This is a genomic window from Allobosea sp. 01N443 (assembly GCF_056399325.1).
On record NZ_JBFTRC010000003.1, the window covers coordinates 57,672 to 115,342 of the forward strand.

Consider the following 57,671-nt stretch of genomic DNA (forward strand, 5'->3'; position numbering starts at 1 on the left):
AATCCTGTTCGCCACGCTGTCGGCGGCTGCCCTGATGGCGGCGGGACCGCTGTCAGCCAAGACGTTGATCTATTGTTCGGAAGGTAGTCCCGAGAACTTCGCTCCGAGCATCAACACGACAGGCACGTCGTTCGATGCCAATACCCAGATTTACGACACCATCGTCCAGTTCGAACGCGGCGGGACCAAGGTCCTCCCCGCTCTGGCCGAGAAATGGACGGTTTCGGACGATGGGCTGGTTTACACATTCAACCTGCGCAAGGGCGTGAAGTGGCATAATACCCGCGCCTTCAAGCCGACGCGCGACTTCAATGCCGACGACTTCATCTTCATGATCGACCGGCAGTGGAAAGAAGATAATCCCTATTACAAGGTCACCAGCTCGAATCATTCCTATTTCAACGACATGGGCATGCCCAAGTTGCTGAAGTCGGTCGAGAAGGTCGATGACTACACCGTCAAGATCACGCTGAACAACCCTGAGGCGCCTTTCCTGTCAGACCTCGCGATGCAATATGCCAGCATCCAGTCGAAGGAATATGCCGATGCGATGCTGAAGGCCGGCACGCCCGAGAAGATCGATCAGGACCCGATCGGAACCGGGCCGTTCTCGCTGGTGCAGTATCAGAAGGATGCGATCATCCGGTACAAGGCGTTCCCGGAATACTGGGCCGGCAAGGCCAAGATCGACGACCTGATCTTCGCCATCACGCCGGATGCCTCGGTCCGCTGGGCCAAGCTTCAGAAGGGCGAATGCCATGTCATGCCCTATCCGAACCCGGCCGATCTGGACGCGATGAAGAAGGACGCCAATGTCCAGATCCTGGAGCAGCCGGGCCTGAACATCGGCTATCTCGCCTACAACACCACCAAGAAGCCGTTCGACGACGTCAAGGTGCGCCATGCCGTCAACATGGCGATCAACAAGAAGGCGATCATCGACGCCGTCTATCTGAGCAGCGGCATCGCGGCGATCAATCCGATTCCGCCCTCGATGTGGTCCTACAACGAGACCGTCAAGGACGATCCCTTCGATCCCGAGGCCGCCAAGAAGGCGCTTGCCGAGGCGGGTTATCCGAACGGCTTCGAGATGGACCTCTGGGCCATGCCGGTGCAGCGGCCGTACAACCCCAACGCCAAGCGCATCGCGGAGCTGATGCAGGCGGATCTCGCCAAGGTCGGCATCAAGGCCGAGATCAAGACCTTCGAGTGGGGCGAGTACCGCAAGCGCCTGCAGGCGGGCGAGCATCAGGCCGGCATGTTCGGCTGGACCGGCGACAATGGCGATCCGGACAACTTCCTGCACACGCTGCTGGGTTGCGATGCGTCGAAGAACAATGGCGGCAACGTCGCGAAGTTCTGCTACCAGCCCTTCGAGGACATCGTGCAGAAGGCCAAGAAGATTACCGATACGGCGCAGCGCACCGAGCTCTATCGCCAGGCCCAGGTGATCTTCAAGGAGCAGGCGCCCTGGTTCACCATCGCGCATGCGGTGCAACTGAAGCCTGTCCGCAAGGAAGTGAAGGACTTCAAGCTGTCCCCGTTCAGCAGGCATACCTTCTATGGCGTTGACATCAATTGAGGCCCTGCCCCGATTGATGCATTGATTGGGGCGCGGCCGAGAGGCCGCGCCCTTTTTACTTCGGGAGAGCGTCATGAAGATTAGACATTTCGCAGCGGCGGCTGCCGTTGCGTTAGCTTTACAGGCTGGCGCGGTCGCGGCTCAAACGCTCGTCGTCTGCTCAGAGGCGAGTCCCGACTTCCTCAATCCGCAGTTCTCCTCGCAGAACACGGCTTACGACGTGGCGGCCCAGATCTATGATCGCCTGGTCGCCACCGAGCGCGGCGGTTCCCAGATCATTCCGAGCCTGGCCGAATCCTGGACCATTTCCGAGGATGGGCTGACCTATACGTTCAAGCTGCGCAGCGGGGTGAAATGGCACGCGAACAAGGCGTTCACGCCGACACGCGGCCTTACGGCCGATGACGTGGTCTTTTCGTTCCAGCGCATGTTCGACGAGAACCATCCCTACCATAAGGTCGGAAGCACCAATTATCAGTTCTTCAACGAGATCGTCCGGCCCAGCCTGAAGGCGGTCGAGAAGGTCGATGACCAGACCGTCCGGCTTGTCCTGTCACGACCCTACGCACCCTTGCTCAGCGCGCTTTCGGTCGAGCCCATGTCGATCCTGTCGGCGGAATATGGCGATGCGATGCTGAAGGCGAGCACGCCTGAGCAGGTCAACCAGGCGCCGATCGGCACTGGCCCATTCTCGTTGCTGGCGTACCAGAAGGATGCCACGATCCGCTTTCGCGCGGTGCCCGACCATTGGACCAAGGCGGCCGGAAACCGGGATCGCATGGCGCTGGTCAACGACCTGATCTTCGTGATCACGCCGGACGCTTCGGTGCGGTTCGCCAAGGTGAAATCGGGCGAATGCCAGATCGCGCGCTATCCGAATCCCGGCGACCTGCCGGCGATGCGGGCGGACCCCAATCTGACGATGCTCTCCGGCAGCATTGCCGATCAGAGCTTCCTCGCCTTCAACCAGCAGAAGAAGCCCTTTGACGACAAGCGGGTGCGCGAGGCACTGGTCTATGCGACCAACATCCCTGCGATCATCGATGCCGTCTATCAAGGGACCGGCAAGCAGACGGCTGCGATCGTCCCACCCTCGCTCTGGTCGCATCACGAAGGCCTGAAGCCGCGCCCCTATGATCCGGAGAAGGCCAAGGCCCTGCTCGCGGAGGCGGGCCTGCCGAACGGCTTCAAGACCACGCTCTGGGCCATTCCCGTCGTCCGCGCCTATATGCCGAACGGACGCCGTGCGGCAGAGCTAATTCAGGCGGACTGGGCGAAGATCGGCGTCCAGGCCGAGATCCAGAGTTTCGAATGGGGCGAGTATCTCAAGCGGGGCCGCGCCGGCGACCATGAGGTCGGCATGTTCGGCTACACCTGGGACTATCCGGATCCGAGCCAGATCCTGCTGTCGGGCTGGCATTGCGACGGCGTGAAAACCGGTGCCAACCGGGCACGCTGGTGCAACCAGGAATTCTCCGACCTCCTGACCAAGGCCAATACGATCACGGATCAGGGCGAGCGCACCAAGATGTTCCTGCGCATGCAGGAGATCTTCCAGGAAGATGTCGGAGGTCTGCTCTTTGCCAATGCGCAGGCCTTCACGCCGGTGCGCAAGGATGTGAAAGACTACAAGATCCATTTCTTCGGCGGCCAGCCCTTTACCGGTGTATCGCTGGCGAAATGACGTTGACATTCGGGCGCGGAGAGGCGAACCGCGCCCGAATACAATTGGTGGCGGGGGGCAGTATCATGCGGATTTATATTTCGGCGGATATCGAGGGCATCGCCGGTGTCGTGACGCGCGAGCACACGCGCCCCGAAGGGTTTGAGTATCAGTCGGCGCGCATCTGGATGACCGACAGCGTCGCCGCCGCCGCCAACGCCGCCTTCGCGGCTGGGGCGAGCGAGGTCGTGATCAGCGACAGCCATGGCAACGCGCAGAACCTGCTGCTGGACCGCCTGCCCAAGGCAGTCCAGGTCGTCCGATCGTGGCCGCGCCCGCTCTCGATGATGCAGGGCATGGAGTCGGGCGACTATGCCGGCGCGCTTTTCATCGGGTACCACGCTGGCGCCACCAATCCGGACGGCATCCTGGCGCACACCTTTCGCAGCGCTTCGCTGCGCGAGGTTCGCGTCAATGGCGTCTCGGCCCCGGAAGCGATGATCAATGCCGCGATCGCCGGGCATTTCGGCACGCCCGTGCTGCTGGTCAGCGGCGATGATGTCTGCATCGAGGAGACCAGGGCGCTCCTGCCCGATATCGAGGCCGTCACGGTCAAATGGGCGCATAGCCGCCTCTCGGCGCGCACCTTGATGCCGGAGGCCTCGTACGAGCTGATTGCCGAGGGCGTGCAGCGCGCCATCGCACGCCGGGCGGGAATCGTCCCCTATCGGCTGCCGGGCCCGATCACGCTGGAACTCAGCTTCCTCTATCGGCAGCCGGTCGAGTACCTCGTCATGCTCAAGGGCATCGAGCGCCTCGACGCGTTCACGGTGCGCTACATCGCCGATGATATCCTCGATTTGCAGCGTTTCCTGGTCTTCGCATTAGGATATAGTTCTAATTTGCAATAGCAGGACGAAACATCCCGTTCGCGGTCCATGCTTCAGGCCGCCGGTACCCCGACAAGACTGGCTCATCCATGCTGCGTTTCATCCTGACCCGCGTCAGCCTGGTGATTCCGACCTTCATCGGCATCACGCTGCTCGCCTTTTTCCTGATCCGGCTGGTCCCGGGCGATCCGATCGAGACCATGGCCGGCGAGCGTGGCATCGATCCGGCTCGCCACGAGCTTTTGCGCAAGGAGTTCGGCTTCGACAAGCCGGTTCTGACGCAATACGGCATCTATATCAGTCGCGTTCTGCAGGGTGATCTCGGCAAGTCGATCGTGACACGCGAAAGCGTCATCTCGGAATTCTCGGCGCTGTTCCCGGCGACGATCGAGCTTGCGCTATGCGCGATCTTCCTGGCGCTTGCGATCGGCCTGCCGGCTGGCATCCTGGCTGCGGTCAAACGCAACTCGATCTTCGATCACGGCGTCATGGGGCTTTCCCTGACCGGTTATTCCATGCCGATCTTCTGGTGGGGCCTGCTGCTGATCCTGCTATTCTCTGTGCAGCTCGGCATCACGCCGGTCTCCGGCCGCATCGCGGTGCAGTATTATATCGAGCCGGTAACCGGCTTCCTGACGATCGACAGCCTGCTGGCGGGCGATTTCGGCGCCTTCAAGTCGGCGCTGTCGCATCTCGTCTTGCCGGCGATCGTCCTGGGTACGGTCCCGCTTGCGGTCATTGCCCGGATGACGCGCTCCGCCATGCTTGAAGTGCTCGGCGAGGACTATATCCGCACGGCGCGCGCCAAAGGCATGGCGCCTCTCAGGGTCATTGCGCTGCATGCGCTGCGCAATGCGCTCATTCCGGTGGTGACGGTCATTGGTCTGCAGGTCGGCGTACTGTTTACCGGCGCGATCCTGACCGAGACGATCTTCTCCTGGCCGGGAGTCGGCAAATGGCTGATCGAGGCGATCAGCCGGCGCGACTATCCGGTCCTGCAGGGGGGCACCCTGTTGATCGGCGTCGTCGTCATGAGCGTCAACCTCCTGGTCGATCTGCTTTACGGCCTGATCAATCCACGCATCAGACATGCGCGCTGAAGGACCTGTGATCGTGACATGGCTGATTTCTTCGCGGGACGCTGACAGATGACCGCCGAAACGCTTGAAGCACCCTCCGCTGCCGTACCGGCTGGCACGCCGCCGCATCCGCTGCGCGAATTCTGGAGCTATTTCAGCGCCAATCGCGGCGCGGTTGCCGGGCTCGTCGTCATCGTCGCGGTGTTGCTGATGGCGGTGTTCGCCGACGTCCTCTCGCCGCACTCGCCCTATCTCACCAACAATGCCGTCTTCCTCAAGCCACCCTTCTGGCAGGAGGGTGGCTCGCTGGCCTATCCGCTCGGCACCGACGCGATCGGCCGCGATATCCTGTCCCGACTGCTTCACGGTGCCCGTCTCTCGCTGGTGATCGGCATCGTGGTCGTTGCCATCGCCATGGCGGCAGGCATCGCGCTCGGCCTTGTCGCCGGCTTCTTCAAGGGCATCACCGAAATCGTCATCATGCGTCTGATGGACATCGTCCTGACGATGCCGAGCCTGCTGCTCGCCATCGTCATCGTCGCGATCCTCGGGCCGGGCCTGATGAACGCGATGCTGGCGGTCGCCATCGTGGTGCTGCCGCACTATGTCCGCATCACGCGTGCGGCGGTGATCGGCGAAACCTCCAAGGACTATGTCATCGCAGCCCGCGTCAGCGGTGCCGGCACGCTACGCCTGATGTTCAAGGAAGTGCTGCCGAATTGCGCCGCCCCTCTGATCGTCCAGGCGACGCTCGGCGTCTCCACCGCGATCCTCGACGCGGCGGCGCTCGGCTTCCTCGGCCTTGGCGCCCAGCCGCCGACGCCCGAATGGGGCACGATGCTGGCCGATGCGCGTGAATTCGTGCTGCGCGCCTGGTGGGTCGTCACCCTGCCGGGCCTGATGATCCTGATCACCGTGCTGGCGTTCAACCTGCTCGGTGATGGCCTTCGCGATGCCCTCGATCCCAAACTGAAGCGCTGACCATGCCGCTGCTCGAAGTTGAGAATCTGAGTGTCGAGTTCCCGACCTCTACGGGGGTGATGCGGGCGGTCGACGGTGTCAGCCTGTCGCTCGAGGAAGGAGAGATCCTCGGGGTGGTCGGCGAGTCCGGTTCAGGCAAGAGCGTCACCATGCTCGCGCTGATGGGACTTGTCGCATATCCCGGCCGAATCAAGGCCGACCGACTCGCCTTTGCCGGGCGCGACCTGCTCAAGATCTCCGATCGGGAGCGCCGGAAGCTCACCGGCAAGGATGTCGCGATGATCTTCCAGGAGCCGAGCACCAGCCTCAATCCCTGCTTCACCATCGGCTTCCAGCTGGCCGAGACGCTGAAGGCGCATGAGGGGATGGATAGCAAGGCGGCGCGCAGGCGCAGCATCGAGCTGCTCGAACAGGTTGGAATCCCTGCGCCGGAAAGCCGCCTCAAGGCCTTCCCGCATCAATTGTCCGGCGGCATGAACCAGCGCGTCATGATTGCCATGGCGATCGCGTGCAACCCCCGGCTGCTGATCGCCGACGAGCCGACGACGGCGCTCGACGTCACCATCCAGGCGCAGATCCTCGATCTCCTGATGTCGCTGCAGAAGGAGCGCGGCATGGCGCTCGTCCTGATCACTCATAATATGGGCGTGGTCGCGGAGACTGCGCAGCGCATCATGGTGATGTATGCCGGGCAGGTGATGGAGGAGCGCAATGTGGCGTCCCTCTTCGCGGCCCCCCAGCATCCCTATTCCGCAGCACTTCTTGCCGCCCTGCCGGAGCGCAGCGAAGGCGAGCACCGGCTCGCGACGATTCCCGGCATGGTTCCCGGCCCGCATGACCGCCCGCAGGGGTGCCTGTTCAGCCCGCGCTGCGCCTATGCCACGGATCATTCGCGCCTTGTGCGCCCGGATCTCCGGCCCTGGCAGGGAGGGCAGATCCGCTGCCACTACCCGCTTGGCGATCCGGAGCGGGAGAAGGCCAGAGCGGCGGGTGGCATTCACCCCGTGACGGTGGAGAGCACATCGTGAGCACTCCCATCGTCACAGCGCGCGAGCTGACACAGGTCTATTCGGTCAATCGCGGCTTCCTCCGCGCGCCGGCCCAGTTGCAGGCGGTCACCGGCGTGTCCTTCTCCGTGGAAGCCGGCAAGACGCTCGCCGTCGTCGGCGAATCCGGTTGCGGGAAGTCGACGCTCGCCCGCATGGCGACGCTGATCGAGAAGCCGACTTCGGGCGCGTTGATGCTCGACGGTCTTGACGCCGTCACGCCTCCTCCGGGCGAAGCCAAGCGCCTGCGGCGAACCGTGCAACTCGTCTTCCAGAACCCCTATGGCTCTTTGAACCCGCGCAAGAAGATCGGCGCGATCCTGGAAGAACCACTTCTGATCAATACCGCGCTGACGAAGGCGGAGCGGACAGAGCGGGCGCGGGCGATGATGGCCAAGGTCGGCCTGCGTCCGGAACACTACAACCGTTATCCGCATCAGTTCTCGGGGGGGCAGCGCCAGCGCATCGCGATCGCGCGCGCGCTCATCCTCTCGCCGAAGCTGCTGGTGGCCGACGAGCCGGTCTCGGCGCTCGACGTCTCGATCCAGGCCCAGGTGCTCAATCTGCTGGCCGATCTTCAGGACGAGCTCAAGCTCGCCTATCTCTTCATTTCGCATGATCTCGGCGTCGTGCGTCACATCGCACATGACGTGATGGTCATGTATCTCGGCCACGCCATCGAGCATGGCCCGAAGCATGCGATCTTCGCTCGGCCCTTGCACCCCTATACACAGGCGCTGCTGGCCTCGACGCCAAGCGTGGCGGCAGGAAAGCGAGAACGCATCGTGCTGCGCGGCGAGCTGCCGTCGCCGCTCGATCCGCCGAAGGGCTGCGTGTTCTCGACCCGCTGCCCCTATGTGACCGATCTCTGCCGGGCCGAGCGCCCGGTGGCGCGCCAGCTGGATGAGCGGCTCGTCGCTTGCCATTACGCGGAACGCTTCCTGGCCGAGGCGGCCTGAGCTGCAAGCGCGAGCAGTCGCGGTCGACTTCGATCGACCGCGACAGTGTTGGGACGTGGTTTTTGTTGAAGATCGGGGGGCGGCCGCGTCAGGGCTGATTGCCTGCGTTCGCCGCGGTTGCCCCGCCTTACGCCACCATTGATCTGGTCCAGTGGCCGGTCGCGAATGTCCTTCGCCCAGCCGTTCCGTGTTAATATCGGCCTGTGCGACAAGGTCGTTGCGACAGGAGGCTTGTGATGATTCTCCAGCTCGGCAGTACAGCACCTGATTTCGAGGCCGAAACGACGGAAGGGCGAATGCGCTTCCACGACTGGATCGGCGATTCCTGGTGTGTGCTCTTCTCCCACCCCAAGGATTTCACGCCGGTCTGCACGACCGAGCTCGGCTACATGGCCAAGATCAAGCCCGAGTTCGATCGGCGCAACGTCAAGATCATCAGCTTCAGCGTCGACCCGGTCGGGAACCATGCACGCTGGGCGGAGGACATCGGGGAAACGCAAGGCCACAAGCCGAACTACCCGATGATCGGCGATCCGGATCTGGAGATCTCCAAGCTCTACGGCATGCTGCCGGCCAGCACATCCGGCACCTCGGATGGCAGGACGCCGGCCGACAACCAGACCGTGCGCAATGTCTTCGTCATCGGGCCCGACAAGAAGATCAAAGTGATCCTGGTCTATCCGATGACGACAGGGAGGAATTTCGACGAGGTTCTGCGTGTCATCGATTCACTCCAGCTGACGGCGAAGCACCGGGTCGCGACCCCCGCCAACTGGAAGGAGGGTGAAGACGTGATCATCGCCGGCTCGGTGTCGAACGATGAAGCGAAGCAGCTCTATCCGGATGGCTGGAGGGAACCCAAGCCCTATATCCGCATCGTGGCGCAGCCTGGGGGCTGAGAGAGACTTTGCCTCAAGCGATGCTCGCTACAGTCGCAGTAAGGCGACGAGCTGTGGGAGCAGGATTGCAGCCCGCCCGTGGCCGGTTCTGCGCCAGAGGGACGGCTGGTTGCATCAGCGCCCGTCAATTCCTCGCTTTGGCGTTGCGACTCACCAGCTGACCTTGATGCCGAGCCTGCCGTCATAGGCATGCGAGCGGCCGTTGAGGCCGATCGAGTAGCCGGCGCTGGCGTAGAGGGCGGTGTTCCTGGTCATCTGCGCGTCGGCGCCGACCTTGAACTCGGCCCAGCTGCCGCCGAGATCGGCGCGAAACGGGATGAAGCCGGTGGCCGAGGAGAACGCGGTCTTGGGATTGCCCATGAACTCGTTCCAGAGGCTGGCCTTCAGCCAGGCGGTCAGCATCCGCGGTTTGACGCCGCCAGTGGCGTCCTCCAGCGTCCAGCTTCGCGCAAGGCGGGCGCCGATCCGGCCGGCGAGTGAGTCGGCATCGGAGAAGCGCACCAGCGCTGCCGAGTCGGAGGCGCTCCCGTTCGAAATCGTCTGATAGACCAGTTGCGCCTGCGGCTCGAGGATGACGCCGTAGCCGAGCTGGAGCGGATAGCCGCCTTCGAGCGAGGCGGCAAAGCCGAACGCGTCGCGGTTGAGGATGAAGCCGCGCTTGGAATCGGCCTTGGCATCGTACCAGGTGCCCTGGACGACGCCGTCGAGATACCAGCCCGACGGCCCGAAATGGGTCCAGTAGCCGCCGAGCGAGTAGGCATCGATGGTGTTCCGCCCGGCCCTGATGCCGTTGAAATGGGTGACGTCGCTCTCGATCCGGCCAATCGCGGCATAGATGCCGGCATGGTCTCGCGAGCCGTCGGCGCTCACGCTGCGATAGAGGTCGAGACCGGCCTGGAAGGCATAGAGGTCGTAGTCGTAATTCGGGCCGTTGCGGAAGATGCCCCAGGGCCCGCCATCCTGGTTGCCATGGGTGCCGATGATCCGGGCCCAGCCGGCCGAGGCATAAGAGCGACCGGGTGCGGCTGCGCTCGCCGGCAGCCGCACGGTGGTCGTGCAGCGAAAGTTCTTGTCGGGGTTCTTGCACCAGATCGTGCGCTCCTCGCTGACCGCCGGCGCTTCCAGCGGCGCGAGTTCGCCGACGCGCTCATGCAGGCTGTCGATCAGGGTACGGCCATAGATCAGCTGCATCGCCGGCAGCGCCGCATAGAGCGAGGTTTCGCGGCGAAAATCCGGGATGCCCGTTCCTGGTGGAGATGGCGTCGGTCCGGGACCGGGCGGCGCAGGGGTTATCTCGGAGCGCAGGTACCAGTTTTCCGGACCCGAGGCGTCGACGCTGCTGCGGTACAGTGAATACTCATAAGGGCCCGCGACCACCGGCTGGCCGAGCGCGAAGGCTCCAGGCACGGTCGTGCCACCATTGATCGCGTCGACCACCAGGATGCCGTTGCCGATGGTGAGATTGCCCGGGCCCGTGGTGTTCGTCACGCGCATGAACGAATTGCCACTGGCAACGCCGCCGTTGATCACCAGCCGGTCCGAGGGAGAGCCATCACTGCCGAGGAAGGTGTTGAGTCCGAGCGTTCCGCCCGCGCCCAAATAATTCCGTGTCGTCAGCGTCTTGTAGCTGCCCAATATCGTTGGATCGCCACCCGGCGGCGTGAACTGGATCAGCCCGGCATTCGCAACCTGCTGCGTGACGGTCGAGTTCGCGGTGACCGTCCAGGTGCTGGTCGGGTCGACCGTGACATTGGTCACGTCGAAGGCCGCCCCCGTCCATTGCGAGCCGGTTGCGAGGCTGATGTTGGCGGTGGTCTGCGCGGCGACGAGCGCATCGCCGGTCAGGACGCTCCCGTTCGAGGCGTCAAACTGCACGGCGGTTGGCTGCGCCGGGCCGAAGGTGCTGGCGAAGGTCTGGAGCAAGAGCCCGCCACCACCTGTCACGACCGTTCCAGCGGTTGTCAGATTGAGCGGGCCTTGTGCCTCCACCGCGGTCGAGGTCGCACTGGTCAGGCTGCCGCCCGACAGCCTGACGAGGTTCACGCTGGTTGGGGTGATGTTCAACGAGGAAAGGCCAACGGTGCCCGAACCCGTCGCCTGGACAGTCGTGCCGGTCAGGTCGATCAAGCCCGGCCCGCCGTTGATGAAGAGGGCGGCGCCGCCTGCTCCGGAGGTCGTCACGCGCGAAGCGCGCCCGATGACGGTGCCGTTGGAATCGACGCGGATGCCAAAAGCGTTCGTCCCCGTCGTGGTGATCGTGTTGTCGGTCATGTCGACGGTGCCGCCGAGGCCGGCATCGGCGCCGGCCGCAGCATTGCTCGAGGTCACAGTGATGGTCGTGCCGGTGCTGGTGATCAGGGCTCCGGCTCCCTGTGCCAGCAGGCCGCTGACCGGAATCGCGCCGACCAAGCTGAAGACCGAGCCGACGGGCCCTGCAGCGGTCGCGAGATTGGCCGTTTGGAGCACATAGGCGTTCGGGCCCTGCTCCGAGTTGATGGTGATGACGCTGCGCCCCGAGAGCGTGATGCTGCTGTTCGCTCGCGCCCAGGCGCCGGCGGCTGCATTCGGACCCTGAACTGTCACGTCCGCGATGTTGAGCGAGCCACCGTTGACGGCGAAAAGGCCGGTGCTGCCTGGCCCACCGGAGGCATTGTTGAGATTGACGGTCAATCCGTTGCCGATGGTGCCGAGCGCCACCGCCGTATTGTCGACGCCTATGCCGACATTGCCGGTGCCGTTCATTTGAAACGTCGACCGGGGAAGGATGCTGACCTGGCCGCCGTCATGGAGATAGATCCCCATCGAGCCGCCGCCATTCATCGTGACCGGAATGAGAACGTCCGCAATGACGCGGCTGCCGGTGCCCGAAGCCCCGAGACCGACGGAGTTGAACGCAGCCGTCGTGATGCTCGTGCCGCTGTGCAGATTGACGGTGCCGCCGCCCTCCGCGATCGCGCCATGGCCTGCCGAGATGGTCGGGGTTGCGGTCGCGGTGTTGTTGACGATGACGTTCGTGGCGTCGATTCTGCCGCCGATCGCGACAAGTCCTGCTCCAACGCCAGTCGTCGTGATCGAGACGCCGTTGAGAGTTGCGCTACTGGCGGCACCATTGGCGAGAACTGCGTGRCCGCCTTGGGTCAGGATGCTGAGATTGCCGTTCGGCACGGTGATCGCGCCGCCATTGGCCTGGAGCGCATTGCCGTTCAATGCCTGAAAGGTAATCGGGCCGGGAAGGGGCACCGCCAGACTGTCGATGACGAGCGTGCCACCGGTGACGTTGCTTGCGTTCGTGGCACCGGGCGTCGCGACATTCGTGCTGCCGACGACGGTCGTGGTGCCCGCCGTGACATTGATCGTCGCCGTGATCGTCGGTGGGCTCGGCCCGACCGTCTGGGCGCCGAGCGGGAGGGAGGACAAGAGCAGCCCGACGCTTGCTGCTCCGCAGGCTGGCAGGCCACTCGTAGGCACGACCCAACGGTACATCATTCTCATGATGCCCTCCGGTTGCGGTGGCCCTTGGTCCTACGCTTCTGTTCTCGCCTTGCGCCGAATCACCCGTGTTTCTGCCGGCAGCACGGACAACCGTCGATAGGGAAAACCCTGAGATACGGCGTTCGCGGTTTCGTTGGTTTCCATGAGATTAACGACGGCTCCCACGCAACATGGCCTCCGTGGCCGGTCGGCCATGGCGGTCATGTTGCGTGGGGTAGCCGGAGGGGCAGCGGTTGAGGACTTCGCCGCGTTCAGCGGATTCAGCGCAGCGGGGGAGCGTACAGGATTCCGCCCATGCTCCAGAGCTGGTTCAAGCCACGCGGGATGCCGAGGCGGGATTTCACACCAAGATTGCGCTCGTAGAGTTCAGAGTAGTTGCCGACGGCCTTCACGGCCCGAATGGCCCAGGCATTGTCGAGCCCGAGCATCTTGCCGAAACCACCCTCGGCGCCGATGAAGCGACGGACGTCAGGCTTGGCGGAGGCCAGGGCCTCGGCCGTGTTGGTTGAGGTGATGCCAAGCTCCTCGGCGTTCACGAGAGCAAAATTCACCCATTTGACGAAGGTGAACCAGGCGAAATCGTCACCGCGCGTCACCGGGCCAAGCGGCTCCTTCGAGATCACGTCAGGCAGGATGACGGCATCGGCGGGGCGAGGAAGCTTCAGGCGTTCGGCATAGAGCGCCGACTGGTCGCGCGTCAGCACATTGCATTCGCCAGCCTGGAAGGCCGCGAGAGCAGCGGCAGCCGTCGGGAAGGCACGCTCTTCATAGGTTATCGAGTTCGAGCGCAGGAAGTCGGAGAGGTTGAGTTGCGTCGTCGTGCCCGCTTCGACGCAAATCTTGGTGCGGTCGAGTTCGAGCGCCGAGGTTGCCGTCACCGACTTCATGATCATGAATCCCTGGCCGTCGTGATAGGTCACGCCGGCGAAAGACAGGCCGAGCTCGGCCTCGCGCGCCAGAGTCCAGCTGGAGTTGCGCGAGAGCAGGTCGACCTGGCCGGCGCGCAGCGCGTCGAAACGCTGGCTCGCCGAAAGCGGTACGAAGCTGACCTTGGCCGGATCATCGAAAATCGCGGCCGCGACGGCCCGGCAGAAATCGACATCGAAACCCGACCACGCGCCTTGCGCATCCTTCTCGGAGAAGCCGATCAGGCCTTCGCTGACGCCRCATTGCAGGGTGCCGCGCTGCCTGACGGTGTCGAGCGTTCCGGCTGCGGCCGGCTGCGCCGCTCCCCAGAGCGTGACGGCCGCGAAACAGGCAAGCGCGCTGCGAAGGTAGGTCTTGGCCGCGTTCAGCATGACCATCGGTCTCCGGTTGGGACAGATTGCGGAATTGGCAGGGGGCTCGCGCAAGTCAGAGACTTGCACCGTGTCAGAGACTTGCACCGTGCCGGACGACGACCTTGGTGTTGAGCGGGACGCGCTCATACAGATCGATGATGTCGCCATTGGCGAGGCGGAAACAGCCGGACGAAATCGATTGGCCGATGGTCTCAGGCTGGTTGGTGCCGTGGACCCGGAAAACCGTCGAGCCGAGATAGAGCGCTCGCGCTCCCATCGGGTTCCCCGGACCGCCGGCCATGAAGCGCGGCAGATAGGGCTGGCGTGCGATCATCTCCGGCGGCGGGCGCCAGTCCGGCCATTCCGCCTTGCGGCTGATCTTGACCAGGCCCGACCACTGGAAGCCTTCACGGCCGACGCCGATGCCGTAGCGCAGAGCGCGGTTATTGCCCTGGACGACATAGAGGAAGCGTTCCGAGGTATGAATCACCACGGTTCCCGGCGGCTCGTTGGAGCGGAACAGCACGGCCTGACGCGCGTAGGGGCCGTCGGCGACAACGGTTTCCTCACCCGAAATGCGCCCCGGCTCGTCACCGATGTCGAGGGTCTCCGCCTCGCCGGCCTTGGGGGCCGCGAATGCGCTGCCGGGCAGTGTCGCGACAGCACCCAAGGCCAGAGCCGCAAGGCCGAGGCAGGTTCCAGCGATTGTCTGCTTCCGTCCGCTTACCCGCATACTGCTCACTCCCGGATTGTAAGATGCGCTCAGGCTCCGCAGCGCACGAAGATGAAGGTTCCATAGCGGCGATGCGCGTCGGGATCGACGAAGCGCATGACCAGCTCCCTGTCGGTCGCGGACAGGATTTCGCGATCCTGCGGGTCCCCGGCGGGAGCCTCGAAGCCGAGGAAGTTTCTGCCGCCCGGTCCGCCCTTGAGCTTGAGCTCATAGAGCTTGGGATCGTCGGCGACATGCATCATGACGCCGTCGGTCGGGCCCTTGGTGATCGAGTAGGGCATGTTGCACTGGGCCTTGGCCTGGGCCTCGGTCCGCTTGCGGTCCTTGTCGGCGTGGAAGGAGGCGATGCCCCATTTCCCGATCAGGCGCTCGCGCGGGATGCTGCTCGGTCCAGCTGCGGCACCGGCGGACGAGCTGCCTGCATTTTCACTGGTTCCGGCGCAGCCTGCTGCGGCCAGCGTGAACGCCGCCGCGGCGAGGCGGGTCAGCATGCCAGATCGAAGAGAAGTTGTTCTGGGAGGGTTTGCACCGCCTGAATGGTGCAGAATTGCCGGAAAAGTGGCTTGGCCTCTGTCGTGTTGCGGTACCACATTACACTCCAGCATCTTCGGACACAGGTCATCATGGACGAAGCCGCCGGCAGAATTCAAGCCATCACTTGCACAAGCATCGATGTATCTTCCGCTGCGAGATCTATGACCTTCCCCACGCGGTGTTGAACGCGCCTGAACAGCGCAGGCGCCTCCCTGGTTATTGGCCTGGAACGGAGTTGGGGCGCGCTTGCAAGCCCAGGAAATGCCGGATGACCGGTTTGTCCTGGCCTGTATGGAATTTCGTGACTTCCGCCTGGATATCGGCATCGGCCTGCGAGACACGCCTGTGCTGACGCAGATGCTCGGCCCAGGACTCGACCATGAACCATTCAAGGATGCAGTCGGGGTCGGCGGCATCCTCGCTGACGCCCCAGGCGAAGGCGCCGTCCCGGCGCCGCTCCGGAGCGAGCCGCGCCACCGCCTCGAGGAAGGCGGCCCGGCTTTCGCGAGCGACACGGTACTCGATCGTGATGGTGACGGGGCCGCGATCGTGTTCGACCGGATCGGCGATCGCCGGCTCCGGCCAATGGGTCGAGGGGGTGAGATCGGCCTCGCCCGCCGGTAGCCGCAGGCGCAGGACCGCAACGGCGACCAGCGCGAGCGCGAGTGCTGCGACGAGCAAGGTGGCATGCAGCCCGATTGCTTCGGCAACAAGCCCCCAGAGCAGGCTTCCGGCGGCCGACGCGCCGTTGAAGATCGTGAGGTAGATCGCCAGGCCGCGCCCGCGCACCCAGTTTGGCAGAATGGCCTGTACCRTGCCGTTCAGCGTCGTCAGCGCAGCGATCCAGGCCCCGCCCAGGACGAGCAGCATGAGAATGGCGAGCCATTGCGGTGGCACCGCCGCCAACGCCGCCGTCACGGCGGCCGTGACGAGTGCGGCGCCGAGCATGATGCCGTCGGCATCGAGATGGGCCCGGATCCGCGGCAGCACGATGGCGCCTGCGATCGCGCCGGCTCCTACAGCTCCGAGAAGGAGGCCATAGAAACCGGCGCCCCCGCCGAGCAGCTGTCGGGCAACGAGGGGCAACAGCGCCCAGATGGCGCTGGCGCCGGCGAAGAACAGGACGGCCCGCAGAAGAACCAGGTGAAGCTCTCGACTGGCGCGGGCGTAGCGCAGCCCCGCCCTGAAAGCGCCGCCGAAATGTTCGCGGAGCTCGTCGTCGGCGCCGGCGGGGCGCTGCCACCAGAGCAGTGCCGCGATGACGAAGACATAGCTCAGGACGTCGGCGCCATAGGTCGAGGCGGCACCAAAGGCCGCCAGGAGCGCGCCGCCGGCGGCAGGGCCGATCGCGCGGGCAATGTTGATGCCGAGCGAGTTCAGGGCGACGGCATTGCGCAGCTCGGTCATCGGCACGAGCTCGGGGACGATCGATTGCCAGGTCGGCCCCATCAAGGCCGCGCCGACACCGCCGATGAAGGTCAGYCCGACCAGAAGTTCGATCGTCAGCCGGTTGGTCAGGGCCAGCGTCATCAGGACAGCGCTGGTGCAGCCCAGCAGCAGCTGGACGCCGATCAACAATTTCCTACGGTCGACGATGTCGKAGAGCACGCCGGCCGGGATCGCGAGGAGGAAGATCGGCAAGGTACCGGCGACCTGGATCATGGCGACAGCCGCAGGCGAGCCGGAGAGATCGGTGACCAGCCAGCCGCTTGCGACGTCGCGCATGAAGGAGCCGACATTGCCAAGGACCGTGGCCGCCCAGAGTACGGCGAAGACGGAGTGCCGTAGTGGCGCGAAGGCCGAAGACGCCGGTCTGGCTGCGGTATCGTGCGGCACTTGGGTCATCAGACTCGTGCTCCCCGGCTCGAACGGGCGGAAAGCACTGCCAGCAGCGCCAGCCCGCCGACAATCGAGACATGCTCGAAGAAGATGTTCTGATGCAGGAAGCGCTCGCCCGCGGGCTTCAGCCAGAAGGCATGGGCATAGAGTGTCGCGAGGATCGTGAAGCCGGCCAGCGCCGCCGCGCCGATCCAGGCATAGCGGCCGCCGGCAATCAGCAATGCGGAACCGCCGAGCTGCGTCAGGATGACGAGCGTGGCGAAGAATGCGGCAGGCTCGAGCCCGGTCAGACCGCGGACCTCGGCGGTCGCTCCCGCGAAATCGAACAGCTTGGCGATGCCGCTGAGCATGAAGGGCAGCGCCACAGCGACGCGGGCGAGAACAACCAGCCAGGGCTGGCCAAGGAGCCGTTCGACGGCGTGCTGAGCGGAAGAGAGTGGCGAACCGGGCATGATCGATCCCTTCGTGCGCTCAGAAGGCCCAGCAGGAGCAGCCCAGTGCTCCCCAGAACGAACCCTCGTCGCGCACCGGCACGGTTGCGGCCAGGGCCGAAGCATGTGCGTGTCCGTGGACGCCGCACGCGCTGGCACAGCCACAGGCGGCCGCGAAGGCATATTTGCGGACATCCATGCCCGCACGCTTCTGATATCCGCCGAAGGTCCTGACCGGCGACCAGTCCGGCATGGCCGGCGGCAGTGGCGGGGCAAGCCCGGCATAGTCGCCGGTGCCATGAACCGGCTTGCCGCCGAGCAGCGTCAGGACGCTCTCGATGTCCTGGATCTCGTCCTCCGGCACGGTCATGTAGTCGCGGTCGAGCACGACGAGATCGGCAAGCTGGCCGGTCTTGATCTGGCCCTTCTTGCCTTCCTCGGTCGAGAACCAGGTATTGGCCTGCGTCCAGAGCCGCAGCGCGCTTTCGCGGTCGAGCAGGTTGCGCTGCGGGTAGAGCCTGAGGCCGCCCAGCGTCTTGCCGGTCACGAGCCAGGCGAGCGAGACCCAGGGGTTATAGCTCGCGACGCGGGTCGCGTCGGTGCCGGCGCCGACAGGGACACCGGCCTCGAGCATGCGCGCGATCGGTGGTGTGCGCTCGGTCGCCTTGGCGCCATAACGTTCGACGAAATCCTCGCCCTGGAACATCATCCGGTGCTGCACGGCGATGCCGCCGCCGAGCGCTGCGATGCGGTCGATGTTGCGATCGCTGATCGTCTCGCAATGGTCGAAGAACCAGTGCAGCCCCTGCAAGGGCGTGTCGCGGTTGACCTTCTCGAAGACGTCGAGCGCGCGGGTGATGGTCTCATCGTAGGTGGCATGCAGGCGCCAGGGCCAGCGGTTCTCGGCGAGCAGCCGCACGACGGGCTCGAGATCGCCCTCCATCGTGGACGCCATGTCCGGTCGCTCGATCCTGAAATCCTCGAAATCCGCAGCCGAATAGACCAGCATCTCGCCAGCGCCATTATGGCGATAGAGATCATCGCCCTGGCCGGGTTTCACCTGGTTGGCCCAGCCCGCGAAATCGGCGAGCTCCTCCTTCTGCTTCTGCGTGAAGAGATTATAGGCGAGCCRCAAGGTCAGCTCGCCTGCGGCATGCAGTTTCTCGATGATTGCGTAGTCATCCGGATAGTTCTGGAAGCCGCCGCCTGCATCGATGATGCTGGTCACGCCGAGCCGGTTCATCTCGCGCATGAAATGGCGCGTCGAGTTGAGCTGGTATTCGGGCGGGAGCTTGGGGCCTTTCGCCAAGGTGGCATAGAGGATGTTGGCGTTAGGCTTGGCAATCAGCAGTCCGGTCGGGTTGCCGTGTGCATCGCGCTGGATCTCGCCGCCCGGTGGATCGGGCGTCTCCTTGCCGTAACCGACAGCGCGGAGGGCCGCGGCGTTRAGCAGGGCGCGGTCATAGAGATGCAGGATGAAGACCGGCGTCTCGGGGGCGATCACGTTGATCTCGTCGAGCGTCGGCAAGCGCTTCTCGGCGAATTGATGTTCGGTGAAGCCGCCGATCACCCGCACCCATTGTGGCGGCGGGGTCACTGCGACCTGGCGCTTCAGCATCTCCATCGCCTGGGCAAGCGAGCGCACGCCGTCCCAGCGCAGCTCCATATTGTAGTTCAGCCCGCCGCGGATGATGTGCATATGGCTGTCGATCAGCCCCGGAATGACACGCCGGCCGCCGAGGTCGACGATCGCAGTCGTCGGGCCGGCCAGAGCGCGCATCTCCTGTTCCGCTCCGGCGCCGATGAAACGGCCATCGGAGATGGCAACCGCCTGCGGATCTGGGTTGCCGCGGTCCAGAGTGCTGAAGCGTCCGTTCACGAGAAGGAGGTCGGCGGTCATGGCGGCTTGTCCTGTCGTGTATGTCTGAGCGGCAGCCCGGCCGCCGAGCAGCGTGGAAAGCGCGCCGGCCGCGCCGCCGAGCGTGGTCTGTCTGCGGGTCGGGTTCATGAAGGCTTGCTGCCGGCATCGTTGCGTTCGGCCTGCTTTTCGGCGGAGCGCGCGGGCAGGGCGCCGAAAAGGTGCTCGCCGCATTCGCTCCTGAGCCAGCTGATGCTGAGCCGCTCGCCCGCCAGGACGCGCTTGGCGATCGGTACGATCTGCTCCCCGGCCAGGATGCCGAGGAGACCGATCAGCGCCACCACCGGTGGCGCGGGCGAGCGGACATTGAGCAGGCTGTAGATGATGCCGACCAGCAGACCGGCCCCCAGGGCCAGCAGATAGGGCTTCATAGCGACCTCCCTTGGGCTCTGGCCGCCCGACAATCAGCCTTTCACGAAAGCGAGCAGATCGGCGTTGACCAGCTCCGGATGGGTCGTGCAGAGCCCGTGCGGGAGCTTCTCGTAGACCTTGAGCGTGCCGGGCTTCAGCAGCTTGATCGAGAGCAGGGCCGCGTCGGCGATCGGCACGATCTGGTCGTCATCGCCATGCATCACCAGTGTCGGCACCTCGACCGCCTTCAAATCCTCGGTGAAATCGGTCTCCGAGAAGGCCTTGATGCCGTCGTAATGCGCCTTGGCGCCCCCCATCATGCCCTGGCGCCACCAATTCCGGATGACGCCCTGCGACGGTTTCGCGCCCGGGCGATTATAACCGTAGAAGGGCCCACTCGGCACATCGAGGAAGAATTGCGCACGATTGGCGGCGAGCGCCTGCCGGAAGCCGTCGAAGACCTCGATCGGCAGGCCGCCCGGATTGGCCGCGGTCTTCAGCATCAGCGGCGGCACCGCGCCGATCAGCACCAGCTTGGCGACGCGGCCCTTGCCATGGCGGACCGTGTAGTGCAGCGCCTCGCCGCCCCCGGTCGAATGGCCGACGTGAACGGTGTTTCGCAGGTCGAGATGCTCGACCACCGCCGCAGCATCGGCCGCGTAATGGTCCATGTCATGACCGTCTCCGGTCTGGGTCGAACGGCCATGGCCGCGCCGGTCATGGGCGACGACGCGGTAGCCCTTCGCGAGGAAGAACAGCATCTGCGCGTCCCAGTCGTCCGAACTGAGCGGCCAACCATGGTGGAAGACGATGGGCTGGGCGTCTTTCGGACCCCAGTCCTTGAAGAAGATTTCGAGACCGTCCTTCGTGCTGACCTTGGGCATGATCAATGTCCCTCTTGTGCGCCGAACATCGTCTTGGCGTAGATGATGCCGAGACCGTAGGCCCCGCCGAACTTCTTGGCGATGCCGGTGGTGAGATCGTAGGTGTCCGTCCTCGCCCAGTCGCGCTGCAGCTCGAGCAGATATTGCAATGCGGTCATCGGGCGGGCGCCGGCCTGTACCATCCGTTCGACGGCCCGCTCATGCGCTTCGTCGGAGACGTCTCCGCAGGCGTCGGTGATGATGTAGACTTCAAAACCCTGGTCGATGGCCGAGAGCGCGGGACCGACGATGCAAACCGAGGTCCAGAGGCCGGCAAGCACGATGCGGCTCTTGCCGATCTCGTTGACGCGCGCGATTACCGCGGCATCCTCCCAGGTGTTCATGGAGGTGCGATCGAGCAGCTTCTGGCCGTTGAAGGCAGTCGTGATCTCCTCGAACATCGGCCCGGAGAAGCTCTTCTCGGCGACGGTGGTCAGGATGGCCGAAACGCCGAAGCCGGCGGCGGCATGGGAAATCAGGGCGGCGTTGTTGCGCAGTGCCACGGCATCGATCGACTTCGTTGCGAAGGACATTTGCGATTGAAAGTCGATCAGGATCAGGGTGTGATCCTGGGGAGAGAGCAGCAGTTTACCTGGAACCGGAGTTGCGCGAGCCATGAACCAACCTCCATCGCGGCAGTGAACACGGCTGCACGCTAGCGCTGCAATACGGCCTCGACCAGTAGTAACCTTATGGATACCGCAAGCTTGCCATGAACAAGATTGAGAGAATTGAAGCCGACGATAGCAAATGCCGGGTGGAACCTTTGCTTAAGTTCCTTGCCCAGGAATGGATGAGCCATATCATCTGGGCTCTCGGCCAGAATAACGCGCTGCGGTTTGCGGAGCTTCGCCGCGCGCTGCCCGGATCGATCTCGGCGCGTGTCCTTTCCGCCCGGCTCAAGTCACTTGAAGGCAAGGGCTTCGTCATCCGCTGCGACTTGAGCGAGAATGTCCGCCATGTCGAATATAGCCTGACTGAGGAGGGGCAGGCTCTCGACGCCGAACTGAGGCGGAGCGAGGCCTTTTCCCACGCGCGGTATGGCCTGGCCCTGGCACGTTCGGCGGGCGAGTAGGCATCCGCCGAGAGAACCACCCCAACGTTGCTGTCTTGAATGCCTGGCGTTCAGATCGGCACCATCGTGGGGGATGCAGCCCTTTACGGCTGGGTGTGGAGAACGCGTCCACCGAGGCTGGCGCCCTGCAACAGCCCGACCAGATCGGCCTGGCGTTCGAGGCCCGTTTTCGCAAAGACCCGCTTCAGAGTGGTTCGAACGGTTTCTTCTCCGATGCCGAGGGCGAGCGCGGCATCGCGGGGGCGGCTTCCGGCGGCGATCAAGGCAGCGAGCTTCGCCTCCGCCGGTGTCAGGTCGAACAGTCCCTGGATGACCGAAGCGGTCGGGACCTCTCCGGGGACGACCGGCGTTACGACCAGAATCGCATGAGCTTGCGACAGCACATCGTGCCCCGCCCCGGTCACCGGCACGAGATGCGCGATGAAGGGCGGATTATCGCCCTCGGCGGCAATCGGGATCGAGCGGACAGCGGCATCGTGGGGCGCTTTGCCCAGGGCTGCGAACGCCTGGAGAAGCAAGCGGTCCGCAGACGGATTGGTGAGCCCGAGCCGGGACGGGCGGTCCTGCGCGACATCCGGCATCAACCTGACGAGGAGCGGATTCGCAGCGAGGGCCTGTCCGCGCCACCCGAGTACGGCCGCAGGAAGGCCGATCATCTCGAGCGCGTGGGCAACGGTGCGGGCACGCTCCATGTCGAACCGCGCTGCCAGGATGCCGGCGCGGGCAAAATGGGACCGTGTGCGATCGACCTGTGCGACGAGATCGCGCCCGACCGGCCCCGATGCATAGTCGCGTTCGGCATGGACGATGATGGTGTCGCCGCTCGGAACCTCGATTGCGGTCGCGACGCCGAAGCCATAGCCACGCGGGATGAAGAAGTCCCGATAGATCGGGTCCTGAGCCATTTCCTGCATGGTGAAGACGTCGGCATCGGTTGCAAAACCGGGATGCTGCAGCGCCATCAGACGTTTGGTCCGCTCGTTCGACGCCCCGGGATAGAGGCTGAGAAAATCGAGCCAGAGCTGTTCAAACGCGGGTGAGGAGTTGATGAATCGCATCTCCTCACCCCGGACGGTGCAAAGCACCGCGTCCTTCGCGCTGCAGATATCGGCGAATTTGGCGAGCACGGATGGCCAGAGGCTTGGCACAAGGGCTGCCTCGTAGACGGCATCGATGAGTTGATGCTCGCGTGGATCGCTCATGCCACCCTCCGGTCCTGACCGATCATCGGCCGATACCGCGCTGATTCAGCAATACAACAATAGTAGGGCGCTTCGGCCATCAGCCGGCTCACTATCAGACAAAGTCCGGTGCCAGTCCACGATCGCCAGGGGGGCGCCGGCGTGCTTCCGGTATGCAGCTGGCCATAGGTTCGGTCCGTTTGAGAGTTTGGCCCCGCCGTTCGACGGGGCTGGCGGCCGCTTCTCAGAGGAACATCCCGTCGGTCCTTCCGATACGGGCTTTACAATATACATACGACTGTATATCAAACGTGAACTGTGAGGTGCCGTGATGACGAGCGATAAGAGGAAGGAGCGCGGCGACCGCGCTCGGGCCAACATTCTTCACCATGCAACCCGAATCGCCTCCGTCGAGGGGTTGGACGGTCTGACGTTCGGGCGCGTGGCTGCTGATGCGGGGGTTGCACGAGGCAACATCCAAATCCTCTTTGGCGACAGGGAGGCGCTGCAGCTCGCGACGATCGAGAACGGCGTGTCGCTGTACGCGGACGCTGTCATTGGCCCCGCCAGGGCAAAGCCAATCGCGGTCGAGCGTCTCATCGCTCTTATCGAGGGCTGGTACACGTTCGTGGAGCAAAGAACGCTCCCGGGCGGTTGCCTGGTTCACGCGCTGAGCAGTGAATACCGCACGCGTCCGGGACGGATCCGCGATCGCGTGGAGCACCATCGACTGGAGGCGAGGCAGTGCATCGTCAATCTGTCGACCGAAGCAATGCGGGCGGGAGATCTGCCGGCCGACACCGATATTGAGCAACTTGCCTTTGAGCTTACTTCGTATCAGGCATCGGCCAATGTGGCAGCCCTGATGGAAGAAGCCGACCAGTTCGAACTCGCGAGGCTCGCATCCAGGCAGCGGCTCCGGGCGGCGCGGGGTCTAAGATGAGCTGCGACCCATTCCGCTCCGGAGAGCCGGAACGCCAGCAGCGACCTGCCGCTCGTGGCCGATCTGCAGATTTGTTGGCGAGGCGAGACGGGTTGCCGCCAGCTTTCCGAACCTTCCTTGAAGACTTGAATTCCATCCTGCCGGGCCCCTAGAGAGCCTCTCAGCGAACGGTTTCGTACGCCTGAAGGCCGAACGTCTTGATGAGYCGCGCCGCCGCGCCGGCAGGCCGCTCATATCCCAATTGTCCAACCAAACGACTTGGCATCGGTGCTGACATCGCCGGGCCGGAAAGGTCCACTCATGGTCGCTGCGCCGCTGCAAACTCCACGTGAAGTCGATCGGCCGCAGGCCAAGAGCCCATGGCTCCCGGTTTCGATGCTCGCATTCGGTGTCTTTGTCGTCGGAACCGGCGAGTTCGTCCTGGCGGGCTTGCTGCCCCTTCTCAGCAGTTCGCTCAAGATCGCGCCGTCCGTCGCGGGGCAGGTCATCACGATCTTCGCGTTGACCTGCGCGCTCGCGGGCCCGGTCCTGACGACGTCCACCGGGGGATGGGACCGAAGAACCGTACTGGTCGCCGCAGTGGTGACTTATCTTGCCGGGAGTGTCTGGACTGCGCTCGCGCCGTCCTATGCTCATGTACTGGCCGGTCAGGTCGTGGCTGCTCTCGGCGTTGGATTATTTGTGCCGACCGCCACCGTAACTGCTGCCGCGATGGTTTCGCCAGCACACCGGGGCCGAGCCATTGCTTTGGTCGTGAGCGGCTTCACTGCGGCGACTGCGCTTGGGGCACCCTTGGGTACAGCGTTCGGCGGGATGTTCGGCTGGCGGTCGACCATGTGGCTTGCAACCGGACTGGCCGTGGTTGGCGTCATCGGGATCGTCATCTCCGTCCCGAAGACAACGACGATCGCGACAGCACCGGGGTTACGCCAGCAAATGCGGTTCCTGCTCGAGCCTCAAATCGCTGCGGTCCTCGGAGTGACCCTGCTGGCCTTCACCGCTGTGTATATGCCCTACACCTATATGGGGATCATCTTTGAAACGGCGACGCAGGGAAACAGTCTCTACCTTGCGGGGCTCATGACAACGCTTGGCGTGGTTGGCACTGTCGGGAACCTGGGCGCCGGTATGCTCGCCGACCGCTTTGGCGGCCGCAGGGTGGTGGCGATCGCCTTGGTCTGGCTCATTCTCAGCCTGGTCGTCCTGCGATCGACCACCGATAACCTGGCATGGGCCTTTGCATTGATCGCGGTCTACGGCATCGCCGCCTTCGCCATTACGACGCCGCAACAGCACCGACTGATCTCCCTGAAGCCTGAAGCCGCCGGTGTTCTCGTTTCGCTCAACCAGGCAATCCTGTACCTCGCCATCGCACTATCGGGTTCCATCGGCGGTCTAGGAATTGAGTGGCTGGGCTCGAACAATCTCGGCTTCGTCGCTGCGGTGCTGGCAGGCATGGCATTGGTGCTGTCATTGTCGATGAAATCGGAGAGCCATGCTCACCGATGAGGATGCAATCCGCCTGGTGCAACGGGTATCTGCCATGGAGGGCAGGAACACTTGCACCCGGTCGTAAGACGGTCGCTGTTGCCAAGGACTGTTTGATTTCGCTCATCGCTCGTCGCCTGGTTTGCTATTCATTGCTGTGCAACCAGGACGTCGAGCGCTCACCGCGTTACATTTGGCCACGAGGCAAGAGGGGGGCAAATGCGGTCGCCTTCATCTCCACCAGCCCATCTGCCGCGTTGAGTTCAGCGACGGCCAGTTCGACGCAGGCGGGATAGGGGGCGGGAAAGAACTCGTCCCGGACGGCCGCAATCGCGGCCAGTTGTCCTGCTTTGTCCAATGCCAGTCGGTCGCTGCCGAGCACATGAAACATCTGAAGTTCCACGACATCATCCACACGCGCCCCGCATGCGTTCAGAAGCTGTTCCATCAATGTGAAGACACGACGCAATTCGCTACGAAAGCGCTCGGCGTCCATCGCTGTCGGTTGCCTGTTACTGGCGACAAGCCCGGACAGAAATACAAAATCTCCAGCGCGCCGCGCCGGGGCATAATGGAACTGTTCGACATCGTCCTTGAGCACGGCGGGCACCACCACCTTGCCAGTGGACGTAGCATGATCGCCGATCGAACGATTGACCTGTTCTTCCATCGTGTTTCGAGCTCTCGGGGGCATGGTTTGGGCGCGTCGGCCTGCGATCTACACGTGCAGCGGGGCCATTGACGGAGCGATGAGCGCCTCGAGCTCGTCTCGCGTGGCGCCATCGCGGGCTTGCATTGAAAGGCCTTGCATCACTGCGCTGTAGTAGTTGGCCAGCACCGGGATATTGCTCGAACCCGGCAGGTCACCCTCCGCTACGCCCCGAGCCAGCCGGGCGCGAATACGCATCTCGGTTTCCTCGCGAATGCTCCTGAGCAGTTCGCGCAGTGGTTCGGTTTCAATCTGGCAGTTCACCACGCCGAGGATCAGCAGGCAGCCGCCAGAGTGTGGTGCGCTGAGCGCCGTGTCGATGCTGCCCTGAAGCATGGCGCGGATCGACTCCCGTACGGTGGTGCCTTCGTCGAGCGCGCGCAGGGCGCCAGATCCCGCGGTCGCCACATAGAGCTCTACCGCCTCCCGAAACGCTGATTCCTTCGAGACAAAGGCTGCATAAAAACTCGGCGGCGTAATCCCGATCGCTGCCGTCAGGTCGTTGAGCTGAGTGCCCTCATACCCCTTGGCCCAGAACACTTCCACGATGCGCTGAAGTGCGTGGTCACGGTCAAAGCTGCGCGGGCGGCCTCGGACTGCCATGGTGTCCCTTTCTGTAGCGCAATTTATATAAAGCCTTGACCATGGCACGCAAGCCGGGTAGCGAATTTTATAGTGAGAATTATAGAATGGATTGAGTGACAATGGACACTGTCGATCGCAGCAGCCCGGCGAGTTCGGCTTCCGGAACGCCGACAGCGCAGGCCGTGCGGGAAGGACTCCCGGTAGTGGTCTATGTCCTGGGATTGACGATCTTTTCGCTGACCACATCGGAATTCATGGTCGCCGGCATGATGCCCTCGCTGTCGGCCGCGCTTGGCGTAACGATTGCCGAGGTCGGGTATCTGATCTCGATCTATGCGGCGGGGATGGTCGTCGGTGGGCCGCTGCTGACCCTCGCGCTTCTCAAACTCGGAGTTCCAAACAAGCGTGCACTGCTTGGTTTGCTTGCGCTCTACAGTGTTGGAGGGATCATCGCCGCGACGGCGGATGGGTATGGCATCATGGTTGCCGCGCGGATCATCACCGGTGTTGCCGGGTCGGCATGTTTCGGGGGGTCGTTGGCCATCTGTGCCGAAGTCGTTCGACCGGACGCGAGAGGGCGGGCCTCATCGATCGTGCTCGCCGGGTTGATGCTCGCGACGGTCCTGGGCGTGCCGGCTGCGACCTTGATTGATCAGCGCTTTGGCTGGCGAGCGAGCTTTTGGCTGGTCGTCGCGCTCGCGATGCTGTGTGCCGCTATCATAGCAGCATTGGTTCCGGCATCCAGGAAATCGGCCCAAATCAGCTTGAGCACTGAACTGGCATCGTTCCGAAACGGCCAGCTTTGGGCGGCCTATGCCACGAGCGGTCTGATCATTGGCGCGACCTTTGCCGCATTCAGTTATTTCTCGCCGATCTTTACGGATGTGACGGGCTTTTCTCCTGCCACGGTACCCCTGCTGCTCGGCGCTTATGGTGCAGCCAACGTCATCGGCAACGCGATCGTTGGGCGCTTCGCCRACAAGCATACGATTCCGATCCTCGTCGGCGGCCTGATCGCATTGGCGGGGACGCTCGCGACATTCGCAGTCTTTGCCGATCACCGCATTATCAGCGTCGTTGCTTTCATTGCGATAGGATTGGTCGGGGTCCCCATGAACCCGGCGATGATTTCACGCGTCATGAAGACAGCGCACCCCGGGCCATTGGTGAACACAGTCCACACATCGGTCATCAATATCGGTCTTGCGGCAGGCGCCTGGTTCGGTGGCATCGGTATCGTCGCCGGTTATGGTTTGCGCTCGCCGCTTTGGATCGGTGTCGCGCTGGCGCTGCTCGGTCTCGTCAGCCTCATGCCGCGCAGCGTCAGGAGATCGGTGCAATGACTGCCTAACGGACGCCAAGCAATATCCGGGGATGCAGGCACTCAGACGGTTCGCAGGCCAGGGCAGCCTGGACGGCCAATCGCAGATGCCGTCCGCGATCGACGGTTGGCGTCAAGAGCGGTTGGCGCGTCACCGGCCCAAACTCGGGGCTAAAACGATGGCGGCGTGCAGGCACTTACAACTTCGCAGGCAACCGGTCCCACGCATCTAAACCGATGCGGCCTTCGGCTATCGAAATAATACGCATCGCCGGGGCCCAGTATTCGGCGCTGATCCTCGACCGTGACCTCCAGCCGGCCAATGAGGACAATTCCGCCCTCTTCGCCATCATGGGCGAGCAGCACACGACCTGTGTCGGTCCCTGGTTCGTAGCGTTCCTTCAGGATTTGAAGTGCGCGACCGAACAGGCTCTCGCCCACTTGCCGATACGAAATCCCGCCCTTGCCAATCTCAACCAATTCACTGGCTTGATAGAAGGTCTGTTGCGGCCTGTCAGGCTCCATTGAGAAGAATTCGCTGAGTCCAATGGGAACTCCATCGAGAATTCGCTTCAGGACTCCAACGGATGGGCTAATGGAGTTCGACTCGATCAGCGATATCGACGAATTGGCTATGCCGACACGCCTAGCGAGCGTGCGCTGCGATAGATTGTATTTCTGTCGGATGAATCTAAGGCGAGCACCTACGTCCACAGACACCGAACTCTCCTCCCCGCCAACCCGTGCTTGTCCCGCGACGATCCTCGACACATCTTCGTCCCGTGCGCTTGCCGTGGGACATACGCCAACTGTGTTTGACGCGAAGGGGACAGCTTATCTGTCAAACCGACGCCCACGGGCCCCAAATGAGCTCATTTTCGTGTCGGAGCTTACCGGCCCGGCATGGCGCAGTCACCCCTCCGACATCGATGCCGATCACCCGCTGTTCCTTCTGTTCAATATCTGCATCGATCTGTCTTTGTCTCCTTATAAATCAGCGTCTTATGTTTCATCCGAAACAGACTTGTTGGCAATGACGGAACGTGGCTTGTGGCAGGCAGACAAGGGAGCACGCCATGACCGCCAACACTCCGCCAGCCTCATTGCAGAACGCCCGCTCGCTCGACAGCTACTGGATGCCCTTTACCGCCAACCGGCAGTTCAAGGCCGCGCCGCGGCTCCTCGCCTCGGCCCAGGGCATGCACTACACCACCGATGATGGTCGCAAGGTGGTCGACGGCACGGCCGGGCTCTGGTGCGTCAATGCCGGACATGGCCGCCGCCAGATCACGGAAGCGGTCGAGCGCCAGCTTTCGACCCTCGATTATGCGCCGTCCTTCCAAATGGGGCACACGATCGCCTTCGACTTCGCCGAGCGCCTCGCCGCCCTGGCGCCAGGGGCCGGAGAGGCGAAACTCGATCGCGTCTTCTTCACCGGTTCGGGCTCGGAATCAGTCGATACGGCTCTCAAGATCGCCATCGCCTATCAGCGCGCGATCGGGCAGGGGACGCGAACCCGCCTGATCGGCCGCGAGCGCGGCTATCACGGCGTCGGCTTCGGCGGCATTTCTGTCGGTGGACTGGTCAATAACCGGCGTGTCTTCCCGCAGCTTCCGGGCAGCGATCATCTGCGCCATACGCATGATCTTGCCCGCAATGCCTACACGAAGGGGCTCCCGGAGCACGGCGCCGAACTTGCCGACGATCTGGAGCGCCTGGTCGCGCTGCATGGCGCGGAAACGATCGCGGCGGTGATCGTCGAGCCCGTCGCAGGCTCGACCGGCGTTCTGTTGCCGCCGAAGGGCTATCTGCAGCGCCTGCGCGAGATTGCGACGCGTCACGGCATCCTGCTGATCTTCGACGAGGTCATCACCGGGTTCGGCCGTCTCGGCACGCCCTTTGCGGCCGAGTATTTTGGCGTGGTGCCGGACATCATGACGACGGCCAAGGGGCTGACCAATGGTGCGGTGCCGATGGGCGCCGTCTTCGCCAGCCGCAAGGTGCATGATGCGCTGATGACCGGTCCGGAGGCTGCGATCGAGCTGTTCCATGGCTACACCTATTCCGGCCACCCGATCGCTTGCGCCGCTGGTCTCGCGACGCTCGACATCTATGCCGAAGAGGGGCTCCTGACGCGCGCCGCCGAGCTCGCGGCGAAATGGCAGGAGGCGATGCATAGCCTCAGGGGCGCTCCGCATGTGATCGATATCCGCACCATCGGCCTCGTCGTCGGCATCGAGCTCGAATCGCGCGCTGGAGCGATCGGGGCGCGGGCTTATGACATCTTCGTCGACTGCTTCGAGAAAGGGCTGCTGATCCGTRTCACCGGCGACATCATCGCTCTGTCGCCACCGCTGATCGTCGAGCCCGGGCAGATCGACGACATGGTGTCCCTGCTCGGCGAAGCGCTGAAGCGCGCAGCCTAGAGCAAGCGCCGGTGCATTCGCGGCCATTGCGCTTGCCGCCTTCGACGGAGGGCGTCAGGCGCGTCTCCGCCGGTGCGGCGCTGCCTGCGATCGAGGTAAGGACGCCGCAGGAGAGCAATTCACACCGGGTGTTGCTGCAGCCATTCCAGCAGCAACACGTAGCTGACGGCCAGAAGAACGGGCCCGACGAATAGTCCGAGGAGCCCGTCGACGATCATGCCGCCGATAACGCCCATCAGAATGACCGGCATCGGCACATTCAGCCCTCTGCCGAGCATCAATGGTCTGAGAATGTTGTCGCCGAGACCGACGACAATATTCCAGATCAGAAAGATGACTGCCGGCTGCGTTGCTTCGTAAATGAAGACATAGCCGACCACAGGCAGCGTCAGCAAAATCAGCGGCACCTGCATGATGCCCAATATGAGCGCAACAAGGGTCAAGGGACCGGCTGCCTGAATTCCTATGGCGAAGAAGCCCAGGCCTAAAAGCGATGACTGGATCAGAGCAACGCCAACAACCCCGAGTCCCACGCCGCGGATCGTGGCTGCGGTCAGCGTGACCAGTTGCACCGCGCGCTCGTTGCTCCCTGTGACGCGTGTCAACAGGCGTCTAGCGAACGTTGCTGCGTCCTTGCCGTAGACAATGAGTACCGTGGCGATCGCGAAGGAAAGAACGAATGAGAGTTCGCCAACGGCAAGGCCACCAGCGAACGTAGCCAGCCATGCCAAGGGCCCGCTGAGCAGGTGGCCGTATTTTGCCAGCGCCGCCGGCAGGTTGGAGGCGACGAGTGTCCAGATCTCCGTTAATTTCTTGCCGATCAAAGGGGTGCCATCGAGCCATAGGGGTGGCTGTGGGATGGTTACGTTCTGGCTCTGCAAGGTCGAGATCAGCGAATAGAGCGTCGTCGCAAGCGACGTCACCGCAATCACCATCGGCCCCAGCATCAACACGACGCCGATCAGTCCGATCAGCAGCGCCGATCCACGATTCCCGAGCCGCGGCATCAAGCGCAGATGGAGCGGATACAGCATCACCGCCAGGATCGCTGACCAAATCAAAAGGAATGCAAAGGGAAGCACGATCCGTGCGCAGGCATAGACCAGCAGGGCAACCAGACCGACCCGAATGGCATTGTCGATCATGGTCGAGGGGCGACCGAGGTTTGGAGCCTTCCCGTCCATCGATCTGCCCCCTTAAACAGTTTGCTGCAAGAGCCTCGTGTGGTGTGTAGTACTCAGCCCATTCTGGACCACGTCGGAAATGYGACGAGAATGGGCTGGATCTCCGGTGGACGCAGCGGAAGACGAGTTCCAAGTGCCTGCATATCCGATTGGCCGAACAACCACGGCTCATCGTTGGCTGACACGCAGAACACAGTACAATGAACGTAAGCCCTGTAAACTAACGTTCTGGCATTCGATGATGTGCCCGGGAATCGGCATGTCCGGTTCCGCTGGCGACTGGCAGAAAGTCGAGTACTCTCCAACGCGCTCGTCAGCGTACCGGCGGCGCACCCATCTTCGCGAGAACAGATTAATCCATCCGAAACGGCGATCTTGACCGGTGAATACGATCGATAGACAGTTCCGGCAGTCGGAAATTCGCTCATGGCAGCTTTCGACCCGTTCGGTGGCCGACGCCTTGTTCTAGCGTTCGACGCACAGATGGAAGCGCTTGCCTTACTATAATGGAAGGCTGCCGCGGTCTGCTTGGGGGCGTCTGGGTGCCTAATCTTACGAGGTTTCATCTGATGGAGCCCAAAGAGAAAAGGCGCGCCTCTTTCTTCGCCCTCGCGCAACAATTCCGTGTGATAGGGCCAATTCTGTCCGGAGTGCTGGTTGTCATGATCGGGCTCGGATTGGTGATTGGACGCATCGTCCTGACCGGTCTTGTTGCAGCGGGCAGCGTCCAAGCGCTCCGCGCGACGGAGATCGATTTTACTGACGAGAAATAAGGTTCAACTGAGAACGCCTGGAGTGACGCCCGGAGCCCAAACGAAGGTGCCAGTTCCAAGACAGGGAAGGCCTACCTGATGGCAATGATTGCGCCGCTGCTCCGAGAAATCCGCCACAATGCCATTCTCTGGCTGTTGGCGATGGTACCCGCAGTATTCATCGCCCAGCGCCTCAAGCCCGAAGCACATACACTCCTGTTCGTGCTTGCCGTACTTGCACTCGTACCCTTGGCGACGTTGCTGAGTCACGCGACGGAGTCCGTTGCCGTGAAGACAGGTGATGCCGTGGGCGGCCTTCTCAACGCCACGTTGGGCAACCTGACCGAGCTGATCATTGCGCTGGCCGCGCTACGCGCCGGTGAATTCACGTTGGTGAAGGCGTCCATCGCCGGAGCGATCGTGACCAACACTCTGTTCATGCTGGGGGCGTCATTTCTGATCGGCGGTCTCAAATACCATGTGCAGGACTACAATCGGGTCAGTGCCCGCCTCCAAACGAGCCTTCTCTTTCTTGCCGTTGTCGCCATGCTGGCTCCGTCGATCGTTCCCGATGCGGGCTCCGTGGCGTCATCGAGCTTCGCCCATCAATTGAGCGTGGGTCTGTCGGTGCTGCTGATCGGGACCTATGCGTTGGGCTTGGTATTCTCGCTCAAGTCACACCGGGAGTTCTTCGGCAGCACGGATACAGCGGAGGCCGGCGAAGAGGCATTTCCGCTGGGCTTGGCTCTCGCGACCCTGGCCGGCGTTACGGTCCTCGTGGCACTGGTCAGCGAAGTCTTCATCGAATCCGTGCAGCAAGCCGCTGTTGCGTTGGGAATGACGCCTGCGTTTGTAGGATTCATCGTCGTGGCGCTGGTCGGCGGCGCTGCCGAAATGGCCTCGGCGTTCTCCGGCGCGAGCAGAAACCGGCTTGACCTGAGCGTGGGCATCGCCTTGGGAAGCGCATCCCAGATCGCGCTCTTCGTCGCTCCGGTGCTGGTCCTGCTCAGCTACGTCATCGGTCCAGCGCCGATGAATTTGCTGTTCTGGCCGGGCGCGGTGGTCATGGTGCTCATTTCCACGCTGACCGCGTTCCTGACGACCAGCGGTGGTCGCTCGACCTGGTTCGTCGGCGTGCTCCTGCTGATGGTCTATCTGATTTTCGCCATGACGCTTTACCTTCTGCCGCCAAATATGCAGTAGGCGAAGCGGCCCGATCTTGGCCCGCGAGCCGGCCATCGGCCCGACCGCCGGCCGGCGCATCGGGTCGATGCAATCCTGTGCATTGCGAGGCCTGTCCCCGCGATGCCAGCTTGGCCTCCTGTCGATCTGGCTGACGAGACGCGGCCCTTGCGCCGCGTCATGCCAATGGAGGGGCCTGCCTTGAGYGAACCTTGCGATCTCAGTGCCGTCGAGGCGCGCGCCCTGATCGGGGCGAAGTCCCTCTCAGCCAGCGAATTGCTGGAAAGCTGCATCCGCCGCATCGATGCCGTCGACCCGGCCGTCAATGCCATGGTTGCGCGCGATGACGAGCGAGCGCGGGCGGCGGCGAGAATGGCAGATGAGTCGACGATGCGCGGCGATGCTCTCGGCGCCCTGCATGGCCTGCCGGTCGGCATCAAGGATCTCGAGAATGTCGCGGGCCTGCGGACGACCTATGGCAGCCCGCTGTTTCGGGACTTCGTGCCGCCTGAAGACCAATTGATCGTCGCCTCGGTCCGCAAGGCCGGCGCCATCATCGCCGGAAAGACCAACACGCCGGAATGGGGCGCCGGCGCGAACACGCGCAATGCCGTCTATGGCGTCACCGGCAATCCCTTCGATCCCTCCAAATCGGCGGCGGGCTCCTCCGGCGGGTCCGGCGTCGTGCTGGCAACCAACATGGTGCCGATCGCGACCGGCTCGGATACGGGCGGCTCGCTGCGCAATCCGGCGGCCTTCAACGGCGTCGTCGGCTTTCGGCCGACACCGGGGCTGGTCCCGAGCGATAAGCGACCCTTCGGCTGGAACCCGCTGAGTGTGCTGGGCCCGATGGCGAGGACCGTGCCCGACCTCTGCCTGCTGCTCTCGGCCATGGTCTCGGACGATGCCTGCGATCCGCTGGCAACGACGATCTTCGGCCAGACCGTGCGCAAACCGGAGGATTTCGCGCGGCCGGCCGAGATCGACCTTGCCTCGCTGAAGGTCGCGTTGACGCCCGATTTCGGTTTCGCGCCGACCGAGCGGCATATCCGTGAGGTCTTTGCCGAGAAGACCGGGTTGTTCAATCACCTCTTTGCCGTCGCTGACGAGGCGACGCCCGATTGCAGCGGCACGGACGAAACCTTCGAGGTCTTGCGCTCGCTCTCCTTCCTGGCCTCGATGCATGAGCGGGTGCGCGACACGCCCGAACAGGTCGGCCCCAATGTTCGCGCCAATGTCGAGGAAGGACTGCGCTACAGCGCACTCGACGTCACCCAGGCGCTGAAGCAGCAGACCGTGCTCTACAAGAACTGGCAGAGCTTCTTCTCGCGCTTCGACGTCATCCTGTCGCCGGCCGTGACGTTGAGCCCGCGGCCCTGGAGCGAACTCTATCCGGCCGAAATCGACGGCAAGGCGACGCGAACCTATTTCCACTGGCTGGCACTGGCCTATGCCGTCACCGTGGTCGGCCACCCCGCGATCTCGCTGCCGGTCGGACTGGATCGCAACGGCATGCCATTTGGTTTGCAGATCGTCGGTCCGCGCGGCGGCGACGCCAAGGCGCTTGCCGTTGCGGCGGCCCTCGAGCGGGTGCTGGCAGGCGATCCACGTACGGCGCGACCGGTGCCGGACATCGCCGCGCTGGCGAAGGCTCGACGCCTGAGCGACAGTCCAGGGTTCCTGGGGTTCGACTGACGCGCCGTCGCCGCCAATACAATGACAAGAGGGGATTTCCGTTGAAGCGCCGTATATTCTTGAAGGGGGCCGTCGCAGCCGGCCTCGGCAGTGCCTCGTTGACGTCTCTCGCCCGGGCCCAGGCCGGGCGCTCCACGCTGATGAAATTCGTGCCGCAGGCCAATCTGAGCGCGCTCGACCCGATCTGGACCACCGCGACCGTGACCAATAATCACGGCTACTATGTCTTCGACACGCTCTTCGGCGCCGATATGGACTTCAAGCCGCAGCCACAAATGGCCGAAGGGCACGAGGTGCTGAACGATGGCAAGACCTGGCGCATCGCGCTTCGTGACGGTCTGGTCTTCCATGACGGCGCGCCGGTCAAGGCCGCCGATTGCGTCGCCAGCCTGAAGCGCTGGTGCCAGCGCGACCCGTACGGGCAGTTGCTGGCCAAGGTGGTCGAGAGCTGGCAGGTCGTCGATGACCGGGTCTTCGAGATCAAGCTGACGCGCGCCTTCCCGACGATGCTCGAGGCTCTCGCCAAGGTCGATACGCCGCCCTTCATCATGCCCGGACGGCTGGCCGTGACCGATGCCAGCAAGCAGGTGACGGAGATCGTCGGCTCCGGCCCCTACCGCTTCATCCCGGGCGAGTATGTMTMCGGCAGCCGGGTGGTCTACGAGAAATTCGCCGGCTACAAGCCGCGTCCCGAGCCGGCGAGCCGCAACGCCGGCGGCAAGACCGGCTATTTCGAGCGGGTGGAATGGCAGGTCCTGCCCGATCCCGCGACCGCGGCTTCGGCCCTGATGAAGGGCGAGGTCGACTGGTGGGAGCGTCCGTTGACCGACCTGCAGCCGCTGCTCGCGAGCAATCCCGAGATCAGGCGGGAGGCGACCGACACCTCCGGCCGGATGGCGATCATGCGGTTGAACCACCTGCACCCGCCCTTCAACAATCCCAAGGTGCGCCAAGCCGTTCGCATGGCGGTCAACCAGGAGGATTACATGCAGGCGACGCAGGGCGACGACACCACGCTCTGGCAGACCTGCCGCAGCCTCTGGCCGCGCGGCACGCCCTATTATACCGGCGAGCAGGAAGACCTGATGCCGCAAAAACTGGACAAGGCGAAGGCCGCCCTGGCGGCGTCCGGTTATGCTGGCGAGAAGGTCGTCATCATCAGCGCCACCGATTTCCCCGATATCGGCCCGCTCGGGCAGGTCACCGGTGAATTGCTGCAGCGTCTCGGCATGAATGTGCAGATGGCCGACAGCGACTGGGGCACGGTCGTGCAGCGTCGCGGCAATCGCGAAAGCGTCGAGAAGGGCGGCTGGAGCATATTTCACACCACCGGCCCGGCGGTGGGCTGGAGCAACCCGGCCCTGTCGCTGCTCGTCCGTGGTCAGGGAGCGAAGGGCTGGTTCGGCTGGTGGGAGAACGAGACCGCCGAGAAACTGGCCGAGGAGTGGCTCTACGCCGCCGATGCGGCTGGCCAGAAGAAGGCGGCCGTTGCCCTGGCGCGGCTGGCGCTGGAAGAGGTTGCGACCATCCCGCTCGGCCAGTTCGCTATTCGCACGGCCTATCGCAAGAGCCTGACCGGCATGCTGCCGGGCTCCGCGCCCTATCCGTGGGGCCTGCGCCGGGCCTGACCGGCGCAGGGCGGAGTCGCGTCAGGCCGCAGGGGCTGCCGCGACCGCGGCCGACCAGGGCGATACGAGATCGCTGCAACCCTCCGCGCCGTCGGTGTCGGCGCGGATCAGGTTCGGGCAGGCGAAGTTGATCGGCAGCACCCCGTGCTCGACGATCGAGACCGGTCCGGCCGCTTCCAGCGCATCGAGAACATCGTCGGGCAGGCGGCAATCGGCGCTGGTCGAATCCGGCCCGGAGACGTCGATGCGCGGCGCATGGGCGGCCTCGCCGACGTCCATGCCGAAATCGAGCGTCCAGGCCAGGCTCTGGTAGACGCTGGCGAGGATGCGCCGGCCGCCCGAGGCGCCCATGGCAAACCGCGGCCAGTTGCCGTCCTTCGGAGTCACCACGACCGGGCACATGTTGCAGAGCGGTCGCGCGCCAGGGGTGATCGCATTGGCGCTGCCGGGGCGCGGATCGAACCACATCATGCCGTTGTTCATCAGCACGCCGGTCTCGGGCAGCACGACGCGGCTGCCCATCGACGAGAGCAGCGTGGTGGTAATGGCGACAAGATTGCCCTCGCCATCGACCACGGTCAGATGCGTGGTGCAGGTGTCGGCCGGTTCCGGTGCAGCTTGTGCGGCGCCGAGTCCGGAGAGGCGCTCGGCATAGGCCTCGCGCATCACCGTCGAGAGCTTTGCGAACCAGGCGGCGTCCGGGCCTCCCGTCGGCGGAGCGACTGCCGCCATGCCTTCGACGACTGCGGCGAGCGTCGGGGCGGCCGTCAGCCCGCCGGCCGTGTGCAGCAGATGCGTTCCGCGCCAGTCGATCACGGGAGCCTGCCGGACGGTCGCTTCGCAGCCTGCGAGGTCGGTCGCATCGACGACGCCGCCCACTGCCGCGATATCGGCTGCGAGGCGCCTTGCGGTTTCGCCTTCGTAGAAGTCGCGCAGGCCGGCCTCGGCCAGGCGCTCCAGGGTCGCTGCAAGATTGCCGAGCCTCATGAAGCCCGGGACACCTTGATAGGGCGGCACCGGCGGCAGGCCGCCAGGCAGATAGATGCGGGCGCTTTCTTCATAGAGCCGCAAGACCGAGGCCGAGGAGGCGATCTTCAGCGTCGTGTACCAGTCCTGCGCCAGCCCGCGCCTGGCGAGCGYGATCGCAGGGGCGAGGAGGTCGGAGACCGGCAGTCCGCTGCCGAAATGCTGTTTCAGCGCCGCATAGCCCGCAACCGACGAAGGGATGCAGAAGGAGAGCGGTCCGTGGATATTGCGGTCGTCCACCACCTCCGGCCAGGTGAAGAGGTCCTTCTTCATCGCGCCGGTCAGCGGGTAGTCCGCCGGATCGGCGCGACGGGGCGCGACGGGGCCGAAATCGATGACCTGCGCCCGCTGCTCACCGGCCTTCAGCACGACCGCGAAGCCGATGCCGCCGAGACCGCTGTTCCAGGGTTCGACCGCGGCGAGCGCGAAGCAGGCAGCGACGGCGGCGTCTGCGGCATTGCCGCCAGCGTCCAGGATCGCTGCGCCGGCTGCGGCTGCCTCGCGGTTCTGCGAGACGACAATGCCGTTCTTTCCGCGCGCCGAGGGCTTGGTCAGGTTCCAGTTCTGCGTCCGGTAGACAGTCTCACGCGCGCTCTTGGCAACGGCCATATATCCAACTCCCCTTGTTCGAGGGCGCATGCTTCCACGATTCCGCGGCGCGGCGGAAGGCTGGCAAAGCAGGCCCGCCCTGCGATCGGCTCGGGGGCGGCTCTGCTGCGGCGGCAGGGTTCGCGACCCCAGGTTGAGGATGTCGCAGCAAATGGCTGGCGCAATGCGTGCGAGCCATTAATCTTGGAACGGATTGAACCTCCGCCGCATTCGCAGCGACAAACCTGCGAGCCGGCATGCAGGGCCCCGCGCGATGCATACCGAGTCCGACGAAGACCTCGTCAAGCGGATCGCCTCGGGCGACCGGCTCGCGATGAAGGTGCTGTTCTCGCGGCACCAGGTGCATGTCTATCGTTTCGCGCTGCGGCTCGTGCGCGACGAGACGGTTGCGGAGGATGTGATCAGTGACGTCTTCATGGACCTCTGGCGGCAGGCGGACCGGTTCGAGGCGCGCGCCAGCGTCACGACCTGGCTCCTCGCCATCACCCGCAACAAGGCCTACTCGCTGCTGCGCAAGCGGCGCGAGGCTGGCCTGGACGACGAATTCGCCGAATCCATCGAGGACGAGGCGGACGATCCTGAAATCGTGCTGCAGAAGCAGGACAAGGGTCTCGCGATCAGGGCCTGCCTCGGGAAACTCAGCCTCGAACACCGCGAGGTCATCGATCTCGTCTATTATCACGAGACCTCCGTGGAGGAGGTGGCGCGGATTGTCGGCATCCCCGAGAACACCGTCAAGACGCGGCTCTTCCATGCCCGCAAGAAGCTGGGCGAGCTGCTCAAGGCGGCCGGGATCGATCGGGGCTGGCCATGAGTGCTTTCGGAGGCCGGTTCGATCCGCCCAATCGGGAGGTGCGCCATGACTGAGGGCATCGCGACCGATCCGAGGCGACGTGAGCTCGAAGAGCTGCTGCCCTTCTACGCCAATGACCGCATTTCGGCTGCCGACAAGGCGCGCGTCGAGACGGCGCTGGCGACTGATCCTGAACTCGCCGCACGGCTCGAGATCATCCGTGAGGATATGGCGGAGACGATCCTGCTCAACGAGAGCCTGGGCGCCCCTTCGCCACGCGCGCTCGACCGTCTGATGGCCGGCATCGAAGCCGAACCGCAGCAGGCGCCGCTTCTGGCACGGGCCCGCGGCGGCTTCCTGAGCTGGCTCGGCCAATGGCTGGCGGCGCTGCCGCCGCGAAAGCTTGCCTATGCCAGCGCCGCGGCTCTGGCATTGATCGCGATTCAGGGCGTTGCGCTGACGGGCGTTGCCCTGCGCGGTGGCGGGGGTGGGTTCCGGACTGCGTCTGCGCCGGGAACATCGTCCTCGGAGCGTTATGTCCTGCTCAGCTTCGTACCGGATGCAAGGGCCGCCGACATTGCCGCTTTCTTCAAGCGCTACGAGGCGTCGGTGGTCGACGGTCCGCGCGCCAACGGCTTCTTCAAGGTGCGCGTCGGCGACGCGAAGCTGACGCCGGCGCAGGTCGACGCCATCGCGGCGCGGATGAAGGCCGAGGCTGCGATCATCAGCTTCGTAGCGCCGGCCCCGTAGCGGGCGCGACGGGGGCTTTGGGATGCTGGCCTTGGGGCCGAAATGGGGAGTGGGTGCCGTGCTCCGTCAAACCAGCGGGAGGTCGCATCAACAGTGGGCGCGATTTGCCGGTTGCGCCGCCCTTGTCTGGCTCATCGGGCTGATTTTCCCAGCTTCCGCTCAAGATTTCAGGACCGGCGGTCAGCGCTTCGGCCAGGGCCAGGGACTGAGCCAGAGGTCGGAGACAGGAAGCGATCGCGTCCCGACGACCAGGCCCTATCCCGACCAGCGTCCCGGTGGCGCGCCTGGGCGGCCGCCTCGTTATCCTGGACGATATCCGGGCGGAGGTAGCTGGGGGCCCGCGGCCGTCGGTGTCGGCGCCGGCATCATCGGCGGGTTGATCCTGGATCAAGCGAGCCGCCGGCCGGTCATCATCGAGGATTATGAGGAGGAGCCGGTGTTGCGCAGGCCGCGGCGGCCGCCGTCGGTTCGAGAGGTTGCGCCGCCCCGGACGCGGCGCGCCGCTCCTCCCGTCTCACCGCCGCCGACCCGAGCCGCCCGGCCGGCCGCGCGTCAGCCCAATGTGATCGTCCCGCCGGCCACCGAACGGCGGTTGGTCAATGAGGAGATCCTGTTCGAGCTTGCGCCGAATGCGCAAGCCGAGGCGGTGCTTCGCCGCTATCGCGCGACGCAGATTGCCAGCCGGCGGTTCGCGCTTGCCGGCATGACCATCATTCGTGCGCGTCTCGAGGGCGGCCGCAGCGCCAGGGGCGTGCTGGCCGAGATGGTGAGCGATCCGCGCGTCGCCAGTGCCCAGCCGAACTATCTTTATACCTTGCAGCAGGACGAACCGAAGGGCACCGCCCAGCCGGCGGGCGCGGATGGTGTACCGGTACCGCCAGCAGGCAGGCCTGACGATGCCGAAAAAACGATCGTCATCCCGGATCTTCCTCCGATCCCGCCACTTGTCTCGACTGTGCCCAAGCGCGAGCTGCAGCCGCAATATGTGGTCGAGAAGCTGCATCTCGACGATCTGCACAAGATCGCGCGCGGTGCGGCGATCCGCGTGGCCGTGATCGATTCCGGTGCCGATACCAGCCATCCGGAGCTGCAGGGTGTTCTTGCCGGTTCCTTCGATGCGCTCGGCGGCGAAGGCCAACCCGATGCGCATGGCACTGCGATGGCGGCGGCGATCCTGGCGCAGGCGCAATTGCAGGGGATTGCTCCGGGCGCGCGGCTTCTGGCGGCGCGCGCCTTCTCGGGAGCGGCGACGACGGGGCCCGCCAATGGCACGACCTTCCATATCCTGACGGCGCTCGACTGGGCGGCAGGCGAGGGCGCCCGCATTCTCAACTTGAGCTTCGCCGGCCCGCAGGACCGGCTGCTGTCACGCTCGCTCGCAGGGGCCAAGACCAAGGGCATGATCGCGGTCGCGGCCGCGGGCAATGGCGGAGCCAAGGCGGCGCCGCTCTATCCGGGCGCCGATCCGAATGTCATTGCCGTCACTGCGAGCGATGCAGACGACAAGCCGTTCTCCGGGGCCAACCGGGGTGATTACATTGCGGTTGCCGCACCGGGAGTCGATGTGCTCGCGGCCGAGCCGCAAGGACGCTACGCCTTCTCGTCAGGCACCTCGATCGCAGCGGCCCATGTCTCGGGACTCGTGGCACTGCTGCTCGAGAAGCGTCCGGAGCTCGGCCTCGATGAGGTGCGCAGGCTCCTGAGCGAAAGCGCCGTCGATCTCGGCGGCAGGGGCAAGGACCCTGTCTTCGGAGCGGGCCGGGTCGACGGACCGGCGGCCCTGTCGCGCGCCCTGCCAATGTCGACGGCTCGCCCCTGAAAAAAAAAACGGCGCTGCTTTGAACCTTCTGCGCGCTTGCCGCGACCAATGGTCATGGAGGGCGAATGGTTCGCTCCCGATCGAGCTGCAGGAGACAGACGATGACCACCTTCCGGAAGAGCATGGCCGCCACTCTCGCCGCCTTCACGCTCGGCACCGCGCTCCTCGCCAGCGTAGGTGGCGCCGAAGCCCGCCCGCGCTACCGCGGCCCGTATTGGGGTGTCGGTGCCGGCATCGTCGGAGCGCTGGCCGTCGGCGGATTGCTCGCTGCCTCAACTGGCCGTGCCTATGCCGAGCCGGTCTATGAGGAGGATGCTCCCGTCCGCCGCTGCGAGCTGGTCGAGCGCATCAACCGTTTCGGCGACGTCGTCGGCCACCGCCGGGTCTGCAGCCTCTACTGAGCCAGCGCGTGGCCTCTTGCAGTCCGGCTCTCCGCAACCTCCGGAGGGCCGGACCCGTTTGAGTGTCCGGCCGCAACTGGTCCAGCCGTGAAGTGTCCGCGCTGGGCGACGCGCAGCATCGCTTGCAGAGCATGGCAATGAAATTGTCCGGCCTCTCGGCTTGCTTTAGTGAGCGACTGACTGGTTAGCCGAAACATAAGTCATAGCTCATGAATGTGACTACGCCGGTCGGGATCGCCCGTCGCGCAACAATGCCCGTGCTGATCGCCCTCAGCGTCACGCACCTGCTCAACGACATGATTCAGTCGCTGATTCCGGCTATCTATCCGATCATCAAGACCGCCTATGCGCTCGATTTCGGACAGATCGGGCTGATCACCCTGACATTTCAGGTCTCGGCCTCGCTGCTGCAGCCGCTGGTCGGTCTCTACACCGACAAGAAGCCGATGCCGTATTCGATGGTCGTCGGCATGGGGTTTTCCCTGTTCGGCCTCGTCGGCCTGGCCTTTGCCAGCAGCTATTCGCTGCTATTGCTGGCGGCAGCCTGCGTCGGCATCGGTTCATCGATCTTTCATCCCGAGGCGACGCGCATGGCGCGCAATGCGTCCGGCGGGCAGCATGGCTTGGCACAGGGGATCTTCCAGGTCGGCGGTCAGACCGGGGGCGCCCTTGGGCCCTTGCTGGCAGCCTTCATCATCGTGCCGAACGGCCAGGGCAGCCTGGCATGGTTCTCGGCGGCGGCACTGATCGCCATGGCACTGATGGTCTGGACCGCAGGGCAGTCCGCACTCGTCGGTCCGCGGCAGGTGCGCGGCAAGGTCGCGGGTGCAGCCGACCCGGTCGCGATCCCGGCACCGCCCCTGGCGAGCGTTGCTCCGGCCGTCGCAATCCTGATTATTCTGCTGTTCTCGAAGAACGCGTACAGCGCGAGCTTCAGCTCGTTCTACACCTTCTACCTGATCGGGAAGTTCGGCGTTTCCGTCCAGACCTCCCAGGTCATGCTGTTCCTGTTCCTGGGGTCCTCGGCGGCCGGTGCCCTGTTCGGCGGCATGCTCGGTGACAGGATCGGGCGCAACAAGATCATCTGGTTCTCGATCCTGGGTGCGCTGCCCTTCACGCTCGTGCTGCCCTATGCCGACCTCTTCTGGACGGGCGTCCTGACCATTATCATCAACCTGATCATGTCGAGCGCCTTCGCCGCCATCCTGATCTATGCGATGGAACTGATGCCGGGCCGCATCGGACTGGTCGGGGGCTTCTTTTACGGGCTGTCCTTCGGACTCGGTGGCATTGCGGCAGCCCTGCTCGGCGAATTTGCCGACCAGCTCGGCATCGAGACGATCTATCGAATCTGCTCGTTCCTGCCGGCGATAGGCCTGCTCGCCTGGTTCCTGCCGACCCTGAAGGAACCGCGCCATAGCTGAGCCATGGAGGGTTTGGCCTTGTCTGGCTCGTGGCCGGACAGGTCTGCGGCACGGCCCCTGACAAGCGGGCCGCTTGACCTTCTCGTCCGCTTCAGCCTCATGTCCGGCCATCATGCGCCGCCCCAAACTCCTCTTCGTCGTCACGGAAGACTGGTTCTTCGCCTCGCATTTCCTGCCGATGGCGCGCGCTGCGCGCGAGTTGGATCTGGATGTCGTCGTGATCGCGCGGGAGCGCCAGCATCGTCGCGTCATCGAGGCGACGGGCGCCCGGCTGATTGCGCTCGAAGCGGAACGGGGCAGCCTCTCGCCGCTGGCACTGGTGCGCCAGGTCCAGACACTGAAGCGTCTGATCGCAGCCGAACGGCCGGATATCCTGCACTGCATCGCGCTGAAGCCGATCGCGCTGGCAGGGCTGGCCGGCAGGCTCGCCGGGATCGACCGGCGCGTCTATGCGCTGACCGGGCTCGGCTTCCTCGGGGCCAGACAGGGGCAGCTCGCCGCCCTTGCGCGGCTGGCCGCCCGGACCTGGCTGCGTGAGGCGATCGACGGACCCGGCGTCCGCTTCCTGTTCGAGAATCCCGATGATCCGGTGACGCTGGGGTTCGATCCGCAAGACAAKGGCAAGGTCGCGATCGTCGGCGGCGCGGGGGTCGATCCGCTCGTGCTGATGCCGGAGCCGATGCCGCCGGCGCCGCCGCTCAAGGTCGCGCTGGTCGCGCGCATGCTCTGGTCGAAGGGCGTCGACCTCGCCGTCGAGGCGGTGAAGCTCGCCAGGGCGCAGGGCGCGCGCGTCGAACTCACCATCCATGGTGCGCCGGACGCGTCCAATCCGAAGGCGATCCCGGAGACGACTCTCAAGGAATGGGCTGCGCGTCCCGGCATCCATTGGGCCGGTCCGACGCGCGATATCGAGGGTGTCTGGCGGAGCCACCATCTCTGCTGCCTGCCATCGCGCGGCGGCGAAGGGCTGCCGCGAACGATCCTCGAGGCGGCGGCCTGCGGCCGGGCTATCCTGACGACCGATGTGCCGGGCTGCCGCAGCTTTGTGCGCGACGGGCAGGACGGCATGGTGGTGCCGTCGGACGATGCGGCTGCGCTCGCCAAGGCGCTGATCGTGCTCGCAGCTGCGCCGGGGCTGGTCGAGCGGATGGGCGCGAGCGCGCGCAACCGTCTGCTCGATGGCCACACCGAACGCGATGTCATGGATGCGGTGAAGGCGCTCTATCGTGGCCTCTTGGCCCGGCCCCAGACGGATGTCGCGGCGTGAGCGCGCCGCTCGCCACGCTTGATCGGCGCGGCTTCATCCTCGCGCATACGCGGCTGATGCCGGTGCCTCATGCGTCCGAAATCAGCCTGCATGTCGCCGAGGAGGCGACCGAACTCTGGCAGAAGACAGAGGACGAGCTTGCGGTCATCGGGTTGCCGCCGCCGTTCTGGGCCTTCGCCTGGGCAGGCGGACAGGCGCTGGCACGGCACCTTCTCGATCATCCCGAGATCGTGCGCGGCAAGCGCGTGCTCGATTTTGCCAGCGGCTCGGGTCTCGTCGCGATCGCGGCGGCAAAAGCCGGGGCGGCCCATGTTCAGGCTTGCGATATCGATGCTTTCGCGGCCGAGGCGATCACGCTGAACGCGGAGGCGAACGGTGTCTCGGTGACTGCAGCTCTGGAAGACCTGATCGGGCGCGATGACGGCTGGGAGCTGATCTGCGCCGGCGATGTCTGCTATGAACGGGCCATGGCGGAGAGCGTGGTCGACTGGCTTTCGGGGCTGGTTGCCCGCGGCGCCGAAGTGCTGATCGGCGATCCGGGGCGCAGCTATCTGYCGCGGCAGCGCTTGCAGGAACTGGCGACCTATGAAGTCCCCGTGACGCGCTCGCTGGAAGACGCCGAGATCAAGAAGAGCACGGTCTGGCGATTGAGTATCGCCTGACCCGATGGCCCCGATCATGGGGCATATCGTATCCGATCCCATGATCTAACGTCTGCGGTTGCATGGGCTTTCACGAAAGCCGCAATCCACTTTCCGGGCCGATGCCCTAGGAGATCGCCTCCTTCAGGTCGAGCGTTCCCTGGACGCCGATGGCGTCGTAATTGCGTTTCAGCCAGCGCTTCGCGGCAGCGCGGCCCATGTCGCGCAGCCGCAGCAGAAAGTCCCATTCCGCGTTCATGCGCGTGGAACTGGTCAACTCGGCCAGAGGCGGCCCGCCATCGATGCGGTGCATCAGCACGCGCTTGTACTCGTCCTTGGGCAGCTTGCCGGCATCGACCAGGCGATTGACGAAATCGATGGCGCGCAGCTCGCGCAGCAGCGAGGCGTTGAAGGTGATTTCGTTCAGCCGGTCCTGGATGGCGCGGGCATTGGTCGGCAGTTCCTTGCGCTGCAGAGGGTTGATCTGCACCAGCAGGATGTCGTCGCCGGTAGCCTCATAGAACAGGGGAAACAGGGCGGGGTTGCCCATATAGCCGCCGTCCCAATAGGCCTCGCCCTTGATCTCGACCGCCTGGAATAGCATCGGCAGGCACGCCGAGGCCATCAGGTGGTCGGCCGTCAGTTCGTCGCCATTGAAGACCTTGATCTTGCCTGTGCGGACATTGGTTGCGGCAATGAAGAGCTTGACCGCCCGGCACGCCTGAACCTTGTCGAAGTCGATCAGGTCGGCGATCACGCCGCGCAGCGGGTTGATGTTCAGCGGGTTGACGTCATAGGGGCTCGCGACCTTGGAAAAGAGCTCGAACCAGAGCAGTCMGGGCTGGGTGCCGTTCTTGCCCCAGGCGCCGAGCATGGTGTCGATCAGCGAACGCTCGGAGCCGCCATATTTGCCGTCGACGCTGATGCGCCGCCAGAAATTCTCGAGCTGGGTGCGGGCGCCGTCGATGCCGCCGTCGATCCAGCCCTCGCTAAGCACGACTGCGTTCATCGCACCGGCGCTGGTGCCAGACAGCGCCTCGATGGCGAGGCGTCCGTCCTCGAGGATCGCATCGAGCACGCCCCAGGTGAAGGCGCCATGGGCGCCACCACCCTGGAGAGCAAGGGAAACGCTCTTCTCGGCCTTGGGACCGGCGAGGCCCTCGACCAGACGCGCGCCGGTCCTGCGCCTGCCGGTCACGCTGCGGTCCAGCCGCCATCCATCGGCAAGGTGGCACCGGTGATAGATTTCGCCGCATCCGTGCAAAGGAAGATCGCGAGCGCCGCGACCTGCTCGACCGTCACGAACTCCTTGGTGGGCTGGGCCTCGAGCAGCACGTCATTGATGACCTGCTCCTTGGTCAACCCGCGCGCCTTCATCGTATCGGGGATCTGCTTCTCGACCAGCGGGGTCCAGACGTAGCCGGGTGCGATGGCGTTGACCGTGATGCCTTTGGTTGCGACTTCAAGCGCGACCGTCTTGGTGAAGCCGGCAATGCCGTGCTTGGCCGAGACATAGGCCGACTTGAAGGGCGAGGCGACAAAGGCATGGGCCGACGCAGTGTTGATGATCCGGCCCCAGCCCTTGCGCTTCATTCCGGGCAGCGCGGCGCGGGTGGTGTGGAAGGCCGAGGACAGGTTGATCGCGATGATCTGGTCCCATTTCTCGATTGGGAACTCGTCGACCGGCGCGACATGCTGGATCCCGGCATTGTTCACCAGGATGTCGATGGCGCCGAATGTCTTCTCCGCCTCCGCAACCATGGCGGCGATCTCGGCCGGCTTGGTCATGTCGGCCGGCGAGAACTGGGCCTTGATTCCGAACTCCTTCTCGAGTCCGCTGCGCAGCGCCTCGGCATCGGGGGCCGGCATGATGCCGTTGATGACAAGATGGGCGCCTTCCCTGGCGAGTGCGCGCGCATAGGCGAGACCGATGCCGGAGGTCGATCCGGTGACGAGGGCGGTACGATCTTTAAGGAACATGAGCGTCGAGGCTCCTGACACGGGCTGAGAAAATGCTTACGTTGCATATTTGAACGGGCAGTCTTTCCGTCCCCGCAAAGGCGGTCGCGGCACGTTGCCCGATGTAGTATTGCAACGCAACATGATGAAAATGCAGCCACACGCCCACGCGCATGACGGCCATGACCATGCGGCCTGTCGCCATGCCCAGGATCACCAGCGTCATGCCGCGGAAGCGCTGGCGCGCGCCGAGAAGCTCTGCCGGGAGCGCGGCCTGAGACTGACGCCGATCCGTCGCAAGGCCCTGGAGGCCCTGCATGCCGACCATCGCCCGGTCGGCGCCTATGATCTGGCCGATCGCATTTCGCCGCCCGGTGGCCGGCGTCTCGCACCGATCTCGGTCTATCGCGCCCTGGATTTCCTGGTCGAGCAGGGGTTCGTGCACCGCCTGAGCTCGCGCAATGCCTATGTCGCCTGCCTGCACGGTCACGGCGCCAGCGACGTTGTCGCCTTCCTGATCTGCGAGACCTGTGGCGGCGTCGACGAGGATTCCTCGCCGGCCATGCGTCAGGCGGTGGCGGCGATCGTACATGGGCGACAATTCGTGCCCTCGCATCAGGTCGTCGAGATCGTCGGTCGCTGCGACCATTGCCGGAGCGCACATCCCCATGAATGAAACGGTTCTTACGGCCGCGCTTGCCGATGTCGCCGGGCCGCGGCCGCGCCGCTACACAGTTCCGGTTAAGGTCGGAACCGTCGAGGTTGGCGGCGGCGCGCCGATCGTCGTGCAGTCTATGACGAATACCGATACTGCCGATATCGCGGCCACCGTCGGGCAGGTCGCCGCGCTTGCGCGTGCGGGGTCCGAGCTCGTTCGCATCACCGTCGATCGTGACGAGGCTGCGGCTGCCGTGCCGCATATCCGCGAGCGCCTCGATATCCTCGGCATCGACGTGCCGCTGGTCGGCGATTTCCACTATATCGGCCACAAGCTGCTGACGGATCACCCGGCCTGCGCGGAGGCGCTGGCAAAATACCGGATCAATCCCGGCAATGTCGGCTTCAAGGACAAGAAGGACCGGCAATTCGGCCAGATCGTCGAGCTCGCGATCAAGCATGGCAAGGCAGTCCGTATCGGCGCCAACTGGGGCTCGCTCGATCAGGAGCTGCTGACCGCGCTGATGGACGAGAATGCCTCCTCCCCGCAGCCACTCGATGCGCGGGCAGTGATGCGCGAGGCCATGGTGCAGTCGGCCCTGCTCTCGGCTCAACGGGCCGAAGAGATCGGGCTGGCCAAGGACCGCATCATCCTTTCGGCCAAGGTCTCGGGCGTGCAGGATCTGATCGCGGTCTACCGGACGCTTGCGGAGCGCGGCGACTATGCCATTCATCTCGGCCTGACCGAAGCGGGCATGGGGTCGAAGGGGCTGGTCGCGTCCTCGGCTGCGCTCGGTATCCTGCTGCAGGAAGGCATCGGCGACACGATCCGCTTCTCGCTGACCCCGGAGCCCGGCGGCGACCGGACGCTGGAGGTCAAGGCGTCGCAGGAATTGCTGCAGACCATGGGGTTCCGCGCCTTCGTGCCGCTGGTCGCGGCCTGTCCCGGCTGCGGCCGCACGACATCGACGGTGTTCCAGGAACTGGCGCGGGATATCCAGAACTGGATTTCGTCCTCGATGCCGGACTGGAAGACCCGCTATCCCGGCGTCGAGATGCTGAACGTCGCGGTGATGGGTTGCATCGTGAATGGGCCGGGCGAATCCAAGCATGCCGATATCGGCATCTCGCTGCCGGGAACGGGCGAGGTCCCGACCGCTCCGGTCTTCGTCGACGGCAAGAAGGTCGCGACATTGCGCGGCGCCGGAATCGCATCCGAATTCAAGGACATGGTCAACGCCTATATCGAGCGACGCTACGGGATGCGCGCCGATGCGGCGGAATGAGCCGGCTCTCCTTGTGCGCGGTTCGGCCGCGCGCCTTTGCGCGGTGGCGGCGTTATGTTAGAGGCCCCGGCCTTTCGCTGCATTGCAGCACCCGCGGAGAACCCTGATGGGGCATGAGCAGCCGACTCCGCCGACCGGACAGGTTGGCGAGACACGTTTCGGCCTTGAAGACGGGCACGGCTCTTCTGCGACAGGCGGGCATTCGACCGCAAGCTACACGGCTCTCGCACTTGGGGCGCTTGGCGTCGTCTATGGCGATATCGGTACGAGCCCGCTTTACGCCCTGCGCGAGACCATCGTTACGGCCGCGGCGGTGCATAGCGGCGGCGGGAGTGAAATGGCGGCGGTGCCGCGCGACATCGTCATTGGCGTGCTTTCGCTGATCCTGTGGTCGCTCGTCATTGTCGTCACGCTGAAATATGTCGTGCTGCTGATGCGAGCCGACAATAATGGCGAAGGCGGCATCCTGACATTGGTGGCGCTGGCGCAGCGCGCGCTTGGCCGCATGCGGGGAGGAGTGGTGCTCTTCCTCGGCATGGCCGGCGCTGCTCTGTTCTATGGCGATGCGGTGATTACACCCGCGATCTCGGTGCTCTCCGCGGTCGAAGGCATCAAGCTCGTGACGCCGGCTCTCGACGACTACGTCGTCACGATCGCGTCCGTGATCCTCGTCGGCCTGTTCATGGTGCAAAGCCATGGCACCGCCAAGGTGGCGACCTTCTTCGGGCCGATCATGCTGATCTGGTTCGCGACCCTGGCGGGGCTCGGCATTCTCCACATCGCGGACGATGTCGGCGTGCTCRCAGCGATCAATCCCTATTATGGCCTGCGCTTCTTCGTCGATCATCCGAACGTGTCGCTGGCCGTGCTCGGCTCGGTCTGCCTGGCCGTGACGGGCGCAGAAGCGCTCTATGCCGACATGGGCCATTTCGGCCGTGGACCGATCCGTAGCGCCTGGATCTACCTCGTCTTCCCGGCTCTCGTGCTGAACTATCTCGGCCAGGGCGCGCTGGTTCTGTCCGACCCGACCGCGATCGACAACCCGTTCTACAAGCTGGCGCCGGAAGGCTTCATCCTGCCGCTCGTGATCATGGCGACGGTTGCAACGATCATTGCCAGTCAGGCCGTGATCACCGGGGCCTTCTCGCTGACCCGACAGGCGATCCAGCTCGGCCTGATGCCGCGCTTGGAAATCCGCCATACCTCCGAGCACACCTCCGGGCAGATCTATATTCCGCGCATCAACATGCTGCTGCTGCTCGTGGTGCTGCTGCTGGTCTGGAGCTTCAAGACGTCGTCGAGCCTCTCGCATGCCTATGGTATCGCGGTTTTCGGCACGATGGTCGTCAGTTCGCTGCTGGCCTTCATCGTCATCGAGAAGAGCTGGGGCTGGAGCCGCCCGGCCGCCGCGGCGTTGATCCTGCCGTTCCTCGTGATCGACGTCGCATTCTTTACCGCGAACCTGCTCAAGCTCTTCAGTGGCGGCTATATGCCGGTGCTGCTGGCCATCGCCCTGGTCGTCCTGATGGCGACCTGGGTGCGCGGCACCCGGATCCTGTTCGACAAGACCCGCAAGACCGATGTCCCGCTGCTCGAGCTGGTCGCGATGCTCTCCAAGAGCCCGCCTGTCCGGGTCAAGGGCATGGCGGTGTTCCTGACCAGCGACCCGCAGACGGCCCCGGCATCGCTGCTGCACAACCTGAAGCACAACAAGGTGCTGCATGATCGCAACGTTATCCTGACCGTGCGCTCGGCCGATACGCCACGCGTCGCCGACGAAGAGCGCGTTCGCCTCTCGCGCATCACCGACGATTTCTGGCGTGTCGAACTGGTCTATGGCTACATGGAGAGCCCGAACGTGCCCAAAGGGCTCGCCATGCTGCGCAAGCAGGGCTTCAAGTTCGACATCATGTCGACCTCGTTCTTCCTGTCGCGGCGCTCGATCAAGGCCTCACCGCAATCGGGCATGCCGATCTGGCAGGACAAGCTCTATATCACCCTGACCAAGAGCGCGACGGACGCGACCAGCTTCTTCCAGATCCCGACGGGACGCGTGGTCGAGGTCGGGACGCAAGTGACGGTGTAGCGCAGGATGATGAGGACGGCGGCGAGCCGACCCCGTCCCTGATTGCAGCCTGCCGATGTTCGGGCCTGGATCGCGGGCCTTTCCTGGGTCGCCAGTGAAGGCGGCCAAGCCGCGGTGTCATTCCAGGATGCGCGTCTCGTAGGCATAGAGCCGGCGAAAGCCGAGGCTCGCATAGAGGCTGATCGCGACCGCATTCGTCTGGTCGACCTGGAGATAGGCACGGTCGCAATCGAGCAGCTGCGCCCAGGACATGAGCCCGGAAACCATGCGCCGGCCAAGTCCCTGTCCGCGGTGACCGGGATCGACGACGATCGAGCCGATCTCGGCCATGCCGCGCTCGGCGACGCATATGCCATAGGCTACCGGCTCGCCGCCATGGAACAGCGTGGCGAAAGCCGCAGGCAGGCGCACCTTCTCGACGATCGCCGCCAGCTTGGTCTCGCTGCGTCTCGAGCCGGTCTGGTGCGACGTCACTCCCGCAATCCAGTCCCGGCTCGGACGGGCCTCGATCTGAAGCGCGGGTTCGACCTCCGGCGGCTTGCCGTCGAGATCGGCGATCAGCCCAAAGGATGCATCCTTCAGCCGGTAGCCGCGGGCGAGGATGCGCTCGCGCGTTGCTGCCGAGATCAGCGGGGTCAGCCTGACACAGGGCGGGAGGCCGTCAGCCTTGTAGAATTCCTCGATCAGTTCGAGGGTCGCATCGTCGAGTTCGGCCTCCGGCTTCAAGGGCGAGGCGGAATTCGCCCGGCCGGAATAGCCGTTGGCGAAGCGCACGACCCAGTCGCCGATCAGCAGCGTCGAGGGAGCCGGCCAGGCGTTGACGATGCGCCTTTCGCATTCGGCGATGCATGCCGGATCGTACGGAACATCAGAGATCATCAGGCGCCTCGTGCCGCGCGGGGTTGAGGCCGCCAGCCCGGTGGCGCCATCTCGAAGCCGGAGAAGTCGAAACCGGGCGCGACCGTGCAGCCGACCAGCGTCCAGGCACCGAGCGACGTCGCACTTTGCCACCAGCCGGTCGGCACCACGAATTGCGGGCGCTGTCCGGCGAGGAGATCGCGGCCGAGATGATGCGCCGAGGCGTCATGGCCGTTTGGGGACACGCTGATCACCAACGGCGCACCGGCATAGTGATGCCAGATCTCGGCTGCATCGACGCGGTGCCATTCCGATGTCTCGCCGGTGTCGAGCAGATAATAGATCGCCGTCGAAAAGCCGCGCCCCTCCGGTCCTGCCCCGTCGCGAAAGGTCTCGCGATAATGCCCGCCTTCCGGATGCGGCTTGAGCTCGAGCAGGCGAATGATCCCTGCCGCGCTCAACCCGTCTAGCCGGTTCATCGTCATCGCTCAGAACCTGTTCTTGGCTTCACGAAGGGCGGCGAAGACCTTGCCGGGTTCACCCCCGGCAAGGCCCGCAGAGGTTGCGAGCGCGGCTTGTCCGGCGCGGAAGAAGGGGTTGGTGGCCTTTTCCTCCCCGATCGTGGTCAGCGCCCAGAACCGCCCGGCCGCCTTGGCCGCTTCGGCCTCGGCGAGCCTGGTCTTCAGCACGGCATTGGCGGGATCCACGGACACCGCGAAACGGGCGTTGGCGAGGGTGTAGTCGTGCCCCGTGATCAGCTGGGTGTCGTCGGGCAGGGTCATGATCCGCGACAGCGACGTCCACATGGCGGGCAACTGCCCGGGCTGAACGCGTCCGCAACCCATGACGAAGACGACATCGCCTACGAGCGCGAGCCGGGTCTGCTCGCCGACAAAGGTCAGATGCCCATCGGCGTGGCCGGGCGTGTGCCAGACGTCGAAGACGAAGCCTCCGAGTGGAACCCGATCGCCTTCGCCGACGACGGTGTCGACGGGGGCAGCGTCCCGGGCGTCCGCGGGGCCGTAGACTGTCGCGCCCGTGGCTTGCTTGAGCGCGGCGACGCCCTGGACATGGTCGAAATGGGAATGGGTGATGAAGATGTCGGAGATGGCCCAGCCCTTCTCCTCGGCTGCGGCCAGCACCTCCTTTGCGTCGGGGACGTCGACCGCCGCGCAGGCGTGGGTCGCGGGATCGCGAATCAAGGCGCCGGCATTGTCGCTCAGCGTGCGGAAGATATGGATGTCGAGGGACATGGAAGGCTCCTGGCGCGGGAAGCGAAGGATAACCGCCGGGAGGCGATCAGCGCATCATGAATTGGGGCATGACCGGCACGCGATCAAGCATGGCCGTGTGCTGCCCGAGCAGAACCCGGTGCCCTTGCGTCGGCGCCACCGCCGGTCCATTTCATGTTCATGGCTCTCGACGTCGTCGACCTTCGCGCCTTCTATGCCAGTCCCCTCGGCCATGTCGCCCGGCGCTTCATCGGCCGGGCGATGCTGCGTTTCTGGCCGGATTGCGGACGCCAGCGCCTGCTCGGCCTGGGTTTCTGCACCCCCTACCTGACGGTGCTTGGCGCCAATGCCGAGCGCGTGCTCGCCTTCATGCCGGCGGCGCAAGGCGTGGTGAACTGGCCGTCGGAAGGTCTCTCGGCCTCGGCCTTGGTCGAGCCGACGCTGCTGCCCTTGCCGACAGCCTCGGTCGACAGGGTCGTGCTGGTTCATGCTCTTGAGGAGACAGAGAGCCCCGACGACCTGCTCGACGAGGTGGCGCGCGTGCTCAGTCCCGGTGGCCGCATGCTCGTCGTCGCGCCCAATCGCCGTGGGCTCTGGGCCCGGATGGACGGAACGCCCTTCGGTCACGGCCGCCCGTTCAGCCGCTCACAGCTCGAATCGCTGATGCGCGGCGCGACTTTCGCTCCGGAGAACTGGGCCGAGGCGCTCTATGTACCCCCGCTCAAACGCAAGCTGTTCATGCGCTCCGCCCCAGCCTGGGAGCGGGTTGGCTCGGGGCTGTCGCTGCCCTTCGCTGGCGTCCATGTCATCGATGCGACCAAGCAGTTCTATCGCCGGGCGCCGCTGCGTGCGACGCGGCGCAGTTTTGCCTTTCGTCCCGTCCTGCTGCCCCAGCCCACCCCGACGCCACGATTGGGCGAAACGCGGGACAAGCGCCCGGCGGGTTGACAATCACAGCGTGGCACGGCCAAGGTCCGCCGCTTTTCGGGCCCCGGTCTTCCGTCTCCCCCTGCGGATCGACGGCCCCGCCCCAGAACTGGATCACAATGCGTAGCTATCTTGATTTCGAGAAACCGGTCGCCGAGCTTGAGGCGAAGGCGGATGAATTGCGTGCCCTGGATGCAAAGGGGGACGGCTATTCTCTGTCCGAGGAAATCGGAAAGCTCGATGCCAAGGCAAACCAGGCGCTCAAGGACCTCTATGGCGCCCTGACGCCCTGGCAGAAGACGCTGGTCGCCCGGCATCCGCAGCGACCGCATTTCATCGATTACTGTGCAGCGCTGATCACCGAATTCACGCCGCTTGCGGGCGACCGCGCCTTCGGCGAGGACGAGGCGATCGTCGGCGGTTTCGKGCGCTTCCGCGGTCAGCCGGTCTGCGTGATGGGGCAGGAGAAGGGCAACAGCACCGAGACCCGCATCCGGCACAATTTCGGCATGCCGAAGCCTGAGGGCTATCGCAAGGCTGTCCGTCTGGCCGAGCTTGCCGATCGTTTCGGCCTGCCGGTTCTGAGCTTCGTCGACACCGCCGGTGCCTATCCGGGGATCGAGGCCGAGGAGCGCGGGCAGGCGGAAGCGATTGCGCGCTCGACCGAGGCATGGCTCGGTCTGCGCAGCCCGAGCGTCGCGCTGGTGATCGGCGAGGGCGGATCAGGTGGTGCCATCGCAATCGCTGCCGCGAGCCGCGTGATGATGATGGAACATGCGATCTATTCGGTGATCTCGCCGGAGGGCGCGGCCTCGATTCTCTGGCGCGATACGGCGCGCGCCCAGGACGCCGCGACCGGCATGAAGATCACGGCGCAGGATCTGCTGAAATTCGGCATCATCGACCGGATCGTCAGCGAGCCCACCGGAGGGGCGCATCGCGATCCCGAGATGGCGATTTCGCGCGCTGGCGATGCGATCGCAGCTGCCCTGTCCGATCTCGCGGGCCTCTCGGCCGAGCAGGTCGTCGCCCAGCGCGAGGAGAAATTCCTCGCGATCGGCCGCAGCCTTTGAGCTTCGCAATCCCGCTGTTTACGCTTCCTTTACCGTATGGCCAGATCTGACCCCCTTGTGGTAAGGAACGGTCAAGCCTAACGCTTCACAACCATGATGAGCGGCACGATTTTGCCGTCTTGAGCATAGAAGGTCGGCGACGACCGCTTGATCAATGGGATCGACGACGTGGCAGCAAGACACATCGCCCTCGTGGCGCTCGTTGCTTTGACCCTGGGCGCCTGCGAAGAGGAGCGGTATCGCGGCTCTGCGCGCCATAACATCCCGATCCCATCGGCGACCTATGCGCTGATGTCCGAGAAGGGCATGAGCAAGGATCAGCCGATCCTGATCCGCTCCTACAAGAAGGAGTCGGAGCTCGAGGTCTGGAAGCGCAAGGGCGATGGCCGCTACGAGTTGCTGAAGACCTTCCCGATGTGCCGCTGGTCCGGCCAGCTCGGTCCGAAGGTCCGCGAAGGCGATCGCATGGCGCCGGAGGGCTTCTATGCCATCTCCCCGGGGCAGATGAACCCGAATTCGTCCTATTATGTCTCGTTCAACATGGGCTATCCCAATGCCTATGACCGGTCCCATGGGCGCACCGGCGCGCATTTGATGGTTCATGGCGCCTGCTCCTCGGCGGGCTGCTATTCGATGACCGACGATCAGATCGGCGAGATCTATGCGCTGGTGCGCGAAGCACAGGGCGCCGGCCAGAAGGCCGTGCAGATGCAGGCCTTCCCCTTCCGGATGACGCCGGAAAACCTCGCCAAGCACCGGCTCGACCCCAATATCGCCTTCTGGAAGAACCTGAAGGAAGGCTCGGACTATTTCGAGGTCGCCAAGGACGAGCCGAGCGTCGGTGTCAGTGGCGGCCGCTACGTCTTCAACGGCGGCAATTTGGGCGGGGCCGTGGCGCAGAAGCGCCAGCAGGACGAGGTCCAGGTTGCGGCGCTGGTGGCGAAGGGCACGCCGGCGGTGAAGCTGATCTATGATGACGGAGACCAGCACAGTTCCTTCAAGCAGACGCTCGTCACGGGTGGGTCCGATTCGCTGAACAGGTCGGCATCCTGGGCTTCGCGGGACGTCGGCATCAGCCGCCCGGACGCGCTGACCGTTGGCCCGCGCGTCGTCGTGCTGGACGACAAGGGACGGACCAAGGCGACGGTGCGTGCGGTTTCGGCCGATAATGAGGCTGTCCTCGCGGCAGTTGCCGCCGCGCCGGCCGAAGTGGCGACGCCGGCTGCTGCTCCCGCTGTGGTGGTCAAGCCCGCCGCTGCGCCGGCCGCGGCTGTTGCCGCGACCCAGGTGGCCAAGGTCCTGCCGGGTGCTGCCCAGCAGGTGCCAGTCGTTGCCAGCGCGGTGCCGGCGGCCCCTGCCGTGGGCACCGTCGCTGATAACCGCCCCTTCTATCAGCGTGCGCTGAGCTTCGTGCCCTTGATCGGAGGCTCGGCGCAGCCTGTGGAGGCGCCTGTGGCCGCGCCAGTCGCTTCCGTCGTTCCGGCGAAGCCGACCAATGTGCGCACGCCGCTGCCGCCGCGTCGGGCAGACACGCTGCGCACGACGCAACTCGACCAGTCGAACGCTGCCTATTCGAGCCAGTCCGCGACCCGTTGAGTCTCCTTTGTCGCGCATTCGATGCGTGACAAAAATATCACCAGATCCTGACTTCCTCGCAGAAGCTCATTTTGACAGCGCAGATGCCGCCCGACAGGCGGCTTCTGCGATTTTCCTGTGCAGGATGCCAAAAAGCTCGTCTTGCTGAGAATCCGGTTCCATCGGCCTGATTGGGGCAGAAACGCGGCAATTCGCGCGCGGTTTCTGTCTTTTGACGGAGCTACTGATGGTTCTCGATCTGATACGTCTTCCGGCGACTGGCGCGGCGCTGTCGCTCGCCATGTTTGCTGGTGCGGCCCAGGCATCCGACCTGCCAAGCAAGAAGGGTCCGCCGCCGGCACCGGTTCCGCCGAGCATCACCTGGATCGATGCTGCGGTCAGCATCAAGGGCGTGACCGACTACGTTTTCCGCGGCATCTCGCAGACGGACCGCAAGCCCGGCGCCCAAGGCTCGGTGGAGCTGCAGTTCTATGACAACCTGTTCTATCTCGGCGTCTT

General features: G+C 64.5%; 52 protein-coding genes (2 of these 52 cut by a window edge). 31 read left to right on the forward strand and 21 right to left on the reverse strand.

Annotation, left to right across the window (positions count from 1 at the left end; genetic code table 11):
- The 8 genes from AC1DRP_RS02005 to AC1DRP_RS02040 all read left to right on the forward strand — a co-directional run.
- On the forward strand, window positions 1-1,582 hold the 3' portion of the coding sequence (locus tag AC1DRP_RS02005) for an ABC transporter substrate-binding protein (protein WP_441487815.1). Its footprint begins 8 nt before the window's first position; only the last 1,582 of its 1,590 coding nucleotides appear in the window; the start codon falls outside the window, past its left edge; it ends in the stop codon at window positions 1,580-1,582.
- 73 nt (window positions 1,583-1,655) lie between these two features.
- Window positions 1,656-3,266, forward strand: coding sequence for an ABC transporter substrate-binding protein (locus tag AC1DRP_RS02010; RefSeq protein WP_476767665.1), 1,611 nt, complete (start codon window positions 1,656-1,658; stop codon window positions 3,264-3,266).
- Between the two features lie 65 nt (window positions 3,267-3,331).
- The gene (locus AC1DRP_RS02015; protein WP_441504269.1) at window positions 3,332-4,156 is read left to right on the forward strand and encodes a M55 family metallopeptidase; all 825 of its coding nucleotides are present in this window, start codon (window positions 3,332-3,334) and stop codon (window positions 4,154-4,156) included.
- A gap of 68 nt (window positions 4,157-4,224) precedes the next feature.
- Window positions 4,225-5,235 (forward strand): ABC transporter permease subunit, encoded by a 1,011-nt coding sequence (locus AC1DRP_RS02020; RefSeq protein WP_069879020.1) that lies wholly within the window; start codon window positions 4,225-4,227, stop codon window positions 5,233-5,235.
- Between the two features lie 48 nt (window positions 5,236-5,283).
- Window positions 5,284-6,195: an ABC transporter permease subunit gene (locus tag AC1DRP_RS02025; RefSeq protein ID WP_441487818.1), complete on the forward strand. Its 912-nt coding sequence runs from the start codon at window positions 5,284-5,286 to the stop codon at window positions 6,193-6,195.
- A 2-nt stretch (window positions 6,196-6,197) separates the two neighbouring features.
- On the forward strand, window positions 6,198-7,223 hold the full coding sequence (locus AC1DRP_RS02030) for an ABC transporter ATP-binding protein (protein WP_441487819.1): 1,026 nt from the start codon (window positions 6,198-6,200) through the stop codon (window positions 7,221-7,223).
- On the forward strand, window positions 7,220-8,200 hold the full coding sequence (locus AC1DRP_RS02035) for a peptide ABC transporter ATP-binding protein (RefSeq protein WP_441487820.1): 981 nt from the start codon (window positions 7,220-7,222) through the stop codon (window positions 8,198-8,200). The genes AC1DRP_RS02030 and AC1DRP_RS02035 overlap by 4 nt, the downstream gene beginning before the upstream one ends.
- Window positions 8,201-8,436: 236 nt before the next feature.
- Window positions 8,437-9,099, forward strand: coding sequence for a peroxiredoxin (locus AC1DRP_RS02040; protein WP_476767666.1), 663 nt, complete (start codon window positions 8,437-8,439; stop codon window positions 9,097-9,099).
- A 150-nt stretch (window positions 9,100-9,249) separates the two neighbouring features.
- Here AC1DRP_RS02040 and AC1DRP_RS02045 read toward each other — a convergent pair whose 3' ends face one another.
- The 10 genes from AC1DRP_RS02045 to AC1DRP_RS02090 all read right to left on the reverse strand — a co-directional run bounded on the left by AC1DRP_RS02045 (window position 9,250) and on the right by AC1DRP_RS02090 (window position 21,217).
- Window positions 9,250-12,591 carry an autotransporter family protein gene (locus tag AC1DRP_RS02045; RefSeq protein WP_476767667.1) on the reverse strand — a complete coding sequence of 1,114 codons (3,342 nt, stop codon included), beginning with the start codon at window positions 12,589-12,591 and terminating at the stop codon, window positions 9,250-9,252.
- Window positions 12,592-12,851: 260 nt separating this feature from the next.
- A complete protein-coding gene (locus AC1DRP_RS02050; RefSeq protein ID WP_441504272.1) occupies window positions 12,852-13,889 on the reverse strand; it encodes an amino acid ABC transporter substrate-binding protein in 1,038 nt (345 codons plus the stop codon).
- 73 nt (window positions 13,890-13,962) lie between these two features.
- The gene (locus AC1DRP_RS02055; RefSeq protein WP_441487823.1) at window positions 13,963-14,604 is read right to left on the reverse strand and encodes a L,D-transpeptidase; all 642 of its coding nucleotides are present in this window, start codon (window positions 14,602-14,604) and stop codon (window positions 13,963-13,965) included.
- A 29-nt stretch (window positions 14,605-14,633) separates the two neighbouring features.
- A complete protein-coding gene (locus AC1DRP_RS02060) occupies window positions 14,634-15,095 on the reverse strand; it encodes a hypothetical protein (RefSeq protein WP_441487824.1) in 462 nt (153 codons plus the stop codon).
- Between the two features lie 259 nt (window positions 15,096-15,354).
- Window positions 15,355-16,983 carry an MFS transporter gene (locus tag AC1DRP_RS02065; protein ID WP_476767668.1) on the reverse strand — a complete coding sequence of 543 codons (1,629 nt, stop codon included), beginning with the start codon at window positions 16,981-16,983 and terminating at the stop codon, window positions 15,355-15,357.
- On the reverse strand, window positions 16,983-17,429 hold the full coding sequence (locus AC1DRP_RS02070) for a DoxX family protein (protein WP_476767669.1): 447 nt from the start codon (window positions 17,427-17,429) through the stop codon (window positions 16,983-16,985). Before AC1DRP_RS02070 ends, AC1DRP_RS02065 begins: the two co-directional genes overlap by 1 nt.
- A gap of 19 nt (window positions 17,430-17,448) precedes the next feature.
- Window positions 17,449-19,416 (reverse strand): amidohydrolase, encoded by a 1,968-nt coding sequence (locus AC1DRP_RS02075; RefSeq protein WP_476767670.1) that lies wholly within the window; start codon window positions 19,414-19,416, stop codon window positions 17,449-17,451.
- Window positions 19,413-19,697, reverse strand: coding sequence for a XapX domain-containing protein (locus AC1DRP_RS02080; protein ID WP_441504276.1), 285 nt, complete (start codon window positions 19,695-19,697; stop codon window positions 19,413-19,415). The genes AC1DRP_RS02075 and AC1DRP_RS02080 overlap by 4 nt, the downstream gene beginning before the upstream one ends.
- Window positions 19,698-19,730: 33 nt before the next feature.
- On the reverse strand, window positions 19,731-20,561 hold the full coding sequence (locus AC1DRP_RS02085) for an alpha/beta fold hydrolase (protein ID WP_476767671.1): 831 nt from the start codon (window positions 20,559-20,561) through the stop codon (window positions 19,731-19,733).
- Between the two features lie 2 nt (window positions 20,562-20,563).
- Window positions 20,564-21,217, reverse strand: coding sequence for a hydrolase (locus AC1DRP_RS02090; RefSeq protein WP_113510969.1), 654 nt, complete (start codon window positions 21,215-21,217; stop codon window positions 20,564-20,566).
- Window positions 21,218-21,357: 140 nt separating this feature from the next.
- Here AC1DRP_RS02090 and AC1DRP_RS02095 point away from each other — a divergent pair, with 140 nt between their 5' ends.
- Window positions 21,358-21,675 carry a winged helix-turn-helix transcriptional regulator gene (locus AC1DRP_RS02095; protein WP_476767672.1) on the forward strand — a complete coding sequence of 106 codons (318 nt, stop codon included), beginning with the start codon at window positions 21,358-21,360 and terminating at the stop codon, window positions 21,673-21,675.
- Between the two features lie 83 nt (window positions 21,676-21,758).
- Here the strand turns inward: AC1DRP_RS02095 and AC1DRP_RS02100 are convergent, their stop codons facing one another.
- Complete coding sequence (locus AC1DRP_RS02100) at window positions 21,759-22,877, reverse strand: helix-turn-helix transcriptional regulator (protein ID WP_476767673.1); 1,119 nt, start codon at window positions 22,875-22,877, stop codon at window positions 21,759-21,761.
- 310 nt (window positions 22,878-23,187) lie between these two features.
- On the opposite strand from AC1DRP_RS02100, the gene AC1DRP_RS02105 reads away from it, so the two are divergent.
- Entirely contained in the window at window positions 23,188-23,799 is a 612-nt protein-coding gene (locus tag AC1DRP_RS02105) for a TetR/AcrR family transcriptional regulator (protein WP_476767674.1), read from the forward strand.
- Window positions 23,800-24,099: 300 nt separating this feature from the next.
- Window positions 24,100-25,308, forward strand: coding sequence for an MFS transporter (locus tag AC1DRP_RS02110; RefSeq protein ID WP_476767675.1), 1,209 nt, complete (start codon window positions 24,100-24,102; stop codon window positions 25,306-25,308).
- Between the two features lie 166 nt (window positions 25,309-25,474).
- Here the strand turns inward: AC1DRP_RS02110 and AC1DRP_RS02115 are convergent, their stop codons facing one another.
- Both AC1DRP_RS02115 and AC1DRP_RS02120 read right to left on the reverse strand, forming a co-directional pair.
- Entirely contained in the window at window positions 25,475-25,957 is a 483-nt protein-coding gene (locus AC1DRP_RS02115) for a Rid family hydrolase (RefSeq protein WP_476767676.1), read from the reverse strand.
- Window positions 25,958-26,005: 48 nt separating this feature from the next.
- On the reverse strand, window positions 26,006-26,599 hold the full coding sequence (locus AC1DRP_RS02120; RefSeq protein WP_476767677.1) for a TetR/AcrR family transcriptional regulator: 594 nt from the start codon (window positions 26,597-26,599) through the stop codon (window positions 26,006-26,008).
- Between the two features lie 101 nt (window positions 26,600-26,700).
- Here AC1DRP_RS02120 and AC1DRP_RS02125 point away from each other — a divergent pair, with 101 nt between their 5' ends.
- Window positions 26,701-27,924: an MFS transporter gene (locus AC1DRP_RS02125; RefSeq protein WP_476767678.1), complete on the forward strand. Its 1,224-nt coding sequence runs from the start codon at window positions 26,701-26,703 to the stop codon at window positions 27,922-27,924.
- Window positions 27,925-28,073: 149 nt separating this feature from the next.
- On the opposite strand, the gene AC1DRP_RS02130 is transcribed toward AC1DRP_RS02125, so the two are convergent.
- Window positions 28,074-28,622 carry a cupin domain-containing protein gene (locus AC1DRP_RS02130; protein ID WP_441487838.1) on the reverse strand — a complete coding sequence of 183 codons (549 nt, stop codon included), beginning with the start codon at window positions 28,620-28,622 and terminating at the stop codon, window positions 28,074-28,076.
- Between the two features lie 356 nt (window positions 28,623-28,978).
- Between AC1DRP_RS02130 and aptA the strand changes: the two genes are divergently transcribed.
- Window positions 28,979-30,328 (forward strand): omega-aminotransferase AptA, encoded by a 1,350-nt coding sequence (aptA, locus tag AC1DRP_RS02135; RefSeq protein ID WP_476767679.1) that lies wholly within the window; start codon window positions 28,979-28,981, stop codon window positions 30,326-30,328.
- A 119-nt stretch (window positions 30,329-30,447) separates the two neighbouring features.
- Here the strand turns inward: aptA and AC1DRP_RS02140 are convergent, their stop codons facing one another.
- Window positions 30,448-31,512: an AI-2E family transporter gene (locus tag AC1DRP_RS02140; protein WP_476767680.1), complete on the reverse strand. Its 1,065-nt coding sequence runs from the start codon at window positions 31,510-31,512 to the stop codon at window positions 30,448-30,450.
- 569 nt (window positions 31,513-32,081) lie between these two features.
- Between AC1DRP_RS02140 and AC1DRP_RS02145 the strand changes: the two genes are divergently transcribed.
- The 4 genes from AC1DRP_RS02145 (at window position 32,082) to AC1DRP_RS02160 (ending at window position 36,769) form a co-directional block, all read left to right on the forward strand.
- Window positions 32,082-32,285 (forward strand): hypothetical protein, encoded by a 204-nt coding sequence (locus tag AC1DRP_RS02145; protein WP_441504286.1) that lies wholly within the window; start codon window positions 32,082-32,084, stop codon window positions 32,283-32,285.
- Between the two features lie 87 nt (window positions 32,286-32,372).
- Window positions 32,373-33,467: a calcium/proton exchanger gene (gene cax / locus AC1DRP_RS02150; RefSeq protein ID WP_441504503.1), complete on the forward strand. Its 1,095-nt coding sequence runs from the start codon at window positions 32,373-32,375 to the stop codon at window positions 33,465-33,467.
- A gap of 180 nt (window positions 33,468-33,647) precedes the next feature.
- Window positions 33,648-35,141 carry an amidase gene (locus AC1DRP_RS02155; RefSeq protein ID WP_476767681.1) on the forward strand — a complete coding sequence of 498 codons (1,494 nt, stop codon included), beginning with the start codon at window positions 33,648-33,650 and terminating at the stop codon, window positions 35,139-35,141.
- Window positions 35,142-35,239: 98 nt separating this feature from the next.
- Window positions 35,240-36,769, forward strand: a complete 1,530-nt coding sequence (locus tag AC1DRP_RS02160; RefSeq protein WP_476767682.1) for an ABC transporter substrate-binding protein — start codon at window positions 35,240-35,242, stop codon at window positions 36,767-36,769.
- A 21-nt stretch (window positions 36,770-36,790) separates the two neighbouring features.
- On the opposite strand, the gene AC1DRP_RS02165 is transcribed toward AC1DRP_RS02160, so the two are convergent.
- Window positions 36,791-38,404: a gamma-glutamyltransferase gene (locus AC1DRP_RS02165; protein WP_476767683.1), complete on the reverse strand. Its 1,614-nt coding sequence runs from the start codon at window positions 38,402-38,404 to the stop codon at window positions 36,791-36,793.
- A gap of 253 nt (window positions 38,405-38,657) precedes the next feature.
- On the opposite strand from AC1DRP_RS02165, the gene AC1DRP_RS02170 reads away from it, so the two are divergent.
- The 7 genes from AC1DRP_RS02170 (at window position 38,658) to AC1DRP_RS02200 (ending at window position 45,520) form a co-directional block, all read left to right on the forward strand.
- Window positions 38,658-39,218 (forward strand): sigma-70 family RNA polymerase sigma factor, encoded by a 561-nt coding sequence (locus tag AC1DRP_RS02170; RefSeq protein ID WP_441504290.1) that lies wholly within the window; start codon window positions 38,658-38,660, stop codon window positions 39,216-39,218.
- Window positions 39,219-39,263: 45 nt separating this feature from the next.
- Complete coding sequence (locus tag AC1DRP_RS02175) at window positions 39,264-39,947, forward strand: anti-sigma factor family protein (RefSeq protein WP_441487845.1); 684 nt, start codon at window positions 39,264-39,266, stop codon at window positions 39,945-39,947.
- A gap of 376 nt (window positions 39,948-40,323) precedes the next feature.
- A complete protein-coding gene (locus AC1DRP_RS02180) occupies window positions 40,324-41,766 on the forward strand; it encodes a S8 family serine peptidase (protein ID WP_476767684.1) in 1,443 nt (480 codons plus the stop codon).
- A gap of 101 nt (window positions 41,767-41,867) precedes the next feature.
- Window positions 41,868-42,167, forward strand: coding sequence for a hypothetical protein (locus AC1DRP_RS02185; protein ID WP_441504292.1), 300 nt, complete (start codon window positions 41,868-41,870; stop codon window positions 42,165-42,167).
- Between the two features lie 209 nt (window positions 42,168-42,376).
- On the forward strand, window positions 42,377-43,591 hold the full coding sequence (locus tag AC1DRP_RS02190; RefSeq protein ID WP_441504293.1) for an MFS transporter: 1,215 nt from the start codon (window positions 42,377-42,379) through the stop codon (window positions 43,589-43,591).
- Between the two features lie 112 nt (window positions 43,592-43,703).
- Complete coding sequence (locus AC1DRP_RS02195; protein WP_476767685.1) at window positions 43,704-44,858, forward strand: glycosyltransferase; 1,155 nt, start codon at window positions 43,704-43,706, stop codon at window positions 44,856-44,858.
- A 56-nt stretch (window positions 44,859-44,914) separates the two neighbouring features.
- On the forward strand, window positions 44,915-45,520 hold the full coding sequence (locus AC1DRP_RS02200; RefSeq protein ID WP_476767692.1) for a class I SAM-dependent methyltransferase: 606 nt from the start codon (window positions 44,915-44,917) through the stop codon (window positions 45,518-45,520).
- A 106-nt stretch (window positions 45,521-45,626) separates the two neighbouring features.
- Here the strand turns inward: AC1DRP_RS02200 and AC1DRP_RS02205 are convergent, their stop codons facing one another.
- The gene (locus AC1DRP_RS02205) at window positions 45,627-46,697 is read right to left on the reverse strand and encodes a patatin-like phospholipase family protein (protein WP_476767686.1); all 1,071 of its coding nucleotides are present in this window, start codon (window positions 46,695-46,697) and stop codon (window positions 45,627-45,629) included.
- Window positions 46,694-47,479: a 3-hydroxybutyrate dehydrogenase gene (locus tag AC1DRP_RS02210; RefSeq protein ID WP_441487851.1), complete on the reverse strand. Its 786-nt coding sequence runs from the start codon at window positions 47,477-47,479 to the stop codon at window positions 46,694-46,696. Before AC1DRP_RS02210 ends, AC1DRP_RS02205 begins: the two co-directional genes overlap by 4 nt.
- Window positions 47,480-47,609: 130 nt before the next feature.
- On the opposite strand from AC1DRP_RS02210, the gene AC1DRP_RS02215 reads away from it, so the two are divergent.
- The 3 genes from AC1DRP_RS02215 (at window position 47,610) to AC1DRP_RS02225 (ending at window position 51,487) form a co-directional block, all read left to right on the forward strand.
- Entirely contained in the window at window positions 47,610-48,134 is a 525-nt protein-coding gene (locus AC1DRP_RS02215; protein WP_441487852.1) for a transcriptional repressor, read from the forward strand.
- Window positions 48,127-49,401 carry a flavodoxin-dependent (E)-4-hydroxy-3-methylbut-2-enyl-diphosphate synthase gene (ispG, locus tag AC1DRP_RS02220; RefSeq protein WP_441487853.1) on the forward strand — a complete coding sequence of 425 codons (1,275 nt, stop codon included), beginning with the start codon at window positions 48,127-48,129 and terminating at the stop codon, window positions 49,399-49,401. The genes AC1DRP_RS02215 and ispG overlap by 8 nt, the downstream gene beginning before the upstream one ends.
- Window positions 49,402-49,507: 106 nt before the next feature.
- Window positions 49,508-51,487: a potassium transporter Kup gene (locus AC1DRP_RS02225; protein ID WP_476767687.1), complete on the forward strand. Its 1,980-nt coding sequence runs from the start codon at window positions 49,508-49,510 to the stop codon at window positions 51,485-51,487.
- 117 nt (window positions 51,488-51,604) lie between these two features.
- On the opposite strand, the gene AC1DRP_RS02230 is transcribed toward AC1DRP_RS02225, so the two are convergent.
- From AC1DRP_RS02230 to gloB, 3 genes are read right to left on the reverse strand one after another with little or no spacing between them, the layout of a single operon-like run.
- Window positions 51,605-52,366, reverse strand: a complete 762-nt coding sequence (locus AC1DRP_RS02230) for a GNAT family N-acetyltransferase (RefSeq protein ID WP_441504297.1) — start codon at window positions 52,364-52,366, stop codon at window positions 51,605-51,607.
- Window positions 52,366-52,824: a cupin domain-containing protein gene (locus AC1DRP_RS02235; protein WP_441504298.1), complete on the reverse strand. Its 459-nt coding sequence runs from the start codon at window positions 52,822-52,824 to the stop codon at window positions 52,366-52,368. Before AC1DRP_RS02235 ends, AC1DRP_RS02230 begins: the two co-directional genes overlap by 1 nt.
- Window positions 52,825-52,833: 9 nt before the next feature.
- Window positions 52,834-53,598 carry a hydroxyacylglutathione hydrolase gene (gene gloB, locus AC1DRP_RS02240; RefSeq protein WP_441487856.1) on the reverse strand — a complete coding sequence of 255 codons (765 nt, stop codon included), beginning with the start codon at window positions 53,596-53,598 and terminating at the stop codon, window positions 52,834-52,836.
- A 159-nt stretch (window positions 53,599-53,757) separates the two neighbouring features.
- Here gloB and AC1DRP_RS02245 point away from each other — a divergent pair, with 159 nt between their 5' ends.
- From AC1DRP_RS02245 to AC1DRP_RS02260, 4 genes are all read left to right on the forward strand, one after another.
- Window positions 53,758-54,525 (forward strand): class I SAM-dependent methyltransferase, encoded by a 768-nt coding sequence (locus AC1DRP_RS02245; protein WP_441504504.1) that lies wholly within the window; start codon window positions 53,758-53,760, stop codon window positions 54,523-54,525.
- A gap of 98 nt (window positions 54,526-54,623) precedes the next feature.
- On the forward strand, window positions 54,624-55,577 hold the full coding sequence (locus AC1DRP_RS02250) for an acetyl-CoA carboxylase carboxyltransferase subunit alpha (protein ID WP_476767688.1): 954 nt from the start codon (window positions 54,624-54,626) through the stop codon (window positions 55,575-55,577).
- A gap of 168 nt (window positions 55,578-55,745) precedes the next feature.
- Window positions 55,746-57,173 carry a L,D-transpeptidase family protein gene (locus AC1DRP_RS02255; RefSeq protein ID WP_441504300.1) on the forward strand — a complete coding sequence of 476 codons (1,428 nt, stop codon included), beginning with the start codon at window positions 55,746-55,748 and terminating at the stop codon, window positions 57,171-57,173.
- A 226-nt stretch (window positions 57,174-57,399) separates the two neighbouring features.
- A protein-coding gene (locus AC1DRP_RS02260; protein ID WP_441487859.1) for a TorF family putative porin crosses the window boundary here: on the forward strand, window positions 57,400-57,671 show its 5' end (the start). The gene runs 652 nt beyond the window's last position; only the first 272 of its 924 coding nucleotides appear in the window; the start codon lies at window positions 57,400-57,402; its stop codon lies off the right edge, out of view.

Excerpts from the sequence above, each read along its gene's own strand:
- AC1DRP_RS02010 (WP_476767665.1), top strand. The coding sequence starts at position 1,656 with ATGAAGATTAGACATTTCGCAGCGGCGGCTGCCGTTGCGTTAGCTTTA.
- AC1DRP_RS02015 (WP_441504269.1), top strand. The coding sequence starts at position 3,332 with ATGCGGATTTATATTTCGGCGGATATCGAGGGCATCGCCGGTGTCGTG.
- AC1DRP_RS02020 (WP_069879020.1), top strand. The coding sequence starts at position 4,225 with ATGCTGCGTTTCATCCTGACCCGCGTCAGCCTGGTGATTCCGACCTTC.
- AC1DRP_RS02025 (WP_441487818.1), top strand. The coding sequence starts at position 5,284 with ATGACCGCCGAAACGCTTGAAGCACCCTCCGCTGCCGTACCGGCTGGC.
- AC1DRP_RS02030 (WP_441487819.1), top strand. The coding sequence starts at position 6,198 with ATGCCGCTGCTCGAAGTTGAGAATCTGAGTGTCGAGTTCCCGACCTCT.
- AC1DRP_RS02040 (WP_476767666.1), top strand. The coding sequence starts at position 8,437 with ATGATTCTCCAGCTCGGCAGTACAGCACCTGATTTCGAGGCCGAAACG.
- AC1DRP_RS02055 (WP_441487823.1), bottom strand. The coding sequence starts at position 14,604 with ATGCGGGTAAGCGGACGGAAGCAGACAATCGCTGGAACCTGCCTCGGC.
- AC1DRP_RS02060 (WP_441487824.1), bottom strand. The coding sequence starts at position 15,095 with ATGCTGACCCGCCTCGCCGCGGCGGCGTTCACGCTGGCCGCAGCAGGC.
- AC1DRP_RS02070 (WP_476767669.1), bottom strand. The coding sequence starts at position 17,429 with ATGCCCGGTTCGCCACTCTCTTCCGCTCAGCACGCCGTCGAACGGCTC.
- AC1DRP_RS02080 (WP_441504276.1), bottom strand. The coding sequence starts at position 19,697 with ATGAAGCCCTATCTGCTGGCCCTGGGGGCCGGTCTGCTGGTCGGCATC.
- AC1DRP_RS02085 (WP_476767671.1), bottom strand. The coding sequence starts at position 20,561 with ATGCCCAAGGTCAGCACGAAGGACGGTCTCGAAATCTTCTTCAAGGAC.
- AC1DRP_RS02090 (WP_113510969.1), bottom strand. The coding sequence starts at position 21,217 with ATGGCTCGCGCAACTCCGGTTCCAGGTAAACTGCTGCTCTCTCCCCAG.
- AC1DRP_RS02100 (WP_476767673.1), bottom strand. The coding sequence starts at position 22,877 with ATGAGCGATCCACGCGAGCATCAACTCATCGATGCCGTCTACGAGGCA.
- AC1DRP_RS02105 (WP_476767674.1), top strand. The coding sequence starts at position 23,188 with ATGACGAGCGATAAGAGGAAGGAGCGCGGCGACCGCGCTCGGGCCAAC.
- AC1DRP_RS02110 (WP_476767675.1), top strand. The coding sequence starts at position 24,100 with ATGGTCGCTGCGCCGCTGCAAACTCCACGTGAAGTCGATCGGCCGCAG.
- AC1DRP_RS02115 (WP_476767676.1), bottom strand. The coding sequence starts at position 25,957 with ATGGAAGAACAGGTCAATCGTTCGATCGGCGATCATGCTACGTCCACT.
- AC1DRP_RS02120 (WP_476767677.1), bottom strand. The coding sequence starts at position 26,599 with ATGGCAGTCCGAGGCCGCCCGCGCAGCTTTGACCGTGACCACGCACTT.
- AC1DRP_RS02140 (WP_476767680.1), bottom strand. The coding sequence starts at position 31,512 with ATGGACGGGAAGGCTCCAAACCTCGGTCGCCCCTCGACCATGATCGAC.
- AC1DRP_RS02145 (WP_441504286.1), top strand. The coding sequence starts at position 32,082 with ATGGAGCCCAAAGAGAAAAGGCGCGCCTCTTTCTTCGCCCTCGCGCAA.
- AC1DRP_RS02170 (WP_441504290.1), top strand. The coding sequence starts at position 38,658 with ATGCATACCGAGTCCGACGAAGACCTCGTCAAGCGGATCGCCTCGGGC.
- AC1DRP_RS02175 (WP_441487845.1), top strand. The coding sequence starts at position 39,264 with ATGACTGAGGGCATCGCGACCGATCCGAGGCGACGTGAGCTCGAAGAG.
- AC1DRP_RS02185 (WP_441504292.1), top strand. The coding sequence starts at position 41,868 with ATGACCACCTTCCGGAAGAGCATGGCCGCCACTCTCGCCGCCTTCACG.
- AC1DRP_RS02190 (WP_441504293.1), top strand. The coding sequence starts at position 42,377 with ATGAATGTGACTACGCCGGTCGGGATCGCCCGTCGCGCAACAATGCCC.
- AC1DRP_RS02210 (WP_441487851.1), bottom strand. The coding sequence starts at position 47,479 with ATGTTCCTTAAAGATCGTACCGCCCTCGTCACCGGATCGACCTCCGGC.
- AC1DRP_RS02215 (WP_441487852.1), top strand. The coding sequence starts at position 47,610 with ATGCAGCCACACGCCCACGCGCATGACGGCCATGACCATGCGGCCTGT.
- ispG (WP_441487853.1), top strand. The coding sequence starts at position 48,127 with ATGAATGAAACGGTTCTTACGGCCGCGCTTGCCGATGTCGCCGGGCCG.
- AC1DRP_RS02230 (WP_441504297.1), bottom strand. The coding sequence starts at position 52,366 with ATGATCTCTGATGTTCCGTACGATCCGGCATGCATCGCCGAATGCGAA.
- AC1DRP_RS02235 (WP_441504298.1), bottom strand. The coding sequence starts at position 52,824 with ATGAACCGGCTAGACGGGTTGAGCGCGGCAGGGATCATTCGCCTGCTC.
- gloB (WP_441487856.1), bottom strand. The coding sequence starts at position 53,598 with ATGTCCCTCGACATCCATATCTTCCGCACGCTGAGCGACAATGCCGGC.
- AC1DRP_RS02245 (WP_441504504.1), top strand. The coding sequence starts at position 53,758 with ATGGCTCTCGACGTCGTCGACCTTCGCGCCTTCTATGCCAGTCCCCTC.